Annotated in this window: 56 protein-coding genes (2 of these 56 running past the window's edge); 37 read left to right on the top strand and 19 right to left on the bottom strand. The window is 40.4% G+C overall.

Going from position 1 to position 57,671, the window contains the following annotated elements:
- Positions 1-357 carry the 5' portion of a (2Fe-2S)-binding protein gene (locus tag BC751_RS15490; protein WP_130276444.1) on the bottom strand. 102 nt of this gene lie to the left of the window's left edge, so 357 of the gene's 459 nt are visible here — the first part of the coding sequence; the start codon lies at positions 355-357; its stop codon lies beyond the left edge, outside the window.
- Between the two features lie 161 nt (positions 358-518).
- Between BC751_RS15490 and BC751_RS15485 the strand changes: the two genes are divergently transcribed.
- From BC751_RS15485 to hrpB, 4 genes are all read left to right on the top strand, one after another.
- Positions 519-1,826, top strand: a complete 1,308-nt coding sequence (locus BC751_RS15485; RefSeq protein ID WP_130273823.1) for an IS1380 family transposase — start codon at positions 519-521, stop codon at positions 1,824-1,826.
- Between the two features lie 358 nt (positions 1,827-2,184).
- On the top strand, positions 2,185-2,925 hold the full coding sequence (locus tag BC751_RS15480) for a hypothetical protein (RefSeq protein WP_130276443.1): 741 nt from the start codon (positions 2,185-2,187) through the stop codon (positions 2,923-2,925).
- A gap of 211 nt (positions 2,926-3,136) precedes the next feature.
- Positions 3,137-4,285: a Gfo/Idh/MocA family protein gene (locus BC751_RS15475; RefSeq protein ID WP_130276442.1), complete on the top strand. Its 1,149-nt coding sequence runs from the start codon at positions 3,137-3,139 to the stop codon at positions 4,283-4,285.
- A gap of 230 nt (positions 4,286-4,515) precedes the next feature.
- A complete protein-coding gene (gene hrpB / locus BC751_RS15470; protein ID WP_242617496.1) occupies positions 4,516-6,999 on the top strand; it encodes an ATP-dependent helicase HrpB in 2,484 nt (827 codons plus the stop codon).
- 6 nt (positions 7,000-7,005) lie between these two features.
- Here hrpB and BC751_RS15465 read toward each other — a convergent pair whose 3' ends face one another.
- Positions 7,006-7,623: a hypothetical protein gene (locus tag BC751_RS15465; protein WP_130276440.1), complete on the bottom strand. Its 618-nt coding sequence runs from the start codon at positions 7,621-7,623 to the stop codon at positions 7,006-7,008.
- A 40-nt stretch (positions 7,624-7,663) separates the two neighbouring features.
- Positions 7,664-8,191, bottom strand: a complete 528-nt coding sequence (locus tag BC751_RS15460) for a HEAT repeat domain-containing protein (protein ID WP_130276439.1) — start codon at positions 8,189-8,191, stop codon at positions 7,664-7,666.
- A 69-nt stretch (positions 8,192-8,260) separates the two neighbouring features.
- Between BC751_RS15460 and BC751_RS15455 the strand changes: the two genes are divergently transcribed.
- The 3 genes from BC751_RS15455 (at position 8,261) to BC751_RS15445 (ending at position 11,768) form a co-directional block, all read left to right on the top strand.
- Positions 8,261-8,971, top strand: coding sequence for a hypothetical protein (locus BC751_RS15455; protein WP_130276438.1), 711 nt, complete (start codon positions 8,261-8,263; stop codon positions 8,969-8,971).
- A 221-nt stretch (positions 8,972-9,192) separates the two neighbouring features.
- Positions 9,193-9,801, top strand: coding sequence for a hypothetical protein (locus tag BC751_RS15450; protein ID WP_130276437.1), 609 nt, complete (start codon positions 9,193-9,195; stop codon positions 9,799-9,801).
- 89 nt (positions 9,802-9,890) lie between these two features.
- Positions 9,891-11,768 (top strand): CocE/NonD family hydrolase, encoded by a 1,878-nt coding sequence (locus tag BC751_RS15445; protein WP_130276436.1) that lies wholly within the window; start codon positions 9,891-9,893, stop codon positions 11,766-11,768.
- 69 nt (positions 11,769-11,837) lie between these two features.
- On the opposite strand, the gene BC751_RS15440 is transcribed toward BC751_RS15445, so the two are convergent.
- The 3 genes from BC751_RS15440 to BC751_RS15425 all read right to left on the bottom strand — a co-directional run bounded on the left by BC751_RS15440 (position 11,838) and on the right by BC751_RS15425 (position 14,215).
- Positions 11,838-12,524, bottom strand: a complete 687-nt coding sequence (locus BC751_RS15440) for a TrmH family RNA methyltransferase (protein ID WP_130276435.1) — start codon at positions 12,522-12,524, stop codon at positions 11,838-11,840.
- A gap of 148 nt (positions 12,525-12,672) precedes the next feature.
- Positions 12,673-12,798, bottom strand: a complete 126-nt coding sequence (locus BC751_RS15435) for a 30S ribosomal protein THX (protein WP_130276434.1) — start codon at positions 12,796-12,798, stop codon at positions 12,673-12,675.
- 379 nt (positions 12,799-13,177) lie between these two features.
- Complete coding sequence (locus BC751_RS15425; protein WP_130276432.1) at positions 13,178-14,215, bottom strand: LacI family DNA-binding transcriptional regulator; 1,038 nt, start codon at positions 14,213-14,215, stop codon at positions 13,178-13,180.
- 197 nt (positions 14,216-14,412) lie between these two features.
- Between BC751_RS15425 and BC751_RS15420 the strand changes: the two genes are divergently transcribed.
- From BC751_RS15420 to BC751_RS15410, 3 genes are read left to right on the top strand one after another with little or no spacing between them, the layout of a single operon-like run.
- On the top strand, positions 14,413-16,002 hold the full coding sequence (locus BC751_RS15420; protein WP_130276431.1) for a sodium:solute symporter: 1,590 nt from the start codon (positions 14,413-14,415) through the stop codon (positions 16,000-16,002).
- Positions 15,987-17,159 (top strand): glycoside hydrolase 100 family protein, encoded by a 1,173-nt coding sequence (locus BC751_RS15415; protein WP_130276430.1) that lies wholly within the window; start codon positions 15,987-15,989, stop codon positions 17,157-17,159. The genes BC751_RS15420 and BC751_RS15415 overlap by 16 nt, the downstream gene beginning before the upstream one ends.
- 1 nt (position 17,160) lies before the next feature.
- A complete protein-coding gene (locus tag BC751_RS15410; RefSeq protein ID WP_130276429.1) occupies positions 17,161-18,075 on the top strand; it encodes a carbohydrate kinase family protein in 915 nt (304 codons plus the stop codon).
- A gap of 48 nt (positions 18,076-18,123) precedes the next feature.
- Here the strand turns inward: BC751_RS15410 and BC751_RS15405 are convergent, their stop codons facing one another.
- The 7 genes from BC751_RS15405 to BC751_RS15380 form a co-directional block, all read right to left on the bottom strand.
- The gene (locus BC751_RS15405; protein ID WP_130276428.1) at positions 18,124-19,869 is read right to left on the bottom strand and encodes an OmpA family protein; all 1,746 of its coding nucleotides are present in this window, start codon (positions 19,867-19,869) and stop codon (positions 18,124-18,126) included.
- Between the two features lie 2 nt (positions 19,870-19,871).
- The gene (locus BC751_RS15400; RefSeq protein WP_130276427.1) at positions 19,872-20,843 is read right to left on the bottom strand and encodes a deoxyhypusine synthase family protein; all 972 of its coding nucleotides are present in this window, start codon (positions 20,841-20,843) and stop codon (positions 19,872-19,874) included.
- A gap of 99 nt (positions 20,844-20,942) precedes the next feature.
- Positions 20,943-21,314, bottom strand: coding sequence for an OmpH/Skp family outer membrane protein (locus BC751_RS22675; RefSeq protein ID WP_341272859.1), 372 nt, complete (start codon positions 21,312-21,314; stop codon positions 20,943-20,945).
- Position 21,315: 1 nt separating this feature from the next.
- On the bottom strand, positions 21,316-21,552 hold the full coding sequence (locus tag BC751_RS22670; RefSeq protein ID WP_341272846.1) for a hypothetical protein: 237 nt from the start codon (positions 21,550-21,552) through the stop codon (positions 21,316-21,318).
- Between the two features lie 97 nt (positions 21,553-21,649).
- Positions 21,650-21,877 carry a hypothetical protein gene (locus BC751_RS15390; protein WP_130276426.1) on the bottom strand — a complete coding sequence of 76 codons (228 nt, stop codon included), beginning with the start codon at positions 21,875-21,877 and terminating at the stop codon, positions 21,650-21,652.
- A 6-nt stretch (positions 21,878-21,883) separates the two neighbouring features.
- Entirely contained in the window at positions 21,884-22,786 is a 903-nt protein-coding gene (locus BC751_RS15385) for a histone deacetylase family protein (protein WP_130276425.1), read from the bottom strand.
- Positions 22,787-22,865: 79 nt separating this feature from the next.
- Positions 22,866-23,426, bottom strand: a complete 561-nt coding sequence (locus BC751_RS15380) for a hypothetical protein (protein ID WP_130276424.1) — start codon at positions 23,424-23,426, stop codon at positions 22,866-22,868.
- A gap of 125 nt (positions 23,427-23,551) precedes the next feature.
- Here BC751_RS15380 and BC751_RS15375 point away from each other — a divergent pair, with 125 nt between their 5' ends.
- Positions 23,552-23,977, top strand: coding sequence for an AlbA family DNA-binding domain-containing protein (locus tag BC751_RS15375; RefSeq protein WP_242617495.1), 426 nt, complete (start codon positions 23,552-23,554; stop codon positions 23,975-23,977).
- Between the two features lie 6 nt (positions 23,978-23,983).
- Here BC751_RS15375 and BC751_RS15370 read toward each other — a convergent pair whose 3' ends face one another.
- Positions 23,984-24,343: a phage holin family protein gene (locus BC751_RS15370; protein ID WP_130276423.1), complete on the bottom strand. Its 360-nt coding sequence runs from the start codon at positions 24,341-24,343 to the stop codon at positions 23,984-23,986.
- A 160-nt stretch (positions 24,344-24,503) separates the two neighbouring features.
- Here BC751_RS15370 and BC751_RS15365 point away from each other — a divergent pair, with 160 nt between their 5' ends.
- The 3 genes from BC751_RS15365 to BC751_RS15355 all read left to right on the top strand — a co-directional run bounded on the left by BC751_RS15365 (position 24,504) and on the right by BC751_RS15355 (position 28,114).
- A complete protein-coding gene (locus BC751_RS15365; protein WP_130276422.1) occupies positions 24,504-25,253 on the top strand; it encodes an acyl-CoA desaturase in 750 nt (249 codons plus the stop codon).
- A 209-nt stretch (positions 25,254-25,462) separates the two neighbouring features.
- The gene (locus BC751_RS15360) at positions 25,463-25,828 is read left to right on the top strand and encodes a BlaI/MecI/CopY family transcriptional regulator (protein WP_130276421.1); all 366 of its coding nucleotides are present in this window, start codon (positions 25,463-25,465) and stop codon (positions 25,826-25,828) included.
- Positions 25,829-25,831: 3 nt separating this feature from the next.
- Complete coding sequence (locus BC751_RS15355; protein ID WP_130276420.1) at positions 25,832-28,114, top strand: TonB family protein; 2,283 nt, start codon at positions 25,832-25,834, stop codon at positions 28,112-28,114.
- Positions 28,115-28,179: 65 nt separating this feature from the next.
- Here the strand turns inward: BC751_RS15355 and BC751_RS15350 are convergent, their stop codons facing one another.
- Both BC751_RS15350 and BC751_RS15345 read right to left on the bottom strand, forming a co-directional pair.
- Positions 28,180-29,247 (bottom strand): agmatinase family protein, encoded by a 1,068-nt coding sequence (locus BC751_RS15350; RefSeq protein ID WP_130276419.1) that lies wholly within the window; start codon positions 29,245-29,247, stop codon positions 28,180-28,182.
- 229 nt (positions 29,248-29,476) lie between these two features.
- Positions 29,477-29,962, bottom strand: a complete 486-nt coding sequence (locus BC751_RS15345) for a SixA phosphatase family protein (RefSeq protein WP_130276418.1) — start codon at positions 29,960-29,962, stop codon at positions 29,477-29,479.
- Positions 29,963-30,109: 147 nt separating this feature from the next.
- On the opposite strand from BC751_RS15345, the gene topA reads away from it, so the two are divergent.
- The 3 genes from topA to BC751_RS15330 all read left to right on the top strand — a co-directional run bounded on the left by topA (position 30,110) and on the right by BC751_RS15330 (position 34,532).
- Positions 30,110-32,431 carry a type I DNA topoisomerase gene (gene topA / locus BC751_RS15340; protein ID WP_130276417.1) on the top strand — a complete coding sequence of 774 codons (2,322 nt, stop codon included), beginning with the start codon at positions 30,110-30,112 and terminating at the stop codon, positions 32,429-32,431.
- 78 nt (positions 32,432-32,509) lie between these two features.
- Entirely contained in the window at positions 32,510-33,202 is a 693-nt protein-coding gene (locus BC751_RS15335; protein ID WP_130276416.1) for an SIR2 family NAD-dependent protein deacylase, read from the top strand.
- Positions 33,195-34,532: a flavin-containing monooxygenase gene (locus BC751_RS15330; protein ID WP_130276415.1), complete on the top strand. Its 1,338-nt coding sequence runs from the start codon at positions 33,195-33,197 to the stop codon at positions 34,530-34,532. Before BC751_RS15335 ends, BC751_RS15330 begins: the two co-directional genes overlap by 8 nt.
- A gap of 308 nt (positions 34,533-34,840) precedes the next feature.
- On the opposite strand, the gene BC751_RS15325 is transcribed toward BC751_RS15330, so the two are convergent.
- Both BC751_RS15325 and BC751_RS15320 read right to left on the bottom strand, forming a co-directional pair.
- Positions 34,841-35,443, bottom strand: coding sequence for a tetratricopeptide repeat protein (locus tag BC751_RS15325; protein WP_130276414.1), 603 nt, complete (start codon positions 35,441-35,443; stop codon positions 34,841-34,843).
- A 13-nt stretch (positions 35,444-35,456) separates the two neighbouring features.
- Positions 35,457-36,272: a 2,3,4,5-tetrahydropyridine-2,6-dicarboxylate N-succinyltransferase gene (locus BC751_RS15320; RefSeq protein ID WP_130277605.1), complete on the bottom strand. Its 816-nt coding sequence runs from the start codon at positions 36,270-36,272 to the stop codon at positions 35,457-35,459.
- 33 nt (positions 36,273-36,305) lie between these two features.
- Between BC751_RS15320 and BC751_RS15315 the strand changes: the two genes are divergently transcribed.
- The 14 genes from BC751_RS15315 to BC751_RS15250 all read left to right on the top strand — a co-directional run bounded on the left by BC751_RS15315 (position 36,306) and on the right by BC751_RS15250 (position 50,270).
- Positions 36,306-37,436, top strand: coding sequence for a glycosyltransferase (locus tag BC751_RS15315; RefSeq protein ID WP_130276413.1), 1,131 nt, complete (start codon positions 36,306-36,308; stop codon positions 37,434-37,436).
- 359 nt (positions 37,437-37,795) lie between these two features.
- The gene (locus BC751_RS15310; RefSeq protein WP_130276412.1) at positions 37,796-38,458 is read left to right on the top strand and encodes a metal-dependent transcriptional regulator; all 663 of its coding nucleotides are present in this window, start codon (positions 37,796-37,798) and stop codon (positions 38,456-38,458) included.
- A 360-nt stretch (positions 38,459-38,818) separates the two neighbouring features.
- A complete protein-coding gene (locus BC751_RS15305; protein ID WP_130276411.1) occupies positions 38,819-39,268 on the top strand; it encodes a thioredoxin family protein in 450 nt (149 codons plus the stop codon).
- A gap of 4 nt (positions 39,269-39,272) precedes the next feature.
- A complete protein-coding gene (mnmE, locus tag BC751_RS15300) occupies positions 39,273-40,655 on the top strand; it encodes a tRNA uridine-5-carboxymethylaminomethyl(34) synthesis GTPase MnmE (RefSeq protein ID WP_130276410.1) in 1,383 nt (460 codons plus the stop codon).
- Between the two features lie 242 nt (positions 40,656-40,897).
- On the top strand, positions 40,898-41,251 hold the full coding sequence (locus BC751_RS15295) for a helix-turn-helix domain-containing protein (RefSeq protein ID WP_130276409.1): 354 nt from the start codon (positions 40,898-40,900) through the stop codon (positions 41,249-41,251).
- On the top strand, positions 41,248-42,342 hold the full coding sequence (locus BC751_RS15290; protein WP_130276408.1) for a site-specific integrase: 1,095 nt from the start codon (positions 41,248-41,250) through the stop codon (positions 42,340-42,342). Before BC751_RS15295 ends, BC751_RS15290 begins: the two co-directional genes overlap by 4 nt.
- On the top strand, positions 42,339-43,355 hold the full coding sequence (locus BC751_RS15285; protein WP_130276407.1) for a DUF6617 family protein: 1,017 nt from the start codon (positions 42,339-42,341) through the stop codon (positions 43,353-43,355). The genes BC751_RS15290 and BC751_RS15285 overlap by 4 nt, the downstream gene beginning before the upstream one ends.
- Positions 43,356-43,586: 231 nt before the next feature.
- The gene (locus tag BC751_RS15280) at positions 43,587-43,886 is read left to right on the top strand and encodes a helix-turn-helix domain-containing protein (protein WP_073093951.1); all 300 of its coding nucleotides are present in this window, start codon (positions 43,587-43,589) and stop codon (positions 43,884-43,886) included.
- Positions 43,883-44,179: a helix-turn-helix domain-containing protein gene (locus BC751_RS15275; protein ID WP_053224400.1), complete on the top strand. Its 297-nt coding sequence runs from the start codon at positions 43,883-43,885 to the stop codon at positions 44,177-44,179. Before BC751_RS15280 ends, BC751_RS15275 begins: the two co-directional genes overlap by 4 nt.
- Positions 44,166-45,140, top strand: coding sequence for a BT4734/BF3469 family protein (locus BC751_RS22085; RefSeq protein ID WP_130276406.1), 975 nt, complete (start codon positions 44,166-44,168; stop codon positions 45,138-45,140). Before BC751_RS15275 ends, BC751_RS22085 begins: the two co-directional genes overlap by 14 nt.
- 94 nt (positions 45,141-45,234) lie before the next feature.
- Entirely contained in the window at positions 45,235-47,205 is a 1,971-nt protein-coding gene (locus BC751_RS15265) for a DUF3987 domain-containing protein (protein ID WP_130276405.1), read from the top strand.
- 119 nt (positions 47,206-47,324) lie between these two features.
- Positions 47,325-47,615 carry a helix-turn-helix domain-containing protein gene (locus tag BC751_RS15260; protein WP_130276404.1) on the top strand — a complete coding sequence of 97 codons (291 nt, stop codon included), beginning with the start codon at positions 47,325-47,327 and terminating at the stop codon, positions 47,613-47,615.
- Entirely contained in the window at positions 47,605-49,761 is a 2,157-nt protein-coding gene (locus tag BC751_RS15255) for an HsdM family class I SAM-dependent methyltransferase (protein WP_130276403.1), read from the top strand. The genes BC751_RS15260 and BC751_RS15255 overlap by 11 nt, the downstream gene beginning before the upstream one ends.
- Positions 49,758-50,270 carry a restriction endonuclease subunit S gene (locus BC751_RS15250; protein ID WP_130276402.1) on the top strand — a complete coding sequence of 171 codons (513 nt, stop codon included), beginning with the start codon at positions 49,758-49,760 and terminating at the stop codon, positions 50,268-50,270. The genes BC751_RS15255 and BC751_RS15250 overlap by 4 nt, the downstream gene beginning before the upstream one ends.
- On the opposite strand, the gene BC751_RS21950 is transcribed toward BC751_RS15250, so the two are convergent.
- A complete protein-coding gene (locus BC751_RS21950) occupies positions 50,241-50,474 on the bottom strand; it encodes a hypothetical protein (RefSeq protein ID WP_165389849.1) in 234 nt (77 codons plus the stop codon). The genes BC751_RS15250 and BC751_RS21950 overlap by 30 nt on opposite strands.
- 6 nt (positions 50,475-50,480) lie before the next feature.
- Here BC751_RS21950 and BC751_RS15245 point away from each other — a divergent pair, with 6 nt between their 5' ends.
- The 6 genes in view from BC751_RS15245 to BC751_RS15220 are tightly spaced (at most 13 nt apart) and all read left to right on the top strand, a layout consistent with a single transcriptional unit that may run on beyond the window.
- Entirely contained in the window at positions 50,481-51,047 is a 567-nt protein-coding gene (locus BC751_RS15245) for a restriction endonuclease subunit S (protein ID WP_165389848.1), read from the top strand.
- Entirely contained in the window at positions 51,040-51,309 is a 270-nt protein-coding gene (locus tag BC751_RS15240) for a hypothetical protein (RefSeq protein WP_130276400.1), read from the top strand. Before BC751_RS15245 ends, BC751_RS15240 begins: the two co-directional genes overlap by 8 nt.
- On the top strand, positions 51,306-52,256 hold the full coding sequence (locus tag BC751_RS15235) for an Abi family protein (protein ID WP_130276399.1): 951 nt from the start codon (positions 51,306-51,308) through the stop codon (positions 52,254-52,256). The genes BC751_RS15240 and BC751_RS15235 overlap by 4 nt, the downstream gene beginning before the upstream one ends.
- Before the next feature lie 13 nt (positions 52,257-52,269).
- Positions 52,270-55,608, top strand: coding sequence for a DEAD/DEAH box helicase family protein (locus BC751_RS15230; RefSeq protein WP_130276398.1), 3,339 nt, complete (start codon positions 52,270-52,272; stop codon positions 55,606-55,608).
- Positions 55,608-56,651, top strand: coding sequence for a virulence RhuM family protein (locus BC751_RS15225; RefSeq protein WP_130276397.1), 1,044 nt, complete (start codon positions 55,608-55,610; stop codon positions 56,649-56,651). Before BC751_RS15230 ends, BC751_RS15225 begins: the two co-directional genes overlap by 1 nt.
- A 6-nt stretch (positions 56,652-56,657) precedes the next feature.
- Positions 56,658-57,671 carry the start of a Piwi domain-containing protein gene (locus tag BC751_RS15220; protein ID WP_130276396.1) on the top strand. The gene runs 1,086 nt beyond the window's last position, so 1,014 of the gene's 2,100 nt are visible here — the first part of the coding sequence; it begins with the start codon at positions 56,658-56,660; its stop codon lies off the right edge, out of view.

The following is a 57,671-nucleotide window of genomic DNA, read 5'->3' as shown; positions in this document are numbered from 1 at the left end:
GGGTTTGGGATTTTTTTTCAAAAAAGCAGCCGCATTCATGATCTGACCAGCCTGACAGTAACCGCATTGGGCCACATCTACTTCCTCCCATGCCTTTTGAACAGGATGGTCTCCATTTTTAGATAAACCCTCAATGGTTGTCACTTCACTGGAGCCAATACTTGATACCGGTAAAGTACAAGAAAACGTCGCCTCGCCATTAATATGAACAGTACAGGCACCACACTGCGCTATCCCACATGAGAACTTGGTTCCAACTAGGCCAAGATGATCTCTCAATACCCAAAGTAATGGGGTATCATCTTCAACATCAACCTGAAAAGTTTCCCCGTTGATTTTAAGTTTATAATTAGCCATCTGATGAATAATATTTTTTTTTCTGCATCAAATTAATCCCTTAAATCCGCAGGGCGGATTTAAAAAAAGCCGAAAAAGTGGCTGAATTTATTCAATTCAGGCTTTTCCGGCTCGTTTTTTTTCACTTATTTAGATGATACCACTCAAACTAGATAAGCGGTATGAAAATTACGAATTCGACAGAAAAAATCACACCTTTCGGAGGTTTTAATTTTGTTTTTAACTCTTTCAAAAATTCTGGTCTCCCAGAACTCATTGATAATCAATTGGGGGTTAGAGCCTTAAGGGGAGGGTTTTCATACAGTGACATTTTCGCCAATCATATGGCTATTTTCTTTAATGGTGGCGACTGTACTGAAGATATCAATGTTCACTTGAGAGACGCACTTGAACAGGTCCCTTCATTTTCAGTATGCAGTGCCGATACAATTCTGAGAGGTATCAAAGAGCTTGCTGTTGATACAGAACTCTTTATAAATCCGTCCAGTGGAGTAAGCCATGAATTTAATATCAATGGAAAACTCAACAGCTTGTTGTTAAAATCAGCTTGTAAGACCGGATTACTCAAGTCAGGTGTTGCTTACGACCTCGATTATGACAACACCGTCATTCCAACTGAAAAGTACGATTCAAAAAAGACATATAAACACGTCTATGGATATCAGCCAGGTGTAGCTTCCATAGCACATCCTGAATTTTCACAGGCCATTCCTGTGTACGTAGAGGGCAGAAATGGCAACAGTCAGGCCAAATATTTGCAGGCTGATACACTTACACGCATGTTTGGGCAGCTTACCAATGAAAATATCCGTATCGGAAGGTTCAGAGCCGATTCAGCATCCTATCAGGAAGAAGTTCTCCGCACACTGGAAGCACATACCGAAAGCTTTTATATACGGGCAAACAGATGTGCCAAACTGGATAATATCCTTGGAAGTATAGCCCCTGAGAAGTGGCAGAAAATACGTTTGGGTGTACAGGAAATGGAAGTTACTGACCTATCCGACTACAAACCTTTCGGTAAAGACAGGTCTTACAGGCTGGTCATTACCAGAATCAGGCGTAAAGACGGGCAGGCAGATGTGTTTAGTGGAGATGCATTTACTTACAGGGCTATTCTGACCAATGAACATACATCGTCCAATGAAGCTGTTGTAAGGTTTTATAACGCCCGGGGTGCAAGCGAACGCTTGTTTGATGTACTCAACAATGACTTTGGCTGGTCTAAGTTGCCCTGTTCGTTCCTTGCAGAGAATACCTCCTTTATGCTTATGACGGCTATGTATGCCAATTTTTACACCTATATCATTGGAGAGTATTCCAGAAAAGTTGATTGGCTTAAGCCTACCGACAGGCTCAAGAAGTTTATCTTCAGATTTATCACTGTTTCAGCCAAGTGGATAAGAACGGGAAGAAGAGAAGTGCTCAAACTGTTCACGAGTAAGGATTACAAGCCGATTTTGAACTAAATTCAGATAAAAACCCCTCAGGAGCTCAAAAAATAAAGATTTACAGGGAAGAGGTATGCCTTTTCCATTAAAATTGAGGAAAAAAACCGTCCATTTTATCCTCAAACCTAAAATCCATTGTCTCAAAACTATGAACACTCTTCAATCAAAGGGAAGAAATTCCCGAACTAGACCAAAAATGAACACAAACAAGCAGATTCAAATCTCCAAACTAAAATCCTGCGGATTTTAGGTAATCAAAAAATCTCCATCTTCTAAACATTCAGCACGGAATTTGTATTGTATTTTGATAAGCAGCGATTGAATAATTTGAATGGACTGTTGTCCTTCCACTTCTCACCCTTTAACTCTGCCAAAAATGACCGGATCAAAAACATCACTTCTCAATTTAGGACGACTAAAGTCAGGTTTTTTCAGGACTAAACAACTAATTAAAACGTTTTCAGCAAATTTCAAATACACAAAAAACAGCCTTGTTAATAAAATTTTGTTTTGTAAGTTTTTTTATTATAAAAATTTTGATGTTAAGTTTTTTATCCATTATTTCGACTGTGTTGAAAGCCCAAAACGAACTCTAAAATTACTGATGAACAATCTGAAAAATACATGGAAATTGACCTTTGCTATGCTATTTTTAGCGGCATTGACTGCTTTTGTCGTCATGTTGCAGCTAAATTTTCATGGTGCTAAGGCTCCACATGCAGAGGAAAGATTAGCTTACATTGAGGTTGAAATTACAGAAGATTATTTTGCAACCAATGAATCGAATTATTTTAGCACAGATGATATTATAAATGATGCAGGGGATTCTTCACAAACAGCCATGATTGGTTTCATTTTCCCATTCAATGAACCATTAAGTAAAAATCAAGTGATTTTGACCCAATTGATTCTGGCCCTGATTTGTTTGTTGATTGCAACAAAATTCCAGATAGAAACGAGGATATATGAGTTTTTCAACAAAGATGATCAAGGAATGGTCCTCTTTGAAAATTCTACAGCTGAAATCACCCATAATTTGACCATTTATACAGGCATGATTTTTAAAGCGGTTGGCATCGCCTGTGGTTTTTTATCACTTTTTGTTTATGTATTTTAAATAGACCGAATTGATTTGAATTTAAGTTTTTTCTGACTGACGTTTGATTTTTTGTGTTCTCTCCAAAAACCTGTCGGATCGTTCCGAACAGGTTTTTTTTATGGCTGGAAGAAAAATAGAAATGGACTTTTTTGAGCAGCTGCTTTTTTAATTTCCGAAACAAGCCCCTATCTTTAATCATTCATTCAATGATAATCAAACCAAAAAACCTATGACAAAAAAGATCAAAGCTGCCATTGTTGGTACAGGATTTATTGGACCTGCACATTTGGAAGCCCTGAGGAGACTGCCGAATATTGAAGTGACAGCCCTTTGTGAGGTAAATATTGAGCTGGCTAAAGAAAAAGCCGAAATTTTGGGCATTCCCAATGCCTACACTTTTGAAGAGATGCTGAAGGATGAGAGCATTGATGTGGTACATATTTGTACCCCAAACTTTTTGCATTATTCCCAATCCAAGGCTGCATTACTTGCAGGAAAACATGTGGTCTGTGAGAAACCTCTTGCTACTAAAATTGAGGAAGCCGAGGAGTTGGTAGCCATCGCCAAAGAAAAAGGACTGGTCAATGCCGTTCACTTTAATCTGAGGTATTATCCAATGGTCCGTCAAATGAAAAATATGCGGGAAAATGGTGAATTGGGAGAAGTTTATAGCATTATGGGTTCCTATCTTCAGGACTGGCTATTCCTCAATACGGACTATAACTGGAGATTGGAACCCGATAAGTCAGGTGATTCCAGGGCCATTGCAGATATCGGTTCACACCTTTTGGATCTGACGGAGTACGTGACCGGTCTTAAAGTCACTGAGGTAATGGCAGATTTTTCTACTGTTCACAAAACCCGTCTCAAACCGCTAAAAGCCATTGAAACTTATTCAGGCAAAATGTTGCAGGCTTCAGACTACGAGGAAGTTCCTATCAATACAGAGGACCATGCGACAGTAATGCTCAGATTTGATAATGGCAACAAAGGTTCAGTGACTGTATCTCAGGTCAATGCCGGTAGAAAAAACAGACTGAACATTGAAATTGCAGGGTCTAAATCAAATTTTGAATGGTGTTCAGAAAGACCTAATGAGCTTTGGATCGGAAAAAGGGAAACTGCTAATCAGCATCTTATGAAAGACCCTTCTCTTTTTCACAAGGATGCTGCCGGACTGATCAGTTTTCCAGGAGGCCACAATGAAGGTTTTCCGGATACTTCCAAACAAATGTTCAAAGAAGTTTATGCTGCTGTAAGAGATGGCAAGCAGCCGGAGAATCCTACCTTCCCGACATTTGAAGACGGTTACAGGGAGTTGCTGATCTGCGAGAGGATCATTGAAAGCCATAGAAAACAGGCTTGGGTTAAAATTTAAAATAAACTTATTCCCTTCAAGATGGGTTCTTTCCTTACAGGATAATTCCAAAATCATTATGAAGAAAAACTGGTATATGAAATTCAACCGGACGGTTTTGAAATCAGGTGGGAATATGCCAAGACGAGGGCTAGAATTGAATAATATTAGCTAATTGATTGTGATACCACCTTTGAATGATTTCAAAAGGTGGTATTTTTTTTATTTTTGGCCTCAAAATTTCTAAAAATTTGCCAGCCGCTTTTCAAAAAATTGATCTACCCATAGTTCAGGTAATACCTGAAATCCAATCTTATCTAAGGCAAGAAAATACCCTGATTGTCAATGCACCTCCGGGGGCAGGGAAAAGTACCTTTTTGCCTATTGCACTTTTGGAAGAGGAATGGCTTCAGGGAAAGAAAATCCTCATGCTTGAACCTAGAAGATTGGCTACCAAATCTATTGCCAACCGTATGGCGGAGTTGCTGGGAGAAGAGGTAGGTCAGACTGTGGGCTACAGGATCCGGTTTGAAAGCATGGTATCTTCAGAAACCAGGCTGGAGGTGCTTACCGAAGGGATTCTGACTCGTATCATGCAGCAAGACAATGCTTTAGAGAAGGTCGGTTTGGTAATTTTTGACGAATTCCACGAAAGGAATATCCACGCTGACCTGGCAATGGCTTTGTGTAGGGAGGTCCAGCAGGTTTTGCGCCCTGATTTAAGGATTATGGTCATGTCTGCGACATTGGACATGCCGCAGTTATCTTCCCTTCTGAAAGCCCCGGTAGTGAAAAGTGAAGGCAAAGTATTTCCAGTTACGGTTCATTACACGGGAGATTATGATGGGTTTTTGCTGCCTGAGCAGGTAGCTAGCACAGTGTGGAAAGCCGCTATGGCCGATAAGGGAGATATTTTGGTTTTTCTTCCAGGCCAAGCTGAAATAAAAAAAACAGAAGCCATTCTCCGTAAAAAAATGCCGGATGTTGCTATTCATCCTCTTTATGGCCAATTGTCCCCTTTGGCCCAAAAGCAGGCTATCCTTCCCAATAAGTCAGGAAAAAGAAAGGTAATACTTTCCACCTCTATCTCAGAAACAAGTCTTACCATAGAAGGAGTTACCATCGTGGTGGATTCAGGTTTGGGCAGGACTTCAAAGTTCAACCCAAAATCCGGTTTGAGTAGTCTTGAAACTGTGCGGATTTCCAGGGACTCCGCAGATCAAAGGACAGGTAGAGCAGGGAGATTGGGCCCCGGTGTTTGCTACAGGATGTGGTCAAAGGCTACACAACAAGGTATGGATGAATTTAGGACTCCTGAAATCATGGAAGCAGATTTGAGTTTTTTGGTTTTGGATTTGCTCAAATGGGGGCTTTCAGATTTTCATGAATTGACATGGCTTTCCCCTCCCCCTTTAGGAGCTGTAATGCAGGCCATGGACTTGCTGGAAAAAATAGATGCTGTGGAGGAAGGAAAAATTACCGCACACGGAATCAAAATCCATCAAATCCCGGCACATCCCAGGATTGCCCATATGCTATTGATGGCTCAATGTAATTCTAAAATTGAACTGGCAACAGATATTGCAGCACTGATGGAAGAAAGGGATCCGTTGGACCCCACAGCCGGAACCGACATTAACCTTAGGGTTGAGGCCTTAAGGAGAGCAAGAAATGAAAACCTTTCTATCAAAGGATTGAACAAAATAGAAAAAGTAGCCAAACAATACCGTAAGCTATTTCAAATTGAAGCGGATAATGCTGTTGTAGATCCATTTGAAACAGGTTTATTGATAGCCTATGCCTATCCGGAAAGAATTGCCCATGCCCGCCCAGGAAATAATGCCAGATTTCAGTTATCCAATGGGAAGCTGGCCATCATGGATCACAAGGATGGCCTTGCCCATGAACCATGGTTAGCTGTGTCCCATATTGATGCTCGGGAAGACCTTGGCAAAATTTTTCTGGCCTCCCCCTTGAATCCAAAGGATTTGGCAAATAAGGTGAAAGAAAAAAGGCAAGTGGTTTGGGATACAAAAAAAGGAGGTCTTTTTGCCCAAAAAAACCTCACAATAGGTGGTATCATACTGAGGTCAGAACCATTAACTGATCTGACTTTGAAAGAAAAAAATGATGCACTTTTAAAAGCAGTTAAAACAGAGGGATTGAAACTGCTTGATTTTTCCGAGTCTGTGCTCCAGTTGATTTACAGGGTTACTTCTTTAAGGATCTGGAATAAGGATGCTTCTTGGCCGGAATGGAGCATTGATCATTTAATCCAAAATCCAGAGGAATGGCTCCTTCCCTACCTCGTGGATATCAAAAAGAATGAGGATTTCAAGAAACTTGACCTAAGTTCAATTTTACTTCATAGTCTGGATTTTTCCCTTCAGGAAACATTAGAAAGCCTTGCTCCGGAAAAAATTAATGTTCCCAGTGGAAGTCAAATTAAAATCCAATACCGGTCTGATGGTGATGTCCCGGTTTTGGCAGTAAGATTACAGGAGGTTTTTGGATTGTTGGAAACCCCAAAAATCAATGCTGGAAAAACACCTCTTCTTTTGCATCTGCTTTCTCCAGGCTTCAAACCTGTACAAGTCACTTCTGACCTAAGGAGTTTTTGGGAAAAAGCCTATCATGAAGTGAAGAAGGAACTAAAAAGAAGATACCCAAAGCATTATTGGCCGGAGGACCCATTTAAGGCTGAAGCAGTAAGGGGTGTAAAAAGAAAAGAATAGCCCGGATCAGAGGTTTTCCAAATAATCCAGTAAGTTGATAAAACAGGCAAGGGTGAACGGAGTTACCTGTTTTTCGTTCAGCATGTTCAAATAAATCTTTTTGTTCTTTTCGTAATTTTTTGGATTAAAAAGCTTGGTCAGCGTGATTCCTCTGGCGGATCTGTAGGTGAAATTCTGCGTTGCAATCGGTGTTTTGGGGTCAGCATTAAAATACTGTTCTAATGCCTGCCCTGATGAGATTTTATCAAGGAACCGAAAACCTTTTTTAACTAGAAAGCTTTCCACCTCTCTAATTACTTCATTGATTTCAAGATCGTTTTCTACCAAAAAGCGCCGGGGCATGTTTTCATCTATTCGGTCCATGGTTTCCACCAAGGTTATGCTTCTTTCCTTGTAATCACCCAAAGAAGGTAAAAAACGGTGGACAATATTTTCTACTTGATCAATCCTGATCCCGAGATGGTATTCGAGATAGGACCCACCTTGATGCTGCGTATGATGGAAAAATACCATTTGCTTTCCAAGAGGGATTTCCTTGACATAATGTAATGATCTATTGTCAAGCCTGAATCCGAAATCGGCTAGAAAATCCTCATGGAGCAAAATGACGTCTTTGAATTCCATATACTATATTAAACAGGGAAAACCCAAATTAAGTTATTTTTTAATCTGTTAGTAATTCTCTTATCTCTTTAATAATCTCCTCAGCATCAACTCTCTTTGCTTTCACTTCCTCGTCATCGGGGTTGGAATTGTTCAAATAGTGCTTCCAATGTTTTTCTGCTTTTTTTAAGACCCTCGGGCTTATTTCAAATTCTACGGTGTCAAGGTACTCCTTGGCAAATAGAGAGGCTTTAAAATTACCGAAGAGAAAAATCCTGAAGATATCTACAAATTTTTCGGAGAGATCAAAATCTCCAAGCATTTGCACCAGTCCACCGTTTTGATGTTGGTTTTTCTTGTCGTGAATGACCTCCAGAACTTCATCCAAAGCTTTTTCCTTATCTTTTAGCTGACTCAAGGCTCTTGCAGCAAGGAAAGCATTATCCATGTCTCCTGACTTTAGGATTGCCAACAACTCGTTGAGTACTTCTTCGGTTCCTATATTCGCCAATGCATCAGCATAGACATAGGCTTCTGCCTCATCTTTATCGCACATCTTATGAATGAGACCTTGGATATCTTTGGACATGGTTTCTAATGAAGTTGCTATATTTATACAAAAATAGGACCATTATTTATCAATTTAACGAAATGTTTGATGGAAAAGCATTTATTTGAGGATGATTGGGTGATTTTATTTTTCAACTTTCTAATGGAGAAAGAACTGCAGCCTGAATTTTTCTCAAAAAACAGGAAATTGATTTTTTATGATACCAATAACAATAAACTGTTAGCGTTCCGCCTGTCCACCAACTTAAACTTTGAGACGGAAAATAAAAAGTTGTCAAAATCGGATTTTGTCAATTATGTGATGATATTGATTCGCGCAGGCCTTGCTTCTGTAGGAATGGTGCAGAATCAAGAGTTGCTTGACCATAAAGTTTTCAGGGCCTACATGGTCCGGAAAAAACAAGGAAAAAGTCAAATCAAACACCTAAAAACAAAGGGAAAATCCAGGGCAGGATCAAGGGTGAGACTTGCTGAAGCAGAACAATTTTTTAAACAAATAGCAGAGAGGGTCAACCAATACATCAAGACGTATCCGGTGGATCAGATAGGACTGAGTTGCTCTGAAACCCTTATCCCCTATTTCTTCAATGAGAAGAATATGTTGCTTTTGGATAAAAAAGACCCCAGGATTTTTAAAATTCCTAAGCACATAGCTGCACCTACTTTAGAAAATCTTGGGCTAACAAAGGATTTTATGGAAAAGAACCAATTGTCGGTGTATCCTGAAGGGAAAGACTTTTTTCAGGAATTTTTATCTAGATTCACGCAGAATGAGAAAAAAATCGAAGATGATTGGTGATTTTTATGTTCATAATTTTTTGGAATTCACCAATTATTTTTCGAAGATAAATGGAAAATATGGTAAATACATGCAAATTTTGCTGATTTTGACTTAGGGTCAAATTTCTACTTTTTTAATTTTTGGAACAAAAATTGAGTAATTCAAAGCATAGGTTTCGGGGTTTTGATTTTTAACCGGATCAACTTATGAAACGATCAACAAATCAGCGCACGTTAAATATGAAAAAGCAATTATTGTTTCTGACCATTGTTTTGGTGAGTGTATCTCATTTTTCATTTGGCCAAAGATATGCCACCTCTTTAGGCTTAAGGATGGGCAGTAATGACTTCAGCAGGACCATTGGTTTTACCGGAAAACAAAGGATAATGAGTCATCTTACTATGGAGGGAATTCTCCAAACTGATTTTGATAGGAATACAACTGTACATGTTTTGATGGCAAGGCACCGCCCGATTATTTCCAAGAGGTTAAATTACTATTATGGTGGAGGTTTATCTACAGGACGTGAGGAGAGTTTTGTCAAGGACAGGGAAACAAAGGAAATCATTCATACTTATGGAAATGCTACCATGGGCATTGACTTCATCGGAGGTATTGAGCTGACGGTTGCCAATACAGTATTCTCTTTAGATTATAAACCCAATGTTAACCTGGCAGGAAGGGAAGAATTTTTCAGAGGTCAGGTCGGTATTTCGGCCAGGACAGTTTTGGTCAAAAGCAAGGAACAGGACAAGAAATGGAGAAAAAAGAAAAGGGCTAAGAGGAAAAAAAACCAAGACACTTTTGGAGACAAATTCAGGAATACTTTTCAGTTCAATTCAAAATAGAAAGCATTTTTCTTCCACTTAAATAAAATGACGGTGAGGGTGTTGGATTTTGGATTAAATTGATTTATCATAAAATTTAAATCCTCACTATGAAAAAGCTGAATCTGATTTTCATTCTGCTGATGTTGGTTTGGGCAAATGGCTTTGCCCAGGAGAAGAATATTCTCCAACAGCTGGAAGAAATTGCCATCATCGATCAAAAAGTAATGATGCCTATGCGGGATGGGGTCCGTCTGGCCACAGATATCTACCGCCCAAAAACCGACAAACCTGTTCCTATTATTTTTTCCCGGACTCCCTATAATTTTAACAGCTACAGGGATGGGGAATTGGTAACCAGAACCTTGCAGACCGCCTTAGAAGCTGTAAAAAGAGGCTATGCCTATGTTGTGCAGAATGAAAGGGGAAGGTTTTTTTCCGAAGGGGATTGGGATATCCTTGGGGTTCCTTTGACGGATGGTTATGATGCTTTTGAGTGGATGTCCAAGCAACCCTGGAGCAATGGGAAAATAGGTACCATAGGCTGCTCTTCTACAGCGGAATGGCAAATGGCAGTGGCTTCTCTCAACCATCCTGCCCATGCGGCTTTGATCCCACAGGGATATGGCGCAGGAGTAGGTCGGATTGGCAATTTATATGAACAGGGGAATTGGTACAGAGGAGGTGCTGGACAGATGCTTTTTACAGCATGGCTTTACAGTACCCAACATGACCCAATGGCCCCCAAATTACCCGAAGGAATTGGGCAAAAAGACTTGCTTAGACTTCAGCGGTTTTATGATATGGCTCCCCGGTACCCAAGGGTAGACTGGTCTGAAGGATTAAGGCATCTTCCTGTGCAGGATATCATAAAAAATGTCCATGGACCTCAGGGAATTTATGAGGAAATGATCACAAGAAAGCCTAATGATCCCAAATGGTATGAAGGGGGCTTGTTCCATGATCATATGGAATTTGAGAAGCCTGCCTTTTGGTTTGTATCCTGGTACGATGTCGCTTCCACTCCCAATTTGGCCATGTACAACCATATCATAGCCAATGCCAAAGACCCCAAAATAAGAGACAATCAATACCTGGTCATTGCTCCTACCCTTCATTGTGCCTTTACTAGGGCCACTGAAAATACCATAGTGGGCGAAAGAAGTATGGGGGATGCCAGATTGCCCTATGATGAACTGACCTATGGTTGGTTTGATTTTTGGCTAAAAGGTGAGGATAACGGCATCACGCAAAAAATGCCAAAAGTGCGTTATTTTACTATGGGCTCCAACAAATGGCAATCATCCGATACTTGGCCTCCAAAAGAAGCCCAGATGGTAACGTATTACCTGGACAGTAAAGGAAAAGCAAACAGTAGATTAGGAGATGGTGTTCTTTCTACCAAAAGGCCTGGAAGAGATAATCCGGATACCTTCCAATATGATCCAATGGATCCAGTAAATTCCTATGGAGGTAATGTGTGCTGTACAGGAAATGCCGTTCAAGGTGGTTCTTTTGACCAGCAGGAAATGGAGTTGAGAGAGGATATTTTAGTATATACCTCTGAACCGCTTGCACAGGGTATAGAGGTCAGCGGTTTTATTGAAGCCAAACTATTCCTTTCTTCAGATGTGAAAGATACGGACCTTACTATCAAATTGATTGATGTCTATCCAGACGGAAGAGCCTATAACCTGGATGAAACCATTCAGAGGGTCAGGTATAGAGAAGGATATGAAAAGGAAGTATTTATGGAAAAAGGTAAAGTCTATGAGGTAAATATGACTCCCATGTCCACTTCCAATTATTTTGAAAAAGGCCATAGGATCAGAATAGAAATTTCTTCATCCAATTTCCCCAGGTTTGATAGAAATATGAATACCGGTGGCAACAATTATGATGAAACTGAAGGTGTGGTGGCTACCAATTCGATCCATCATTCCAGCAGGTACCCAAGCAGTATTAGTTTGCCTATTGTGAAAAAATAAGCTTTAGATGTCAAAAAGAGCCTTCTCATTTTTTGGGAAGGCTCTTTTTAATTAAACTTTTTCTATGCTTCACTTTTTCAATTTCTTATAAAATTCTTTTTCATGTATCTCCACCTGATTGACCAAGCCCCTGTACCATTTGGAACGTAGTACATCTTTTTCAGCTTCAGATAGATGAAAATCCGGAATCTGCAAACTTTGAGCCTTTCGGAGTAGGTCAAATAGGAAAATTGAGGCAGAAACTGAGATATTGAAACTTTCTGTAAATCCATACATGGGAATATGGACCAAACCATCTGCCTGGTGGATTGCCTCTTCACTCACCCCTTCATGCTCATTGCCAAACACCAGTGCAATTTTTCGGTTTGGAACCAAGTCATGGATAGGAATGCTACCGGCCCTGGGACTTGTTGCAAGAATCTGATATCCAAGATCTCTTAAATTTTTGTAGCAGTCCTGTACAGCCATTCCTTCCGTATTTTCATATTTGTAGATATCTACCCATTGGGACGCTCCTCTTGTCACATAGGGATTGATCTTGTAAGAATTTTCTTTTTCTATGATATGGATATCCTGTATACCAAAACAATCTGCTGTCCTAAGTACAGCGGAAGCATTATGGGGTTTAAAAATATTTTCCAGAACTACGGTAAAATACCTTGTCCTCTGGTTTAAAATTTTTTCTATGAGTTTGATTTTGTGGGGTGTAATATAATCTTTGAGATACTCCAAAAACTCTTTTTCTTTATTCATCATGGCCCGAAAATAAGGCTTATGTGGCTTATTGTACCCCTTTTTTAAGCAAAATGTTCAGCTATTCTTATGAAAAAAGCTGGTACAAAGAAATTACTGCAATTGACAAGGCTTGCAACAATATTCCTGTACCAGCTCTTAACTTAGAAAATTATTTCTTGTCTAGGCCCAATTTCTGCTTTCTGGCAATTTTGTTATTTTCTTTTCTAGGCCTGCTGGCACCAAAAGTACCTCTGTTGATTTTACCTTTCTTGGATTTGATATCTCCTTTTCCCATTGCATTAAACTTTTTATGGTTAATTTATGAATTTAGGAATACCAAGTTATAAAAATGCGGAAATCATGTCAAATCAGAAGCCATGAAAGAAATAAAGCATGGTGGCAGCTAGCGTATAACCGATTAAAAATGAGAAGAAAATTGGGGTCGTCAAAGAAACTTTTAAATATTCAGGTACACTCTTATGATGATTGAAGTGGCTCAGTTTCCTAAAATATTTTTCCGGAAATATGGCTAAGATTAACATGCCATAAAACAAGGTCAGCAAGATCAATGAAAAGAAGGTTTCCATACATCAAATGTATGATGCAAATATAGTAATTTGGTTTTCAAAGCAATGATAATGTTACCTATTTTTTATCCCAATGTAAACCCAATGTTAACAAATGCTTGGGTTTTTCAAGGTTGAATCCCTAATAATCAGGTCAGTCTTGATCTCAAGTGTCTCATTTACAAGTTCCTTTTCGTTTTCCAAAATAGAAATCAACATGTTGGCGGCTGTTTCCCCCATGAAATATCCGTGTTGGTCAACGGAACTGAGTCCCGGGTGGACGATCTCAGCCAATTTCCAATTACTGAAACCTAAAACCCCCATTTCTTCAGGGATAGGCACAGCTTTTTCTTTCAGGAATTTCAATACACCCAAAGCTACCAGGTCTGTAATACAGAATATGGCATCGGGAGGGTTTTTCCCTTCCAAAAGCTCCTTGGCAAAATCATACCCCTCCTGTTCATTGATAAGACTACAGACCTTTACCCATTCAGGATCAAATTCCAATCCCCGGTCTTCCAGGGCTTTTTTGTAGCCTCTGGCACGCTCATTGGCATTTTTAACCTCAAGACGTCCTCTTATATGGGCTATCTTTTTATATCCCTGGTCAATGAGATGGGAAACAGCTTTATATGCCCCTTCAAAATCATCCACAATTACCTTTGGCGTGTCGATTAGATCGGATATTTTATCAAATTGGATGACCGGTTTTCCTTCCTCTATCAGGGTTTTGATATGTTCCCCTTCAAGTGTTTCATTGGAAATGGAAATCAAGAGGCCATCTACACTGCTTGCCAACATGGTACGGCAAGCGGTAATTTCATCTTCCAGAATATCATTGGATTGGCTGACGAGCACATTATATCTCCTTTTTTTGGCGGCATTTATTGCCCCGGAAATTACTGTAGAGAAAAAATGATGAACAAGTTCAGGGACAATCAGGCCAATATTGTACGTTTTGTTCTTCCTAAAATTTACTGCGAGGGCATTGGGAACATAATTGTGTTTTTCAGCAAATTCTTTAACCATTCTGATGGTTTCTTCTGAAATATCCGGGTGTGATTTTAATGCCCTTGAAGCAGTAGATACGGAAATGTTCAGTTCCTTGGCAATATCCTTCAGTGTAAGTTTCCTTTTTTCGGTCATAAAATGGTTTGTAAAGACTATCAGTTCAAGAAAAAAACTTTGCTAATCTAATCAATAAAACGGCATTTTAATTAAAAAGATTCTAAATAGCATTACCGCAAAGGATTGCGCAATCGTTTGAGATTTTTTCCCTATTGGACTGAAATTGTTTTTTAGGTTATTTTATCCATCCCAAAACCACCAACCTATATAACCCAATGAATTTAGAACTGGTAAAAGGTATCGATCTGGCCATCATGGTTGTTTATCTGATCGGTATGATTTTCTACGGTCTTTACCATGCCAAACGGCAAAGCTCTGAAGACTATTTTTTAGCAGGAAGGAGTATGACCTGGCCCATAGTGGGTATTTCTCTTTTTGCTGCCAATATTTCCAGTACCACGCTGATAGGTCTTGCTGGAGATGCTTACAGTACGGGAATTTCTGTGTACAACTATGAATGGATGGCTGCCGTGATTCTTGTGTTTTTCAGTGTTTTCTTTTTACCTTTTTACTTAAGTTCCGGGGTATTTACAATGCCCGAATTTCTGGAAAGAAGATATGACAGAAGAAGCAGGTATTATTTTTCCTTAATCACCCTGATAGGCAATGTGCTTATTGAAACTGCGGCAGGGCTTTATGCAGGAAGTCTTATCCTCAAACTGGTCTTTCCAGATGTCAATATGACATTGATCATTATGATTTTGGCCTTTGCGGCTGCAGCCTATACCATCCCAGGAGGGCTTTCTTCTGTTGTCCATACGGAAGTGATCCAGGCGATTTTACTTTTGACAGGATCGCTGATTCTTACTTATGTCACTTTCCAAAAAGTGGGCGGGTGGGAAAATGTAATGGCAGTTACGCCTCCTGACATGGTGAGTTTGATCCGGCCAATTGATGATCCTTCCGTACCCTGGACCGGTCTTTTGTTTGGGGTCCCTCTTTTGGGTTTTTATTTCTGGGCCAACAATCAGTTTATGGTTCAGCGGGTCTTAACAGCAAAAGATCTAAACCATGGCAGATGGGGAGCGCTGTTTGCGGGTCTGCTAAAATTACCGGTCTTGTTTTTCATGGTTCTTCCCGGTACCATGGCGAGGGTCTTATTTCCCGATCTTGACAATCCGGATACTGTCTTCCCGCAATTGGTTTTCAACCTATTGCCTGCTGGGCTGATAGGGCTTCTGATTGCGGGACTATTAGCGGCGATGTCTTCAAGTATCAGCGCTACTTTAAATTCAGCCTCCACTCTGATCACGATGGATTTTGTAAAAAATCTTAGGCCCGGACTTAGCAGTAAACAATTGGTCAGGGTTGGACAAATTTCCACCGTAATTTTGGTACTTCTGGCTGCAGCCTGGACCCCACAGATCGAAAAATTTGATTCACTTTTTAAATACCTTCAAATGGTTGTTGGCCTGATTGCACCGCCTGTCGTGGTCGTCTTTATTTGGGGGATGTTTTGGAAAAGAGGGAACGCTGATGGTGCCTTCTATTCTTTGATTTCTGGTTTTGTAATTGCCGCCATTTTGATAATATTGAAAGTTACGCTACCGGATTTCCCGGTATCCCAATGGCATTTCCTTCATACAGCTCCCCTGCTGTTTGTAATCTGTTCTACAATTTATGTGTTGGTCAGCCTTTCAGGTGACCGTCCTGCTGATGAAAAAATCAGGGATTACACATGGAACAATAAAATTTATACCGACGAGACAGCCTCTTTGAGCCAATTGCCCTGGTACAAAAATTACAGGGTGCTTTCTGTATTTCTTCTCATTTTAACTTTCCTGATTGTATGGTTTTACAGATAGCCAATGACAAAGCTTTACAATTGCTGAGAAATTCAGTTACTGAAAAGGGTTTTTTGGCCTCTACCCTTCCCACGGATAATTACCAGAGGATCTGGGCCAGAGACGGAGTAATCTGTGGATTGGCAGCGCTTGCAAGCCGGGAACAGGATTTGATACAAGCCTTCAAAAACACACTTTTTACGCTGGGTAAACACATCAGTCCTTACGGAAATGTTCCCTCTAATGTCGGTATTCAGGAGTCGCAGGTGAGTTACGGTGGACTTGCAGGAAGGGCAGACACAGGAAGCTGGTGGCTGATTGGATTGAGTTTATATTCTAAATTTACCGGGGATTATTCCCTGATTGAAAAGTTCAAGGATGAGGTCAATAAGGTACATGGGCTCTACCAAGCATGGGAATACAATAATAAAAACCTGATTTATGTTCCTTTGGCAGGAGATTGGGCAGATGAATATATATTGCATGGCTATGTGCTTTATGATCAGGTACTGCGGTATGCAGCGCTCAAGCTCACCGGGCAGCTTTTAGAAAGGCAGGAATGGATAGATAAGGCGGAAGCTGTCAAAATTGCCATTTATGAAAATTATTATCTGAACAAAGCTTGGATCAAATCCGGGATTCATCCGATGGCAAAAACGAAACTCATTGAACGACAGGGCGAGAAACCTTTTTTACCTGCTTCTTTTCATCCGGCCGGTTACCAAGCTTATTTTGATGCTTTGGGAAATGCTTTGGCCATTTTATTCAAGATCCATCCGGATCCTGTGGGATGCCTGGATTGGGGTTTGAACAACTTAGGGGGCTGTGTCCCAGCATTTGCCCCAATTATCCAAAAAGAAAACCCTGACTTCAAATTGCTTGAGGAAAATTATCGCTTTGCTTTTAGAAACAAGCCTTATGAATTCCATAATGGCGGCGTCTGGCCCATGGTCAATGGGTTTTGGGGACTGGCCATGTACTTTTCAAAAGGGAAAACCGAAGGTGAAGGGATATTAGAATTGATCATAGGATTGAATAGAAGAAATGATTGGGAATTCAATGAATGTTTTCACGGAAGATCATACGAACCTTGTGGAGTTCCCTATTGTACCTGGAGTGCGGCTGGGCAGTTGCTTTTAGAGCACACCATTTCTAAAGGATTTTATTTATTGGATTGAAATGGATAAAAAAACCGACATTATCGTCATTGGAGAACTGTTAGTAGACCTGATAGGCCATGAATACAGGGATGAGATTTTTAGAACCCATTCATTTAGAAGATTTCAGGGTGGAAGTCCGGCTAATTTAGGCGCAAATCTTACCAGACTCGGAAAAAATGTACACCTGATAGCCAGTGTGGGAAAAGATGGCATGGGAAAATACCTGATTCATGAGTTGGAAAAGTTGGGCCTGGATAGTTCCGGCATCAAAGAAAGGGAGGATTTTCCCACCTCCTTGGTCCTTTTGTCAAGGACAGAAGGGACACCTGATTTCATTGCTTACAGGGAGGCAGATCATTACATTTTTCCTGAAGATATCCCAGATGAGGTATTGAAGCAAAGCAAAATGTATCATACGACCTGCTTTGCTTTGAGCAGACAACCCGCACAAAGGTCTATCATGGAAGGAGCGATCAGGGCAGAAAGCTTTGGTCTTCAGTTAAGCATTGACCTGAATTATGCACCTGCTATCTGGCCTGACCATATGGAAGCTTTGCATGTGATTGAAAGTTATTGTTCCCTTGGCCCATTTGTAAAAATGAGCCAGGATGATGCAGAGAGAATCTTTAAAAAAGTAATAGCTCCTGAGGAAGCCTTCCGCCAGGTTTTGGACTGGGGAGCCAAAGTGGTCTGCTTGACGCTGGGAAAGAAAGGCAGTAAACTCTGGACTGCTGAGGGTGAAAAAATAGAAGTACCAGCCGAAGAAGTCTTAGTCAAAGGTGATGCAACCGGTGCCGGAGATGCCTATTGGTCAGGATTTCTTGCGGCATGGCTGGATGGGAACAATTGGGAGCAAAGCGTCAAAAAGGCATCAAAAATGGCAGCACTGAAGCTTTCTATAGACGGTCCTTTGCCGGAAAAGGTGGAATTATAAAAATTACCCTACTTCAATGCCTTTGATTTTGAAGTAGGGTTTTTTCTTTTATCTGTCTATATACATCTCTACCCTTCTGTTGATTTCCCTTCCCTGTTCTGTGGCATTATCGGCTATAGGTTTTGATCCTCCCCAACCCGTAATTCTTATCCTTTCAAAATCAATTCCCTTTAAGGTCATATAAGCCCGGATTTTTGAAGCCCGACTCAGAGAAAGTTCCTTATTCAGTTCCGGATCGCCTGCATTGTCCGTGTGCCCTTCCAATCTGATTTTTACCTGCTCGTTTTCCTTCATGAAATCGACCAATAAGTCAAGTTCCTGTATTGATCTTGCATCTGCTAAATCTGCAGTACCTCGGATGAATTGAATATTGCTCAAAACCTTTCTTGCCCCAGCTCTTGCCTGAACCATTTGCAGCGTCTTGTCTTTTAAATGCTGCCATTCTTCTACCGTCAAACTATTTGGTATATAGCCTTTTGCACTAACTTCTATATAATTCCAGTTCCATTTTTCCCATTCCTGCTGCATTTCGTCCTGGTTTTTCAAGACCTTCTTCTCTACATCATCAGCAATGGTAATTCTATAGTCAATTGGCTTCTTGTTTCTCTGATCCCTGATTTGAACAAAATTCAATTCTTCCTCACGGTTGACTTTCTTATCATTGGCAGGGTCAATATTCACCACTTTGGTTTCTTCTGCTATTTCCCTTTTTACAACTGTTTCGGTTTCGACAGTTTTCACTTCTTCCTTTCTAGATTCTACTCGTTTTTCTATAGCAGGAGGACCGGAAATGGAGTCAGGAACGGAACTTACTATCTCTTGTTTTAAGCTATCCGATATGGGCAACTCTTGTTGATCCTGGTTCAGGGCAATAAAATCCTCTGGACTGACTACACTATCTTCCTCGCTTAGGACCAATTTTTCAAAAGCTATCACCATAAAATCCCCCATGCCTTCAGAATTGGAGGTGGTGGTAAATAATGCAAGATCCTCATCATCAAAAATCTTTGCATAATTGGATTCGGATCCTATGGTATTGGCTGTTGATAGTTCTTTGGGCTGGCTCCAGTTTTTCCAACTTTCATCACGTCTTTGGGCATAATAGATATCTTTGCCCCTACCGTTGGCTTTGAAATTGGAGGAAAAATAGAGCGTATTATTGTCATTGGTCAAATAGGGTGTTTGTTCTTGGCCGAAGGTATTGATAATTGGGCCAAGGTTTAAAGGAGTAGTCCATTCTGTTTCTGATTTCTTGAAAGTGATGTAAATATCTTCATTGCCTTCTCCCCCATCTTTTTGTAGGGACATGATAATTGATTTGCCATCTGCGGCAAGTCTCCCACTGAAGTGGGAAGATTGGTTTTTAAAATCCGGTATATTCAATTTTTTTTCATACCTCCAATTGTTACCATTTTTGGAATACATGTGGATTCCCTGTGGCATCTGTTGGCCGTCATGGTATATCAAAATATTGCTGGGACCAGTGAATCCTACTACTACATCATTTCCTGGGGTGGAAAGAGGTTTGATCCTTGCCGGTTTGCTCCATTTACCATTGGAAATGGGTTGGCTCATCCAGATATCTCCTGAATCTGTAGTACCTCCTGTATTTTCCGGATGGTAGCCAACAGAAAAATACAATTCCCCGAGCGGAGATCTTACCGCATGAGATTCGTTATAAGGAGAATTGATTTCAGATAATGGCCTGATATCTTGGGCAAAGGATGCCTTAAAAACTGAAAAAGCAAGCAGTAGGAGGCTGCTTGCTTTTCTAATGGATTTTTTGATTTTCATTATTATTGATCCAATACGATAGCAAACACTAATGGTGCTACGATGGTCGCATCAGATTCAATGATATACTTTGGGGTTTCCAAACCTAATTTACCCCAAGTAATTTTTTCATTGGGAACAGCTCCAGAATAAGAACCATAGGATGTGGTGGAATCTGAAATCTGACAGAAATAACCCCACAATGGAACATTATCACGCTGTAAATCCTGGTGCAACATCGGCACTACGCAAATAGGGAAATCACCTGCGATACCGCCGCCGATCTGGAAGAAACCTACCGTACTTTCTTCTTTGGCATTGTTGGTGTACCATTCTGCTAAAAAGATCATGTACTCGATTCCACTTCTTACCGTGTGGACATTTTTAATGTCCCCTGAAATCACGTGTCCGGCGTACATATTACCCAAAGTGGAATCTTCCCATCCTGGAACTACCATTGGTAGATTCTTTTTGGCAGCTTCCAAAAGCCAGGAATTTTTTGGGTCGATCTGGAAGGATTCGTCCAGTTTGCCTGAAAGAAGGATTTTATAGAAAAACTCATGTGGAAAATAACTTTCTCCAGCTTGGTCTGCTTTCATCCACTCTTCCAGGATCACGTTTTCGATCCTTCTCATGGCTTCCATTTCGGGAATGCAGGTATCAGTTACCCTATTCATATGACGCTCAAGCAAATCTTGTTCCTGTTCTGGTGAAAGATCCCTATAATTTGGAATTCTTTCATAATAATTGTGCGCAACCAGGTTAAAAACGTCTTCTTCAAGGTTGGCACCCGTACAGGAAATGATCTGAACTTTATCCTGACGGATCATTTCTGCCAGGGAAATTCCAAGTTCTGCTGTGGACATGGCACCTGCAAGGGTAATCATCATTTTGCCATTATTGTCCAAATGTGCTTTATAACCTTCTGCTGCATCAATTAGGGCAGCAGCATTGAAGTGTCTGTAATTATGTTTTAAAAATTCTGTAATTTTCATGATAATACTTTTTTTGACGAGGTGCAAAAGTACCAATTTATCTGACATGAAAAAAGCCCTGAGATTTCAGGGCTTTCATACAACCAATTTCAGTTGTAATTATTTTTTCTCAGCTGGTTTTTTCTCTTCAGCATATTTTTTATTTAATCCTGCAATTACATCTTCTGTAACATCCAATGCCTTCTTGGAGTACCAAATGGCTCCACCTCTGGTATAGGATAGGATCATCTCCAGGTCTTTTTCTTCAGCATACTGGGTAAGGTATTCCTGAACTTTGTCATAGACATCTGAGTACAATTTCGCTTCATCCGCTGAAAGTTCCTGCATCAGGTTGTCCCTGTAAGTCATTAGGTTTCTTTCTTTCCTTACCAGTTCTTCCTGTTTTGCCCTGGCTTGATTCATGGTCATGGAAGAGGCAGTCTGCTCAAAATTGGCAACTTCTTGCTCAAATCCTCTTGCCCTGCTGCTCAGATCACTTTCGAATTTTTTTTCCTTTTTCAGTGATTTCTTCAGATTTTTCTTTATAAAAATCGAATTTTGAAATGACAGAATCTGTCAATACATAAGCAATTTTTAAATCTGAAATGCTTACTTCACCAGTTGCTCCAGAACCAGTGCTACCGTTGGAAGACTGTCCTTGTTGGTTGCAAGATGTTAAGGTAATCGCAGCGACACCTAAAAAACCTAATACTTTAGCTAATTTTTTCACGATTTTGACTTATTTTTCAACTTTGCGCAAAGATAAACAAAGTATCGAAACAACAAATTTTAGCGGGCCGGGGAACTGTTAAAATGCGTTAATACTGCTATTTTAGCTTGTCTATCTTACTTTTGAACACGGTAGCTTGCCCAAAAAGAGACAATCCCGCAAAAAATATGGCCAATGCCAGGGTTCCCAAACCAAACCAGGATAGGAATCCAGCGTCATCCCATTTCAGGATGGTAGCTTCGCCCATTAGGCTAAGGCCAAAACCCATCAATAGTATACCGCTGACCGCATAGGCCAGCCATTTTTCCTTCAATTTCTTTTTCATATTGTTTTAAAAGAATATATCCTGTGCCAATCTGTAAGTATTGGCATGCGCCTCTACAATTTGGCTAATTTTATGGGAATACCCACCTCCCATGCAGCACATAATAGGAATATGGTGCCTTTTTGCAGCTTCCAATACTTTTCTATCCCTTTCTTTACAACCTTGGATACTCAAGCCTAACCTTCCTAATTTATCTGAGGCCAGTACATCTACACCTGATTGGAAAATAATGAAATCCGGTTCAACTTTATCAATCAAAGGCTCTAAGTATTGCTCCAATATACTAAGATATTCCTGATCTTCTATTTTATCCGGAAGGCCAATGTCAAGATCAGATTTTTCTTTGTGCATGGGATAGTTGGCTGCGCCATGCATACTGAAAGTAAATACCTTGGGTTCTTTTTGGAAAATTTCAGCAGTACCGTTTCCCTGGTGTACATCCAGATCCACTACTAAAATCTTTTTTGAAAGCCTATTGTCGAGTAAATAATTGGCTGTGATGGCGATATCGTTTAAAAGGCAGAAACCTTCTCCCCTGTCAGAAAATGCATGGTGCGTTCCTCCTGCAATATTCATGGCCACACCAAATTCTAAAGCATATAAGGCTGCCTGAACCGAGCCGTGCATGATGTGGATCTCCCTTTCAACCAGTTCTTTACTCAATGGAAATCCTGTTTTTCTGATTTCAGATTTGCTGAGAGACAATTGCTCCAGTTTTTCCAAATAGCTTTTTTTGTGGGTATTGAGAATCCAATCCTTGCTTAAGGCTTCCGGAGTAAAGAAGTTTTCATCTTTTACAGTGCCTTCGTAAAGCAACTGTTCAGGAAGGAGATTGTATTTTTCCATTGGAAATCTATGTCCTTCCGGTAAAGGATGGCAATATTTCGGAGACCAGGCAATCTTTAACATAGATATAAAAAGCGCTTGTCAGCAATAACAAGCGCTCGGGGGAATTGTTAGTGGTGCTATTAAATCTTTTTCTCCCTAACTAAGCATCTTCCTCTTCTTCAGACTGGAAGCTATATAAGGTGTCATCCAAAACCAAAGTGTCATCATTGAAATCTTTGACAAATTTCGCAATCACCTTATCATCGATGTATTCCAGATTGAGAGCAGCATCCAAGCCAATACCATAATCATGGTTGGTATCAATATCCACAAACTCCTGGACCTTTACCGCTTCCTCTTCTTCCATCTCCATAATGATTTCTGTAATGAACCAACCAATCTCCTCTTCTTCACTGCTTAGGGGCTTCAGATTACCGTTTTCATCTTCTTCATATTTTATTCCCTTAAAATTCGGGAATTTTTTAGCCGCCTCATGCTCTGCCAGTTCATATAATTCAGAGGAATGATGCAGGCGAAGGGTGTAAAGGGCCGCATCATAGATGACTTCTTTACCCTCATACATTCCTACAAAATAAAAATTGACAAATTCATCACTGTTATCTTCTGATTCATTGATTTTGTAAGTTTTTTTGGAGGCAGCCAATTCTTTTTTTAAAGCCTCGATATGTTCAGGGTTAAAGCCTTCGTTTTGGTATTTCATAGTATTTAGGTCTGGGTTTTTAAACACAACATACAATTCTTTTAGTTAATTTGAAAACAGGAAAACAAAAATTGTGTGTTTTTTTTTATTTGGAATTAATTTACAAGGATTTGGCGAAAAAAAAAATGATGGACTTTAAAAAAGATGATGAATTTATTTCAGAGCTTTTGAAAGCTGATGAAGGGGAAGTGCTTGATTTTAAGCAAAGTATAAATAAATCTTCCAAGATTGCTAAAACCATGGTAGCATTTGCCAATACCAAAGGAGGGAAAATTGCCATTGGAATTTCGGACCGCAAAAAGATAACCGGTATCGATGTGGATGAAGAATTGTTTATGATCGAAAAAGCCAATAAGGAGTATTGTTTCCCCCCAGTAGAATTTTCATATGAGGTATATGAGATTGACCGCATCGAAGGAAAAGAACTGGTAGAAGAACTCCATGTGCTCATTATAAACGTTTTAGCTTCCTCACAGGGTCATTTTTACAAAAATCCAGACAGTTCTTTAACCAGGTATGTCAGAGTTAAAGACGAATCAGTGCCTGTTTGACCAGGCCTATTCTCCAAGTGAAACACCCAGAAGCGAATTGATCAGTCCAAGGATAAGTCCAAATAGTAATGCCCACCAGAAACCATCAACCGAAAAACCCGGAACGATTGCCGCTGCAATTAAAATAAGTATTGCATTCAAAGCCAATAGAAAAAGACCTAATGTCAATATAGTAATAGGTATGGTCAAAAGTATCAAAAGGGGTTTTATGGTAATGTTCAGCAAGGCTATCAAGGCTGCCACCACAATGGCAGTCAAAAAACTTTCCACATGAACCCCAGGAAGAATGTACTGGGCAATCAGTACTGCAATACCTGCCAATACAAGCTGGAGGAGGATATTTATAGTATCTCTGGATTTGCTCATCATTTATGCTTTATTACCTAAAATTTTTAATGCTCTATCCAAATATATAAGGTATTATCCGATAAAGGGACTTTTTGCATATATATTTCAAAAGTTTGGTTCAAATATTCAAGCCTGACACTTATCTTTGCTTCGTTTTCATTATTAAAATATCTATCAAGTGATTCTAATTGTATTCTTCCTGCTACATTGGTATTTCTCCTTGTTTTGCCAGAGTTTCTTCCTACACAGGTATGCAGCACACCAAATGTTTTCTATGACAAAATTTTGGGAAAGGTTCTTTTATATCTTCACCTGGATCTGTCAGGGCAGTTCTTATCTTTCTCCAAGGGCTTATGCCATTCTTCACAGAATGCACCACGCCTACAGTGATACTCCCAAAGATCCCCACAGCCCACATCATACCGAAAACCTCTTCACCATGATGTGGAAAACAAAAAATATCTACAATGATTATTTTACTTTCAAACTGAAACCTGAAGAGAGATTTTCAAAGGATGTTCCGGATTGGGGCAAGTTTGATCTTTTTGCCGATTCCATGGCGGCCAGGTTTGGTTGGGGTGTTTTTTATGTACTGGTTTATGTTTTGAGTATTTCTGTATTTGAATTACCCGGGACACATTGGTGGATGTATTTCCTTTTGCCTATACATTTTTTGATGGGGCCCGTTCATGGAGCCATAGTAAACTGGAGCGGTCATAAATATGGGTATGCCAATTTTGACAATAATGACAAATCCAAAAACAGCCTGTTATTGGATGTGTTAATGTTGGGTGAACTTTTCCAAAATAACCATCACAAATTGCCCAACAGGCCAAATTTTGCTGTGAAATGGTACGAATTTGACCCTACCTATCCGATTGTTAAATTACTTCATGCAACAGGAATAATTAAGCTAAGGACCAGTTGATCAAAGTCAGATTTTAGATTTAAGCCTGCTGAATGCAGGCTTTTTTATTGCACTTTCACGTAAGAAAGTAAAATAAAATTAAACGTTTGTTTTATGCCTAAAAAAATAGTATTAAATTTGTTGTTACCGATAGAAAGATTTATTCCAATTTTTTGGAAATAACAAACTAAATTGATAAGTTGGAAACGAATTTAAACTTAAACACTATTATGAGAGAATTAACCAGAGCAGAAGAGCAAATCATGCAAATCCTATGGGATATCGAGAAAGGTTTCGTCAAAGATATCCTTGAAAAAATGTCAGAGCCAAAGCCGGCTTACAACACAGTTTCCACTATCGTCCGTATCCTGGAAAGAAAAGGCTTTGTAAGTCATAAGGCCTATGGCAAATCACACGAGTACTTCCCAATTGTGTCTAAAGACGAATACAGAAGTTTCTCGATTAAAAACCTACTTTCCGGCTATTTCAGCAATTCATTCTCGAAATTGGCTTCTTTCTTTGCAAAAGATAAGAATCTTGATGTGAAAGAAATTGAAAAGATTTTGAGTGAAGTGAAGGAGGAAGTAAAAAAATAGCCCATGGCTGTTTTTTTGGACTATATCTGGCAGAGCACTTTCTGCATGTTGGTTTTCTTTGGGATCTATTGGCTGTTCCTTAGAAATGAAAAAGCGCTGAAGGTCACCCGGATTTATCTTCTGATAAGCCCTTTACTGGCATTGACCTTACCCTTGGTAAGTATTCCAGTCAGTTTTGCAAAACCAGATATATCCTTAGAGCAAACACAATTTTATCGGGCGCTTTTTCTTCAGGAAGCGTCCGATAACATTGTTGCCACTTTCGGCCTTCCCGAAGTGACAGTTCAAAGCACCAAGCTACCTGTAATTTGGGGAATGTTGGATTATGCTTTGTTTTTTTATCTTTTTATACTTTTTCTACTGATTTTTAAGCTGTTCTGGATGTTTTTGCAGCTTCGTCTCCTCAAAGAAAAGGGATGGTACCAGACCACTTATAACCTGAAAAACAATTATTTTCTGATTCCAACATTTGGATTAGCACCTTTCTTTTCCCATTTCAACAAATTGTTTTGGGATGACACCCAAAATCTGAAAAAAGAGGAAAGGGAACAGATTCTTAAACATGAAATTGAGCACATTCGGCAAGGGCACTCTTATGATCTCTTTTATTATCAGGTTCTTTGCACCGTTTTTTGGTTCAATCCGGGCATTTACCTGATGCGATCTGCTCTGGTGGATGTACATGAATACCTTGCAGATGATGAAGTACTGGCTAAAATTTCCAATAAAGAAATTTATCCAAAATTGATTGTCAAGGTGGCATTTAAGGGAATAGATCTTCCTATCGGTAATTATTTCGTAAGATCAACAACCCTTAAACGTTTATTAATGATGAAAAAGACATCAAAAGTCAATTGGTTGAAAATCCTGATGGTTCTGCCCATGTCACTGTTAATGATTGGATTGGTATCCATGAAAACAGAAACTGGCTTAGGATTAATGGTAAGCCATGTCACTGATAATATTGAGGCAATACAAAGCCAATTGAAATCCTCACAGGATTCCCTGGATGTAAATATAAAGGTGAAAAGGATTCCAAACCCGGTTCACTATGAATTGATCGGTAAACTTGAAAACGGTCAACTGAAAGCCCAAATCGGGGAACTTCAGTATGAATTTTCCAATATTTCTTCGGATGAAGACTATATAAAAGTCAGGGGATTGATCAAGTCACTCAGGAATACCTCCGTTCATTTTAAACAATATGACAACACGCTGAAGCGCTATCAGGTAGATGAACCCGCCAGGCCCAAGGAAGGAATGGAGGGATGGTATGGTAATTTACTCAATGGGATTGAAAGTCCTCAAAAAGAACTTGAACTTGGTCTCGGAGGGATTCTTGAGGTAGAATTTATAATTAAAGAAACGGGTGAAATTTCACAACCTGTCATCAAAACCAGTTTTGGAGGAGGTATGGATGAAAAAGTTCTTGAAGCATTTGAAAAGATCAGCGATACCTGGTTGCCCGCCAAGAAAAACGGCAAACCAGTTTCCATGGTCAATTCCATTTCTTTTGCCTTTTATCCTGATAAGCCAGTGGCCCAAACTGAAGCCCATGAGTTTTTCCGCTCTTCAACCCAAAGAAATCAGCTTCAACCCAAATTTTATGATGACCAGGAGGTATTTGATGTGGTGGAAAATTCCCCTGAATTCAGAGGAGGTTTTGAAGCATGGAACAATTACCTAAGGTCAAACCTCTCCTACCCGGAATCTGCCCGCCTGAATGGCATTGAGGGAACTGTTTACCTTGTTTTTGTTATCAATAAGGATGGGAAAGTTGAAAATCCGGAAATCTTGAGAGGTGTGGGTTTTGGATTAGATCAGGAAGCCTTGAGGGTGGTCAGCGAAAGTCCTGACTGGTTACCTGGCTACCAAAAAGGCCAAGCAGTGAATGTAAGGATGCGCCTGCCTGTAAGGTTCAAGCTTCCCGAAAATGAGGCTACAACCCAGCTATCAGGAATAGCTCTAACTTCTAAAAATTCAAATTCTTCCATGGATGCCAAATATGGGTACAATTCTGAAGACTCAAGACCAAACCTTAAAGGTGCTGTTGCGAATTGGACAGTAAATACGGAACATGGTGTGAAATTTAAGAAGCAATCCCCTAATGATGTGCTTTTTGTGATTGATGGGGTGGCATTACCTGACTTCAATCCTGAAAAGGATATAAAACCCAATCAAATTAAAAGCATGGAAATCGTAAGAGGAGAAAGTGCTTTGGAAATGTTTCCAAATCACCACAAAAAAGCAGCGAATGGAGCAATCCTGATCAATACAAAAAAATAAAATTTGAGGCTGTCTAATTTTGGAAGGATTGAATAAGACCAAATAGTTCAGACAGCCTCTATTTTTTATTTTAAGTTAAGTTTTCCTTGGGAAGCGCCAAATAGATTGGCCATTCTGTAAAGAACCCTTGCTCCCACGTTTCCATCCCATTCATTACCTTCTGGTCCCGGAGCTACTTCTACCAGGTCAAAACCAATGATTTTTTTGCCAGCTTTGACCACCTGTTTCATCAGGTAAAGCACCTGTTCCATCTCAAATCCTCCCGCTACAGGGGTTCCGGTATGTGGGCACAATTTAGGATCCAGTCCGTCAATGTCTATAGTAATATAAACGTCCTGTGGCAATTGTTCCACGATATCATCACAGATGATTTTCCAGGCCTTGCCTTCATACATTTCCTCTTTGATGTCCTTATCATAAAAAGTATAAATCCTGTTGTTTTCCTTCGCCATGATGGCTTCTTCCTGACAATAATCCCGGATTCCAACCTGAACCAGCTTGCTTATTTGCGGTAATTTTAGCGCATTGTAGCTAATGGAAGCATGAGAAAACTCAAAATTCTCATAGGACTTGCGGAGGTCGGCATGGGCATCTATCTGGAGGATTCCAAAGCTGTTGTATTCCTCACTGAGCGCTTTGATGAAACCCAGAGGAGTACTGTGGTCCCCTCCTACCAAAGCGACCAATTTTCCCTTTTCACGAAACTTTTTTGCCTGGTTATAGACCCATTCATTCATTTCAGCACTTGCCTTATTGATGATATCCGGAACTGCAGCAAAACGCTCTTGTTCTTCATCCGGTGAACCCGCTTCTAACCACTCGATGTAATTTCTGGATAATATCCTGTAATTACTGCTTAAGGTGGCTATATCTTCCGGAATGGGAAGCATATAGATCCCCATCTTCCAGGCATCATGTATGTCATCCTGAAAGAGGTCTACCTGATAGGAAGCATTCAAAATTGCCTCAGGTCCTTCAGCAGTCCCAGGAGAATAAGAAACCGTAACCTCCCAAGGAACAGGAATAAGGATTAGGTCTGCTGTTTCTTCATCAAAAGGCAATCCAAAAATACCTTCGTGAGAACTTACCCCATTGGGGTTAAATGATTCGATAATTCTGTGCTTTAAAGTCATATTGAGGTTTTAAAAGGTTAAAGGTTATCCTTTAAACAAGTAAACACTTCTTGAAGAAATGTTTTCATGCACTTGGTTAGGTTTACCTTACAAACTTTTTGTAGATTGTTTTGTGGCCTTTAAGAAAATATTGGCTGTAAATTTATTGATTTTATCATAGGGTTAAAAACAATTGGCCAAGCGAATCAAAAGAGGAAACGCTAAGCAGAAGACCTTTCCAAGAAGCCTTTCACTGTATGATTTCAATCAAGCCAGCTGTGTTTTGTCCTACAGAAGCCCAGTCTTCCATATAAATTTCCAGTTTGGCCAACATGCCAGGTTTCATAATGAGGTACGTTTCCCCGCTCAAAAAGGTTGCCAAAGCAGATATTCCGGGATTATGTCCAACGATCAACAAGTTTTGAATACTTGCATCTGTTTGATTGATCACACGAAGAATAGTTTTGGGGTCGGCCTCATATAAATCAGGGAAACTGTCAGATTTTTTACATGTCAGGATAGAAGAAAGAATCCTGGCAGTTTCCATTGTCCTTTTGGAACTGCTGCTTACCATCAGGTCCAATTCGACCCCACTTTTGAAAAGTTCAACTGCCAGTCTATTGATTTGTTTTTTTCCTTTATCTGTAAGGGGCCGTTCGTAATCACCTATTTGACCAAAACCAGGTTCGGCCTCCCCATGTCGGAGTAGATAGAGTACTTTTTTGGAGTTCGCCATAATCTTTTTTAAGGAGAAGTAAACTTACAAATTATCAATCCAAAGATCAGATCAAATTCGACTAAATTTGGAAACGAATATTATGCCATCTATTTTTAGGCTTTTATTTGGGTGGTGTTATTGGCCATTCTTTAAATTTCAGCGTTTATGTCAAAAAATTTAGTGATCGTGGAGTCGCCTGCCAAGGCCAAAACTATAGAAGGTTATTTAGGAAAAGATTTTAAAGTTGCTTCCAGCTATGGCCATGTCCGGGACCTTCCTAAAGGTGATAAGGCCATAGATATAAAAAATCGATTCAAACCCACTTATGAGGTGACGCCTGATAAAAAAGAAGTCATCAAACAGTTGAAAAATTTAGTAAAAGACGCTGAAACCATCTACCTGGCAAGTGACGATGACCGTGAGGGGGAAGCCATTTCTTGGCACCTGAAAGAAGTACTCAATTTAAAAGATGAGAATACCAAAAGGATTGTATTTAGGGAAATCACAAAAAATGCGATTACCAAAGCCATCCAAAATCCAAGGAAAATCGACATTGATTTGGTCAATGCCCAACAGGCAAGAAGGATTCTTGACCGATTGGTAGGATTTGAGCTGTCTCCAATTCTTTGGAAGAAAATTAAAACAGGCCTTTCTGCCGGAAGAGTGCAGTCTGTAGCCGTGCGTTTGATAGTAGAAAGAGAGAGAGAGATTGAAAAATTCAAATCGAAATCTTCTTTTCGGATTACTGCAATTTTTGATGTGGATGGCAAATCCCTTTTAGCAGAGCTTCCCAAAAAATTTGAAACCAAAGAAGAAGCAGAGGAATTCTTAAAGAAATGCCTGGGGGCACAGTTCAAAATAGAAAACCTTGAGACCAAACCCGGCAAAAAATCCCCTGCTCCCCCCTTTACCACTTCCACCTTACAGCAGGAAGCAAGCCGTAAATTGTATTTTTCAGTAGCCCAGACCATGTCAGTAGCCCAAAAGCTCTATGAAGCAGGAAAGATCACTTACATGAGGACGGATAGTGTCAACCTCTCCGAAGATGCCATGCAGGCAGCCAAAACGGAAATTTTTGCTGCTTATGGAGCGGATTTTCATCAGCCCAGAAAATATACCACAAAAACCGAAGGAGCTCAGGAAGCCCACGAAGCCATAAGGCCTACGGATTTTTCAAAGCATGAGATTTCTGGGGACCGAAATGAGCAAAGGTTATACGAGCTGATCTGGAAGAGAGCCATTGCATCCCAAATGGCCGATGCCAAATTGGAAAAGACAGTTGCTACTATTGGCATTTCCACCACAGCAGAGAAACTGGTAGCTAGCGGTGAATTGGTAAAATTTGAAGGATTCCTGAAGGTCTACATGGAGAGTACTGATGATGAACAGGATGATGAGGAAAATGGGAACAAAGGACTCCTCCCTCCGCTTTCAGTAGGTCAAATCCTTCAACTTGTTGAAATGAAAGGAAGGGAAACTTTCTCCCGCCCTGCTCCAAGATACACAGAAGCTTCTTTGGTAAAGAAACTGGAGGAAATGGGTATCGGGCGTCCTTCCACTTACGCTCCCACCATTTCTACGATACAAAAGAGGGATTATGTGGTCAAAGAATCGAGAGAAGGCACCGAAAGAAAATACCTTGAAATGAAGATTTCAAAGGATGGTTTTTCAAAAAGTGAAAAAACTGAAATTACCGGCGCTGATAAAAATAAACTTTTCCCTACCAATATTGCTATGGTAGTGAATGATTTTCTGGTAGAACACTTTCCCAATGTGATTGATTATTCTTTTACTGCTAAGGTGGAAAAAGAGTTTGATGATATTGCCCATGGTCAACAGGATTGGCAGGACATGATTGAAAATTTCTACGGAAAATTTCATACACGAGTAGAAGAGACTGCCAATGTGGCCCGTGCCGATATTAACAGCTCAAGAGAACTTGGAAAGGATCCAAAAACCGGTAAACCAGTAATTGCACGCTTGGGCAGGTTTGGGCCACTTGTTCAGATTGGAGACCAGGAAGATGAAGATAAGCAGTTTGCCAGTATGAAAAAGGGGCAGTTTATAGAAAACATTACCCTGGAAGAAGCTTTGGAACTGTTTAAACTACCCAGAGAAATCGGTGAGTTTGAAGGAAAAAAAATGGTGGTTGGAGTCGGAAAGTTTGGTCCTTATGTCAGACACGATAATAAATTTGTTTCGTTGAAAAAGGGCCAAGACCCATTGGCCATTACCGAGGCAGAAGCTATTCAGCTTATTGAAGAAAAACGGGATGCAGATGAGAAAAAGCATATCAAAACCTTTGAAGAAAATCCTGAAATCCAGATACTCAATGGCAGATGGGGGCCTTATATCAAGTTTGGAAAGAACAATTTCAAAATTCCAAAAGGCAAAGAAGCTGAAAGTTTAACTTATGCTGAAGCAATAGAAATTATTGAAAATCAACATGTAAAGAAAACAGGTAAGTTTGTGAAAAAGAAAGCTTAGGAAAAAAAGCGGACCAGTTCGGTTCGCTTTTTTATTTGAATTTTGTCTTTATTCCTTTTAGATTAAGACAAAAAAAGTATGAAAAAACTGGTGGTACTAACAGGGGCGGGGATTTCGGCTGAAAGTGGCATAAGTACTTTCCGTGATGCCGGAGGATTGTGGGAAGGTCATGATATCATGGAAGTGGCTTCTCCTGAAGGCTGGAGAAAAAACAGGGAGCTGGTTTTGGATTTTTACAACCAAAGGAGAAAGCAGGCACTTTCCTGCCAACCGAATGAAGCCCACCTGGAACTGGCAAGGTTGGAGAAATACTTCGATGTGACCATTGTTACCCAAAATGTAGATAACCTCCATGAAAAGGCAGGGTCTTCCAGAATCATCCATTTACATGGGGAACTCTTCAAGTCCCAAAGCACCCTGGATCCTTCCTTGGTATATGAAATGGAAGGTTGGGAAATCAAAATTGGGGATAAATGCGAAAAAGGAAGTCAGTTGAGGCCGTTCATTGTATGGTTTGGGGAGATGGTGCCCATGATGGAACCGGCCATTGATGTGGCGATGGAGGCAGATATTTTTGCTGTGATAGGCACTTCCATGTTGGTTTATCCGGCTGCCGGTTTGATCCAATATGCCAAGAAGCATATTCCCAAATACATTATTGATGTCAAAATTCCTGAAACGGGATTTGTCGAAAACTTAACAAAAATTGAAGCTCCTGCTTCGGTGGGAACAAAAATCATGTCCGAGGAAATCAGATTAAAATATGTCTAAAAAAATTGCTGTCATCGGAGCGGGTCCCTCTGGTATTACCGCATTGAAAAACCTTTTGGATCAGGGATTGGATGCCGTGGCATTTGATAGGAATACAGAGGTTGGGGGAAACTGGATTTACAGTGAAAATGAATCCCATTCCAGTGTTTTCGAAACCACCCATATCATCAGCTCCAAGACTTTGTCCCAATATGAGGATTTTACTTTTGATGATTTTGACCCGATGGCGGCTGACTATCCTTCCCATGATGAATTGAGGCGGTATTTTCAGGCTTATGCCAAAAAATTCAATTTATATCCGCATATCCATTTCAATACCCTCGTCATTCATTGTAAATGGGTCAATCAAGAAACTTGGGAAATTACCACCGAAACAGATGGTAAGAGAAATACAGCATATTTCTCAGATCTGGTAGTATGTAATGGGCACCATTGGAATCCAAGATGGCCGGATTATCCTGGAAATTTCACCGGAGAATATCTCCACTCCCACTCCTTTAAGAAAGCTGCCCCATTTGAAGGAAAAAGGGTTTTGGTTATTGGGGGAGGAAACTCTGCCTGTGATGTGGCAGTAGAAACCAGTCGGGTCAGTAAAATGACTGCAATCTCTTGGAGAAGGGGCTACCGCATTATCCCCAAATTCTTTTTTGGTAAACCATCCGATAAAATCGGAGAAAGAAGTTCCTGGATACCACTTAAAATCAGGAGCTTTTTCTTTGACCTGCTGCTCAAGGTCATGGTGGGCGATAATTCTCTATATGGTCTGAGGAAGGTAGAAACCAAGTTCGGGGAAACCCATCCTACCATCAATGATGAACTTTTGTACAAAATCAGGCATGGAAAAGTCAAACCCAGGTTAGACATCAAAAGGTTTGATGGTAAGAAAGTGATTTTTGAAGATGGCCTTGAAGAGGAGTATGATAGCATTATTGCCTGTACGGGTTATTACTTGTCACATCCATTTTTTGACAAAGACTTTATTGACTATAGTTCGGGGCCGGTGCCTTTGTATTTAAAAATGTTCCATCCCAAGTATAGAAACCTGTATTTTGTGGGGATGTTCCAACCTTTGGGTTGTATTTGGCCCGGTGCTGAATTGCAGGCTAAAATTATGGCGCGGGAATTGGCGGGCAAATGGAGCAGGCCTGCTAATATCGAAGAACTTTGTGAATTAGAAGTGACAAAACCCCACTATCGTCAAATTTCAACACCAAGGCATACCATCACGGTGGATTTTCATAGGTTTAAGAAGGATTTGCTGAAGCACCTTCCTAAGGGTTATGTTTCCAAGCAACCTGTGGTAGAAGGGATGGAGGTAAAGGTTGATTAGGAAAAAAAGTCTGAGCTTTAGGTAAATGCCTCATTGGATTTCAGCAAACTTTCGGAATAAACCAAGGCCAGAATTTAGTGCAAGGAATAAGAGCCAAGTCAAAAGTAAAAAGAGCCAAGTTTGCGCTTGGAAGGTTTGATAAATTAAATCTGTAGCCGAAGGTTTTTTAATTACTTAGGAATTAACCGAATTTCAGGGGATATGCCCAGAAATTATTATTTAGGTTGGTTTGAAGTGAGGGAAGACACCGACTTGGCAGATCAATTTGGATCATTGGAGTATAAAAAAGCCGGAAACCCGGCTTTTTTTTAATTGCAATATTTATCGATGGCTTCTTTAGCTTCTTCGTAATTCAGTTTCAAGGCAGCCTTTAGATCATCACATCCCGATTTTTTCCTGTCAGTTGCCAATTTAAGCATCCCCCTGTAGTAGTAGGCCATGCCAAAATCCTTGTCCATTTTGATGGCAGTACTGTATTCTTTGTAAGCTTCATTGGTATTGCCCAATTGGTGCATTGCCCTTCCTTTCATGAAATAAGCCATAGCAGGTGCACCAGGAACTTCCACGGCATACTCTGCATAGAGCAATGCATTGCTGTGCCTTTTTTGCTTTTGATAGACGTTGGAAAGGCTCAACAGGATTTGCGTGTTTTTTTTATCCTGCTCCAAAGCACTTAAGAAATCTTTCTCTGCTTTTTCGAACTGGCCCAATTCTTCATAAGCCCTTCCTCGGTTGTAAAGTGCCTTTACATTTTTTGGGTTGGAAACTAAAAAGCCATCATATGCTGCGATGGCTTCCTCATAAGCTCCTTGATTGAAAAACGCATCCCCTTTGTTATATTCCTGCTTAGAACATGAAAATAAAAACATGATGCCCATAAGGGAGGCAATACCCCACTGAAATACTCTCATTATGAATTTGATTTTAAACGGCTACATTATTTTCTCTTAATGCATCGTTCAAGGAAGTTTTAAGATCGGTTGAAGCCTTTCTTTGACCAATAATCAGGGCGCAAGGCACCTGAAACTCACCTGCCGGGAATTTTTTGGTCAAAGATCCAGGTATGACAACAGACCTTTCAGGCACGTATCCCTTGTATTCTTTTGGTTCAGAACCTGTTACATCAATGATTTTTGAACTAGCGGTCAAGGTAACTCCTGCCCCAATAACCGCTTCTTTTCCAATCCTCACCCCTTCAACGATGATAGCCCTTGAACCGATAAATGCCCCATCTTCTACTATTACGGGAGCCGCTTGTACAGGTTCCAAAACACCACCTATACCTACTCCCCCACTGAGATGCACATTTTTTCCTATTTGTGCGCAAGAGCCAACGGTTGCCCATGTATCAACCATCGTGCCACTATCTACATAAGCTCCAATATTTACATAAGAAGGCATCATGACTACGCCGCTTGCCAGGTAGGCCCCATATCGCGCCACGGCATGTGGTACCACCCTAACACCCTGCTTGGCATAATTCGTTTTCAAAGCCATTTTATCATGGAATTCAAAAGGACCCACTTCAATGGTGTGCATTTTTTGGATTGGAAAGTATAGGATAACAGCCTTTTTCACCCAGTCATTAACCTGCCATTCTCCATTGGCCATTGGTTGGGCTACCCTTAAGGCACCGCTGTCCAGGTCACTGATGACAGTTTTTATGGCGATTTCTACATCTTTTTCTTTTAAGAGTTCCCTGTTTTCCCAGGCATTTTCAATAATAGATTGTAATTCCATATTTTTGGTCATATTCATGTTAAATTGATCCTGATGCGTCCAATTCCTATTTTGATTGCCTCGGTACTTAAACCACTCAAAGACCCCAGGGCTTATTATAGGTTTGGACTTTCACTGCGTGAAACAAATAAATACCAGATAAACATCATAGGATTTTCAACAAAAAAAGAGGCAGATGAAAAAAATATAAAGTTCCACCCTTTATTTTTAGAAAAAAGGCAAGCTTTTTCCAGGATTTTTGCCAGCCTTGTTTTTTACCGGATTTACAAAAAAGAAAGACCGAAACTAAGCATCATCTGTACTTGGGAACTCATACCCTCTGCTATTCTTTGTACAATGCTTTTTGGAGGAAAATTGGTGTATGATGTGCAGGAAAATTATGCTTTGAACATTTCTTATAACCGGACTTTAAAAGGAATAAAAAAATGGTTTGCCAAGAACCTTATTTTGCTGACAGAATATTTCGGAAAATTTCTTATTGATCACTATATATTTTCTGAACAGTGTTATAAACATGAGAAAAAAGCATTTAAACCCTATTTTGTACTCGAAAACAAGTACTTTGGCGCTGTTCCTAAAAATATCCCAAGTAAGAAGCTACACCTTCCAAATTTGCGGTTTTTAATCTCCGGCACCATCACAGAAGTATATGGAATCAAAGAGGCTATGCAATGGTTTTTGGAATTGCGGCAATCCTTTCCTGAAATCTCCCTGCATATCATAGGCCATTGTCCAATACCGGATTTTGCCAAAATCCTTAGTGAGATGGCTAAAGAAAATAAAGGCATCCATTTACAGATCTCCGGCCAACCCGTGCCCTATGAACAGATCATGGAAGCCTATGCTGCGGCTGATGTGGTCTTGCTGCCTTATCATCAGATTCCCAGCATCAGTCCCAAAATTCCAAGTAAACTTTTTGAATCTTTGGCTTTGGGAAAACCATTTTTTTACAGTCCTAACCTGCTTTGGAAATCATTTGCTGAAAAATACCAAGCCGGATTGGAAGTGGATTTTTCAGCCAAAAGCCTGGCGGCGGAGACTCTGCATTCTTTATTGTCTATGAATTTTTACTCCAAGGATTTTCCTTATGAAGCATTTTGGATTCAAAAAGAAAGATTGCAATTGCAGAACTTGGTTTCAAGCTTGCTTGAAGCGCAGCCTTAATAGATTAAAACAAGTCCATTTTTTTCATCCTCTTTAGCTTACCATTCTTTCTTTTTTGCGGAATTGGGGTTTGGAATGCCTGAAAACTTATCCACTACAAATCTCAAAAGGAAACTAATTTTCAAGAAACGGAAACTGTCCCTACCCTCCTTAATGATGGATTTTCTTCTCTTTCTGATGTTGTAAGAAATTGAAAGTGTTGCAGTTAAATGGTAATTTAAATTTGCAAAAACTAATATTTAGATATATCTAAAATCTAAATCACATCAGATTTGGACTTATCCACAACGAATTTAGCTTCCTTAAAATTAATTTTTCGGTTTATCTAAAAAAGTTATATTTGCCCAAAGTTTAGGATAATGGTACAATTGACCCCTGCTGAAGAGAGTTACCTCAAAGTGATCTATCAAATTTCGGATGGCGGTAAAAAAAGCGTCTCTACCAATGATATCTCCGTTAAGATGAAGACAAAGCCCGCTTCGGTTTCTGATATGCTCCGGAGATTGGGAGAAAAAGAAGTTATTGAATACAGGAAATATTATGGTGTCCATATCACTGAAGAGGGTAAAAAATTGGCTTTGCAGACTATTCGGAAGCACCGGCTTTGGGAGGTTTTTCTGGTAGAAAAACTTCGGTTCTCTTGGGATGAGGTTCATGAAGTAGCTGATGAACTGGAGCATATCAAATCCAAGCTTTTGATACAAAGACTCGATGAATACTTGGGTTTTCCCAAATTTGATCCCCATGGTGATCCAATTCCTGATGAATATGGAGATATTAGGGCCAGACCACGCCTCCCCCTTTCCGAATTGGATATCAATGCAACAGGACAACTTGTGGCCGTAAAAGACAGTAGTTCCGCCTTTTTGCGCTATTTGGATAAAGTAGGCGTCTATATCGGTGCAAGGATCAAGGTGCTGGACAAAGTAGAGTTTGACGGATCAGTTGAAATTCTTGTTGACAACAAAAAGACAATTTTCATGTCCAAAGATGTGGCGGGAAATGTGTTGGTGATGGTTTAGGAGAGGCGACTTTTAATTGTACCAAGTACCAAGTACAATGTACCAGGTAATGAAAATTAGTGTAATAAAAAGTGGGATTTCGAAGGTCGGATTTCGCAAATAAAGAATCCTGTAAATACTCTTCCTGACAGCTATAAGTTTTAAAAATTTCTTTTGAAGTTTCACACTATGGAAAGGCGATTCAGGTAATTAAGAGGATGAGATTTTGAGTCCAAAAATCTAAATTGTCTGGGAATCTAAATTCTTAGTACTTCGTACATGGTACTTTGTACAAAGTAGTTTTGGAATAGATTTTGAAACCTTGTGAACTTGAAATAAATTAAAGTCGTTTTAAAACTGTGAAGCTTTAACCCAAATTCGATGAAAAAAATAGTATCGTTTACATTTTTATTCTTTATGCTCGGCGGCGTTGTGATAGCCCAGAGTAAAATAAATTGGCTAACTTTTGAAGAGGCTGCAGCCAAAACCCAGGAAAATCCCAAAATGGTTTTTGTGGATGTATATACCGATTGGTGTGGTTGGTGCAAAAAAATGGACAAGGAAACTTTCACCGATCCCAAAGTTGTGGCCTATATCAATGAAAACTTTTATCCGGTAAAAATGAACGCAGAGAATACCAAGAGAAAGTTCATGTTCAGGGGCAGGGAGTATACAGAAGCCACAATGGCCGCGACCATGCGCGTAAGGTCCTATCCTAACTTCATCATCATGGATGCAGCTATGGAAAATATTACCCAATACCCTGGCTATAGACAACCTGAACCATTCCTTACAGGCCTGACCGGCATTTTAGAAAAATTTGGAAAATAATTGAATGAGTTTTTCCCTTCACGAAAAAGAAGATACCATCATCGCCCTGGCCACGCCTCAGGGTGTTGGGGCTATTGCTGTCATACGTCTTTCCGGTAAAGATGCCATCAAGATTACCAATGAGGTGTTCAAAGGTAAGGACTTGGAAAAACAGCCCTCCCATACCATACATTTCGGCACGATACGGGATGGGGAGCGAATCATCGATGAGGTTTTGGTTTCTTTGTTCATTGCCCCGAAATCATTCACCAAGGAAAATGTGGTGGAAATATCGACCCATGGTTCTTCCTATATCGTGAATCAGGTGATCAAATTGTTGATCAGACATGGAGCCCGTCCCGCCAAACCGGGGGAATTTACCCAAAGGGCTTTTTTAAACGGTCAATTTGATTTGGCCCAAGCCGAGGCTGTAGCCGATTTGATCCATTCCGACTCTGAGGCTTCCCATCAGGCAGCCATGAATCAAATGCGTGGTGGTTTCAGTGGGGAGATTTCCAAATTGAGGGCTGAGTTGATACACTTTGCTTCCATGATCGAACTGGAACTGGATTTCACGGAAGAAGATGTGGAATTTGCCAGCAGAGATGATTTAAGGATTTTGGTTGAACAGCTTTTGCGGGTAATCGAGCAATTGATCGCCTCCTTCGATCTGGGCAATGTAATTAAAAATGGTATGCCAACCGTCATCGCCGGTAAACCCAATGCAGGCAAGTCTACCCTACTGAATGCTTTGCTCAATGAAGAGAAGGCGATTGTCTCCGATATTGCCGGTACCACCCGTGATTTCATTGAAGATGAGATTAACATAGGTGGTGTGATTTTCAGGTTTATAGATACCGCAGGCTTAAGAGAAACTACAGATACTATAGAGGCTATTGGTGTCAGCCGTACGCAGGAGAAGATGAAGACCGCTTCATTGATCTTGTACTTGTTTGATCTGACCGATACCGATATGGTAGAAATCAATCGCGATATCAATAAATTGGAGAATTTAGGAGTGCCTTTTGTTAAAGTAGGAAATAAGATAGATAGGGCTAATCCACAATTTATCAATGAATTAAAATCCAGACACCCTGATATCATTTTTATTTCTGCCGGTAAGAAAGAAAACCTTGATGCCTTACGGCAGCGGATTTTGGAAATGGTCAATTTGGACAAGTTCCGCACGGGCAATACCATTGTGACCAATATCCGCCACTATGACTCTTTGGTCAAGACCCGTCAGTCTTTATTGGATGTATTGACAGGCTTGGATGCTCTAGTCACCAATGACTTCTTAGCCATGGATATCCGTCGATCCCTGCATTACCTCGGTGAGATCACAGGGGAAATCACGACCGATGACCTCTTGGCGAACATATTCAGTAAGTTCTGTATCGGGAAGTAATTACATTTCCTTTGATACTCTAAACCCTTCTTTTTCTTGCTTTTAGGAGGTTTTTACTTCCTTTACTTGTTGCTAATTTTCCTATTTTTTGCTTATATTTGTTTCTAATCTGTTACTAACAACAACAAGTTTGTTGGTAGCAACAAGATTCAGAGCAACAGGCGAAATGATGTTACATAGAGATACAACCCGATACAAAGGGATATGCTCTTATACATTTTTAAGCCGAATAAGGAAACACCATGAGCAGCAGTATAGAAGTTCCAAAGATTTGTCAGGACTGCGGAAAGTCTTTCATCGCAAAGACAACCGTAACCAAATTTTGCAGCCACAAGTGCGCCTCCCGAAACTACAAGAAGCGTAAGCGAGAAGAAAAGGTTGAGGAGGTTGCCCCTATCGTGGAACAAAGAATCGAATACAATCAGGAACAGTTAAAGGACAAAGATTTTCTCAGTGTTGAGGAAACCTGCAAGCTCTTAGGTGCAAGCCGCATGACCATCTATCGGCAGATTAAAGCCGGAAACATTCATGCAGCGAAGATTGGCAGACGCACAATCATCAAGAGAACCGAAATCGATAAACTGTTTCAGATATGAAGGTAACACTAAGACAACGCAACCAGGGCGGTCAAACCAGCTTGTACCTCGACTACTACCATAAGGGCAAGCGGAAAACCGAGTACCTAAAATTGTACCTCGACCCCAATGCAAAGACCAAGGAGGAAAAAGAGGTCAATAAAAAGACCATGCAACTTGCAGAAACCATCAGGGCGCAAAGACAAATCGAAATCCAAAACGGTGTTTATGGATTCCGTGACAATGAGAAGCTGAAAGGCAGTTTCACCGCCTACCTTGAATTGCTTGCCAGTAAGCGAAAAGACAGTCCGGGCAACTACGGAAATTGGGATAGCATGATCAAGCACATGAAAGCGTTTATCCCACAGGACATTTCCTTTGAGTTTGTGAATCGTGAGTTTGTCCAGGACTTCAAAGAATACCTTGACAAGAAAGCCACTGGACACGGAATCCAGAAACTTTCTCAAAACTCCAAGTACTCCTACTTCAACAAACTGAGAGCTGCACTCAAGCAAGCAGTGAAGGATGGTATCATTCCACACAATCCAGCCGAAGGAGTTGAAGCATTCAAGCAAGGAGAACCGGAAAGAGAGTTTCTAACCTTGGAAGAGCTGCAAGCAGCAGTAAAGGCAGAATGTGAAATTCCCATCTTGAAAACGGCATTCATTTTTTCATGCCTTACAGGGCTTCGCTGGTCAGATATAAATAAGCTCCTTTGGTCTGAGGTGCAGCACTCCAATGAAATGGGCTACTACATCCGATTCAGACAGAAGAAAACCAAAGGGGCGGAAACCCTACCCATTTCAGAACAAGCCTTCGGCTTGCTCGGAGAACGTGAGGACAGAGAAGAAAGAGTATTCAAAGGATTGAAGTATTCGGCATGGCACAACCTGAAATTGCAACAATGGATGATGAAAGCTGGAATCTCCAAAACCATCACTTTCCATTGCGCACGTCATACCTACGCCACCTTGCAGCTTACAATGGGAACGGACATTTACACAGTTTCAAAGCTGTTAGGCCATAGAGAACTGAAAACAACCCAAGTCTATGCGAAAATCATAGACGACAAGAAAAAAGAGGCAGCCAGTAAAATCAAACTTGACCTATGAGCAATCAAACAAAAATACTTGACGACATTCTCTACCAGGGGCTTCGCCCTTGGTCAGAGAAAAACAGCGTGGACGAAAAGTTTGCTCCCAAGCTCCGTTCCTTGAAAGATACCTACACGGATTACCCGTTCCGGTATGAAATCAACTTTCTAAGGCCATTCGACAACAAAACCAAATACTACTCAAAGCTGATTCTAAACACCCTCAAAACGGACGTTGAAAGGCTCTACAACCTCATCAGTGAAGACGATACAGAAAACCTCATCCGCTATTGGCTGGATGATACTTTGAACAAGCGTTTAAAGACACGTTTAAAAGACATTGGAAAGCTGATTAAAGAGAAGGATTTTGATTTGACATTAATAGATCCCAAAAAAGTTTCCATTGAGTTTGACCAGGCACACAAAGCCAACACCTATATCATTCAATTGCTAAAGCTTGCATACATGCAGCTTTACCTCGAAATCCAAGATGCTTTCAGCACTTGGATTGATGATAAGTTGGTGATAGAGGATTTTTACACCCAGCTACTACTTGAACCAATACCGCAGAAACCTTTATTGACCGAGATTCAAATCATTGAGGTTGAAGCAACGGAGAAACCAGTTAAAAAGCAGGAGCCCAAACCAAAGGACATTCCATTCAATTCATTTACCTACAAGCAACTCAATACCGCTCAGGAGAAGATTTCCGATTTGTGCAGCAGCTTAAAGTTCAACAACCTGATAAGTCAAGACACAACCGTTCCGAATTTCAAGCGAGTATTTTCTAATGCCGAAATCAAAAATCCTGTAGTCTGGACAGGCACAATCAGCGAACTATTCTATTTCATCAAACTCATACATAACGACCTCCAATTGGTTGAAAACTTGAAGCAGAAGCAATGGGAAGTTACTTGCCTATGCTTCGTTGATGAAACTGGAAAACCGTTTGAAAGAACAAAATTCAGGTCGCAGAAGAAACCGAAACTAACAGCCCACAAAATTGAAAAGTCCGTTTCCAACCTGAAATAAGGTACTCTGCACTTTACACCTTCTATCTTTTTTCTGTTTTTGTTTAGCCCTCTTTTGCTCAAAAAGGGGGCTTTTATTTTTCATGCCCCACTCTGCACTCTGCACTCTGCACTGCACCTTGCTTTCTGCACTCATAACGCCCTGTTAGCCATTCTAATTTAGCGCTGTATTCGACAATCGAATATGGCTTTACCGGTGAAGTCCATTTCCTAATTCATAATTGATTAAGTCATGGACGAAATAATTGAACGTCTTGAAAATCTCCAACGCCTAATTGAGAGCCAGGGGATTTACACAAAGGAAGTTTTAAACTTCAATGAAGCTTGCCAGTATCTGGAGCTTTCCCAATCTCATTTGTACAAGTTGACAAGTGCAGGGAGCATTCCGCACTACAAGCCCAATGGAAAGAAGCTCTATTTCAAAAGAAGCGAGTTGGAAAGCTGGTTGCTACGCAACCGCAATTCCACTCAGGAAGAAATAGACCAAAGGGCAGCGGATTACCTAATCAAGAAAGGGAGGGTGAAGCTATGAACGAGATAATGGATATGATCTTGACGCTAACTCAAGACATAAAAACAGTCAAAGCCTACCTCCTCAACTTCCATAAATCACGCTTGGAGCAATTCAGCGAAGAGTGGATTGATGGGCAGGTAGTGATGCAAACGCTTCACATCAGCAAAAGAACCCTCCAATCCCTTCGGGATAGTGGGGTTCTTCCCTACAGCCGAATCAATGGCAAATTCTACTACAAGGTTTCTGATATAGAAGCCTTGCTGGAATCCAATTACTCACCTTCAAAATCAAAGCACTATGGAGGTAAGTAGAAAAGCCATTCTCGACAAAACGCACTATGGCCTGAATATCTATGCCCATGTGCTGCGACACTACTATCCGGGTGAAATCGACTCTGGAGATTCGAGCACACCGAATAAAGATAAATCAAAAGGTGCTCAAACAGTCCTTTCCCTTTCGGGAAGGGACTGCAAACCTGCAAAGAACCCATTCAATGCGGACAAGCCCACATTGTTGATTAAAGTTGTTGACGGCTGCGCCATCCACACCGATTCAGAAGAAGCCATTGCACAAGGCAATGTCTTTGATTTCGCTGCACTACATTTCAGCCTCGAAGGGCAAGCCCTTCTCGATAAGCTGAATGAAGAACTGCATTTGCGTATCGGGAAGCAACAAGGTTTTTACGCTCAGGCAGAATCACAACCTGCGGTTGCTCTTTCTGAAATAGTCAAACCGGCTGCGCCAGTTTTCAGCTATTTCAATAAGCCTGTCACCAACGTAACACCAAGTTGGCAAGCCTCCTTGATTGAGGTTTACAATCTTATCAAAGGCAATGAATTTGCTTCGTGTACAAGTACACTCCGCAACATTCCCGACCCGAAGGAAGCCAGAAAGTACAAGGCTCAAAATTTCGATTATGTGACCTTCTCAGGCACTTTCTCAAAGAGAAATGATGCAAACCTTCAAAGACATTCAGGTTTGCTCACAATCGATTTTGACCACATTCAGGACATTCCTTCACTCAAGGCAGCACTACTCAACGACCATTACTTTGAAACGGAGCTACTGTTTGTATCTCCTTCAGGTGATGGCCTCAAATGGGTAATCCCAATCGACTTGACGCAGGCAAAACACCAGGACTATTTCAAGGCAGTGGCAAACTACGTTTCCCACACCTACCAACTCGAAATAGACCAATCAGGGAAGGACATTTCAAGAGCCTGTTTCCTTCCGCATGATTCAGAAATATTCATCAATCCTAAATACTTGTAGGACATGGAAAGAAACCCAAATCACACCTCTAAAGCGAAGCCATTAAACAAAAGTGATTTGGGTTCTCGAATACCATTAAAAAAATAAAAGTGACATGAGAAAAAATTTCAATCCGCAGGATTGGCTTAATCAGCCAACCCCGCAACCGAAAGTTACAGAGCAACCAACTTTCAATACAGATTCTCAACCTGACGAAGTAGAGCGCATCATCCAAAACATTGAAGCCAACAGAACAGATATTACCTCCACGTATAGCGATTGGGTAAATATCGGCTTTGCTTTCTCAGATGAGTTTGGAGAAAATGGACGTACCCTATTTCATAGGGTGAGCCAGTTTTATCCAGGCTATTCCGCCCCGGAGTGCGACAAGCAATTTGACAATTGCTTGAAATCAAAAGGTCATGGCGTTTCACTAAAGACCTTTTTCTACCTCGCCAAAGATGCAGGAATTGATATAGCCCCTCCACGGTCAGAAAAACAGGATCAGCGAACTTTCAAAAGTGAAAAGCTGAATGGTAGTCAATCTGAATACCACCAGTCCGAAAATCAGGAACCGGAAGAAATGCGCCACCATAATTCAAATAAAGAATTTGGCGCATTCGATAGCACCATTGAAAAACAAACAGAGGACAGCTATCAAATGCCAACTTTTCCAGATTCCTTGTTTCCTGAACTTCCTGAATTTCTGCAAAAGGTTGTAGCGGTTGCCACTTCCAATGAGGAAAGGGATATTCTACTCCTCGGTTCCCTTGGAGCTATCAGCGCATGTCTGCCCAAAGTATCGGGCATCTATGATGGTAAGCGAGTATACCCAAATCTATTCCTATTCATTACCGCTCAGGCATCCGCAGGAAAAGGCCGATTGGTCCATTGCCGCCAATTGGTCAATCCCATTCATAAAGAATTGAGGGAACAAGCCAAACTCCACAAACAACACTATGAATTGGAAATGGCAGAATACAACTCCAAGAAGGGAAAGGAAGATGGTATTGAGAAGCCAGCCAAACCACCTGAAAAGATGCTGTTCATTCCTGCAAATAACAGTTCAACGGGAGCTTATCAGCTTTTGGGTGATAGTGATGGAAGAGGGCTAATTTTCGAGACCGAAGGTGATACCTTAGCACATGCCTTCAAGAGCGATTACGGAAACTACAGTGACGGATTTAGAAAAGCCTTTCACCATGAAACCATTTCCTATTATCGAAGAACCGACCGTGAGTTTGTGGACATAGAAAGCCCTTGTCTTTCTACGGTCCTGTCAGGAACGCCAAAACAAGTTTCGGCATTGATTCCCAACGCTGAAAACGGCTTGTTCAGCCGTTTCATCTTCTATTTCATGAACGTTCGCCCGGTATGGAAAAATGTCTTTGCCAGTCAAACGGATAACGGACTGGACGATTACTTTGAAGCCCTGGGCAATGAGTTCTATGAACTCTACAAAGTTATCATGCAGGATGAACCCCGCCAGTTTCACCTTACGGCAGACCAGCAGGAGCAATTCAACCAGTTCTTCGGCCAGATACAGGAGAAATACATGAACCTTCAAGGGCTGGACTACATGGCCACTATCAGAAGGTTAGGTTTGATTGCTTACCGAGTTTCCATGATATTTTCCGCTTTGCGGATCATGGAAATGCGCCACATTAAATATGATAAAAATATTGGCGCATTCGACAGCACCACTGGAGAGATATTATCCAAAAGCTGTCAAACAGGCGACACTTCCAAGAAGCTGATTTGTGAGGAAAGGGATTTTCAAGCTGCACTTGAAATGGTGAAGGTATTGGTAAAGCACTCAAGCAAGGTATTTGGAGAACTACCACAAGAGGAATCCAAACCAAGCAGGATGAACAAGAAAGAAAAGTTCCTCTATGCCTTACCGTACAACTTCAACCGCCAGAAGTACCTTGAAGTTGCCAACACCCTGAGTATTCCGGCAAAGACAGCCGAAGGCTATATCACCGCTTTTGCCAAATCGGGATTGGTTCACCGTGAATCTCAGGACAATTACATTAACACCTCCCTTGAGGATATTCAGGATTCTACGGATGCTGAGGACGTATAGTCCTTGGCATCCTCCATTTCCTCAACTTCCTGAAATCAGTTTACCACTATATTTTGCTTTTACTATCGTTTTCTTTTCCTATATTTGCCAATATCTGACAAGTCATAAATTAACAGGTCATGCAATTTGGTGAAAGGATTAGAGAACTGCGAGAAAGCCAGGGGCTTTTGCAGCGACAATTGGCAGCCGATCTTGAGATAGACACTCCCATGTTTAGCAAGATTGAGCGTGGGGAGCGGAAGGCGAAACGCGAACAGGTAGAGCAGTTGGCTGCGTTACTTCATGCTGATAAGCCAGCCCTGTTTTCCCTTTGGTTGGCTGACCAAATAATGGATTTGATAAAAAACGAACCTCAGGCATATGAGGCTATAGAAATAGTAAAAAAGGAACTTAAAAAGAATGAGCATTAATATTCTCAAATACGAATCAGATGTTTGGCGCACAGCCGATTTATTGATTGGTGCAGGAATCAAGCAGAGTGATTTTCCCAAATATATGATGCCTTATTTCGCCTTACTTATGGTGGAAAGCAGGTTAATCAGGGAAGCTAATAGGTTGGAAGAAGAAATCGGCAAAGATAACATGGACGATTTTGTAGAGATGTTCCAACTGGAAGGGTTAGGATATAATGACTACCTCATCCGCCAAGGCAAAACGCTCAAAGACATTTGCAAGAATGACAAGTCTTTTGATATAGACTTTGATGCCTACCTGAAATCTTTTGACCCTGAAACCAAGTATTTATTGGGAGTTGATAAGGGAACAGAAGAAGAAAAGTTCTTGGACATCTCAGGTATCAGTGGGCAGCTCAAAAAGAAGCGCATTCTTTTTGAAACAGTAAAGGCCTGGAGTGAAATTGACCTTACCCCATTCAACAACTCTGAAATCACCACCCTTGAAGAACACATCAAACGTAAGTGGGCGGATATTTCAGCAGAAACCGCAGGGGAACAGTACACACCTGACGACATCATTTCGTTGATTTCCGAACTCATTGCCTCCAAGATTGAAGACAATGGCAAGTTTCTCACCATCTATGACCCTACCTGTGGAGGTGGAAACTTACTTTTTGGCGTAGAGGATAAAATCAAAGAGAAATTCAAACGCCCTACCAAAACATTCGGTGAAGACTGGAGCGATAGCCTTTACGCTTTGGCTAAGATTGAAAGCCGTTTCAGGGCTGATTCTGAAATCAAATACGGCAATACCCTCACCAATATTTCTTTCATCGAGAAACGCTTTGATATAGTGGTAGCCAACCCACCTTACGGTGTGGACTGGAAAGGCTACCAAAAAGACATTCAAAACGATACTACTGAACGTTTTGTAGCCCTGCCTTCTATTTCAGACGGACAGTTCCTTTTCACGCAGCACATTTTGTATCAATTAGCCAATGACGGCCTTTCAGTAGTTGTTCACAATGGCTCTACGTTGTTTAGTGGTGATGCGGGAAGCGGTGAAAGCACCATCCGCAAACACTTCTTTGACAATGATTGGGTGGAAGCCATCATTCAAATGCCAACGGATGAATTTTTCAACACGGGCATTTACACCTACTTATGGGTATTCAACAAGAACAAGCCAGCCGACCGCAAAGACAAAGTAATCCTTATCAATGCGAGTGAACTTTACGAACCGCTCAAAAAAAGTAAGGGTAAGAAGCGCAAGCAGATGAACCCTGATAACAGAGCTGAGATTGTAAAAGCCTTCACCGAGTTTCAGGACAATGCCTTTTGCAAGGTGTTTGACAAATGGCATTTCTATTACAACCGCCAAAGCATCATGCTTACCAATGTAGATGTAAACGGCAAGTTTCTTGAAATGCCCATGAAGGAAAACCGAGCGGGTGAAACCGGCAACAAAAAATCTTTACCGAGCGAAAACGATGCATTACAGGTTCTTGCCGACCAATTAAAATCAAATAATACTTCGGCAAAAATGGTAGAAGAAAAATCCATCAAACTCAATCCGGTAAAGATTACCGTACAGGATGATGCAGGTACTACCACCATCGACAATTTTGAAATTACCGACTTTGATAAAACCAAGTATGCGTCCTTAGAAGCAAGATTCAATGAGGAGATAAAACCCAACATTGCAGCCCTGGACTACAAAGAGCAACAACTCAAAGTAGTGACCAAAAAAGCAACCTACTGGTATGATGAAGACAAAGAAACCATCATAGAGGAAACAGGAGGCAAACAAACCGAATTGGGTTGTGGCAAAATTGTCATCAAAGCAGCTTACAAGAAACCCACCAAAACCAAAGGAGCTTGTATTGCCATTACGGTAGAGCTGACCAAAGACCTGCAAAAGGATTACGAAATTATCCCCTACTCACCGGATGAAACAGAAAACCAGCAATGGATTGCCGATTTCCTGGCCAAGTATGTAACCAAACCTTTTGAATATGTGGACAATGTGATTGGGGTAGAAATCAACTTCAATAAGGTATTCTACACGCCCGAGAAGCTACGGGAAGTTTCGACCATCAATAACGATTTGGAAGCACTGGAAAACGATTTAACCAACTTAGAAAAGGAATTGGCTTTATGATGAAGTACAACTCATATAAGGATTCTGAAATTGGTTGGTTGGGTCAAGTTCCAAACCATTGGAACAATCACAGAATTGATTGGATTGGTTCACTGGTCAGAGGCAATACGGCCTTTAAGAAAGATGAACTATTAGAGGAGGGTGAGTATGTTGCCTTACAATATGGTAAAACCTATCAAGTTGATGAAGTAAACAACGCTTTCCAGTACTATGTAAATGGTGAGTTTTTCAAAAAAAATCAGGTTGTAAATCACGGAGATACTATTCTAATTTCAACCTCAGAGACTATTGAAGACTTAGGACATTCTTGCCTTTACAATAGGGAAGATTTGGGGTTGATAGGCGGAGAACAAATATTATTCAAGCCAAACCGCAAACTCGTCTTTGGAAAGTACCTCTATTATTATTCAAAGAGATTCAGAACAGAATTACAAAAGTATGCCACAGGTCTGAAGGTATTTAGATTCAATATTGATGATTTAAAGCAAATCTTTATTGCCATTCCTTAAGTAGAAGAACAAACCGCCATAGCTGAATACCTCGACACCAAAACCCAAGCCATTGATAAGAAAGTAAGCCTGCTGGAAAAGAAGATAGGCTACTATCAGGAATTGCGTAAAAGCCTGATTAATGAAACGGTTACAAAGGGGTTGGATAAGAATGTAAAGCTCAAAGACAGTGGTATTGATTGGATTGGACAAATACCGGAGCATTGGGAAGTGAAGCGGTTTAAAAGCTTTGCTTCTACAACCAAGGGGAAAAATCTCGAAACATCGGATTTCCCTTTTGATAATGCTTTGCCGCTATTGAGTTTGGAGTATTTGAGGAATGAGAATGTAAAGTTTGATACATACGCTTATAGTCTCGATAAGACCTTGTTAGCATCTGAGAAAGATTTAATAATAGTTTGGGATGGTGCGGCAGTCGGTGAGATTTTAAAGGCGAAAAAAGGATTTATTTCAAGCACAATAGCCAAAATCAATTTCACTAAATCTGTCAATTCAAGATTCTTTTATTTTCTGAAAGATTCATTAGACTACACTTTGAAAAGCATACCTACAGGAATGGGAATACCTCATTTGAACCCAACAATATTGAGCAACTACCCTTGCCCAATTCCCCCATTGCAGGAGCAAATAAGGATCGCTGAGTTTTTGGAGAACAAAGTTGGGTTGATTGAAAAAATTATTACAAACATTCAAACCCAGATAACCACCCTCAAGGAGCTTCGCAAAACGCTCATCAATGATGTGGTAACGGGCAAAATCAAGGTAAGCCATGAGTAAAACATTCAAAAACCACTTAAAACAGATTGATTACAAACGCTTTAGCTTATTGACTTTAGTGAGGGTAGCATATTTTTTACCATTAGCTATTGCCAATCTAGTAAAAAGTGGTACATTTGCATCAACGGTACCTGCATTGCTTCCCATAAGAACAGCTTGCGGGTCTTTCGATAAGAAAACATTTTCTGTTAACGATAATACACCTCCCAGGCTTACTTCGGTAGCACACTTGGGGGGTTTTTCTTTTTTATGGGGTCTATGAAAAAGAGAACTTATGATAAAAAGCCCCTGTCTTTTGCTGCTCAGTTGCAGCAACTGAAAGACCGAAATCTCACCGTAACGGATGATGCTTCGGCACTTCATTACTTAGCACAAATCAGCTACTATCGTTTAAGCGCTTATTTTTTACCCTATCAAGCGATAAAAGACCGTTTTGATGACGGCACTACCTTTGACCAAATCGTAAATACCTATTCTTTCGATAGAGAACTCCGCTTATTGGTATTTGACTGCATCGAACGGATTGAGGTAGCTATCCGAACACAGTTTATCTATTGCATGGCAATGCATTACAATGATAGCCACTGGCAGGACAACCAAAAATTGTTCGTGAAACCATTCTATAATAAGGTAGGCTATCAAATTGACCCCTATTCAGACTTTCAGGCTATTATTTCAAGAGCTAAAACAGCCCGGAGACCAGAGGTTTTCATTAAACATTATATCGACAATTATCACAGTCCGTCTAATCCGCCTTCGTGGATGTGTTTTGAGTTACTCACCATAGGCGAACTGTCAAATCTTTATCGCGGGTTAGGTAACAAAGACGATAAAAAACGTATTGCCGCACAATTTGATGTGCACGAAACGGTATTTACCTCCTGGCTGCACTCACTTACTTATGTGCGAAATATTTGTGCCCATCATTCCCGATTGTGGAACAAAGACCTGTCCGTAGAACCGGCCCAACTGCTCAAGCCAGTTGGGCCTTGGATCACTGAGCGCTACTCCCGTAATAACAAGCGAACTTTTTATTTGCTCTGTGTACTAAAGTATTTTTTGGCAAGAGTAAACCCGCCAAACAGTCTGAAAGAAAAGCTGGAGGAATTATTCAAAAAGTACCCAAGCGTTCCTATTAAATATCTCGGCATACCAGCCGATAAAGAAGGTAAACTTCTGGACTGGACGCAAGAGGCCTTGTGGCAATAAAACATTGATTTGAATGAAAGAGTTAGACTTACAAGATAAATACCTCATTAACTTCCTTTGCGAGCGGCCTGATGGCCTTCGCTACAAGGAAGCCAAGGCAAACACCGTTTCACCTCAATTCTTCATTATTGAGGATTTGAAGCATTTCATTTCGGAAACCGAACTGAATAAGAGCAACTACAAAAAATTACTAAAGAAGTTCCCTAGTGAAAAAGACCTACTAAACGCTTTTACTCTGTTCTTGGACGAGAAGATAAAATCATCCATGAACATGGCTGTTTTCATCAATACCAACAAGTCAGTAACCTTTGAGGGTGTCAAGCTGCATTTGTTCTATCCAAGCGGTAGCGAGTTTGAGGAAGACAAGTTGTTTGAGCAGAATATCTTTTCGGTAGTTCAGGAGCTTCCGTATTCTTTCAAGTATGAAGGCAAGCAGTATTTCTCTTTCCGTCCTGATTTGTCCTTTTTCCTCAATGGCATCTTCTTAGGATATAGCGAACTAAAAAGCAATTGGAACAACCAGACTTCCATGAAGAACGGACGAATGAAAGTAGTGAAAGACTACCTCAGTGCAGTTCAGGAATACCTCACCATTGCCGATAAAAACGACCTGTCTCAAACCATCCGAAAAGACTTTCTCAAAATCTTTGAAAAGGCCATTCATATCACTTCCACGGATATTGCCGAAACCTATGTCATCCGCAATATTTCAAACCACTTTGATGAAATCAAAAACACGGTATTGAATGGCAGCTATGATTTTGAACAGTACGAAAAGAAAGTGTTGAAGGATTTTAAGCCTTACCCACTCAAAAACCGTGAAGGTTCTAAAACAGAACGCTTTGAAGAGGTTTTCAAAGCCCTGTACGATAAGAAGATGGTAGAGAAAGAAATCCTCTACTACAACTTCATAGAACGGGAACTGATAAAGAAAGAAGGCAGCAAGACCAAAGAGTACAAGCACAATGATGGTAGGCTGATAAGTCCAAGACCAAAGCAGAAATTCGGTACAGATAAAATCCTTGCCAAAATCAATGAGTTTCTGGAGCATGAAGATGAACCGGACTACTTCATCAAAAAACTGGAAACAGAATTAAGAGCCAAAGGCATAGGCGAAGGACAGGTAAAAGAACTGGTTGCCAAACGCCAGAAATACCAAAACAATAAAACCGTGTATTCCCTCCTGATGCAGTACGCAGCAGGATTCGGGAAAAGTAACATCATTGGCTGGACAGCACTCCAACTCAAAGACCTTCGCAAAGAGGGTGGGTATGTCTATGACAAAGTGATGTTGGTAGTGGACAGGTTGCAGCTTCGTGACCAGTTGGATTCCAAACTGCACAACATGAATATTCAAAAGGGAATGTTCATTGAAGCCACCGACAAGAAAAGTTTCATCACTGCCCTCAGCAGCGATAAACGCATAGTAGTTGTCAACCTGCAAAAGTTCACCTCGGTAGATAATATTCTGGATGCTTCAGTAGTAAAGAAGCTATCCAAAATGAGAATTGCATTTCTGATTGATGAAATCCACAGAAGCAACAGTGGTGTGCAACATGAAGAAATGATAAGCATATTTGACGAGCTACAAAGCAGCTTCGATCAAAGTAAGGAATATCAACGACAGCAAACCAAAAAGAACCTCATCGTTGGATTTACAGCAACTCCAAGTGACCACACTTTAGCCCGATTCGGAGAGTTCAATAAATATGCGGAAGCAGAAAAAATCTGGATTCCATTCGATAGTTACACCATGCGGGAAGCTATTGAAGACGGCTATATCCTGAACCCTATAAAAGGGATTGTGCCTGTTTCGGCAAAGATGTATTTCGAGATACCAGACAATGAATTAGAAGGCTTTGAAGGGGATTTGGGTTACGGTTTTGAGGAAATACCGGATGATACAGATACGGGCATAGATGAATATGGAAAGAAATATGCTATACGTAAAAAGAAAATTTACCTCAATACACAGCGTATTGAAGCCATATCCAAGTTCATTGTAGAACGATTGGTAAGCTCTGTATATCACAACATCAGAGGTACAGCCAAAGCAATGCTTGCTGTTTCTTCCATTCCTGCAGCAATTAAGTACAAAGGCTTTATTGAAAAGTACTTTGCTGAAATTGTAAAGGAGAAGAAATACGAACGCTTTGAGGAAGCTCCAATCTACATTGTTTATTCAGACAGTCAGGAACACAGAAGCGCAAGCGGCTTGAATGGTGGTTTGAGTGAAGAAAAAGTCCTTCAAAACTTCGCAATCAAAAAGAATGGGTTGATTATCGTGGTGGATAAGCTGCAAACAGGGTTTGACGAACCCAAATTGCATACCCTCTTTTTAGATAAGGAAATCAGGGGCATCAATGCTATTCAAACCATATCAAGGGTAAACAGAACCACCAAGTATAAGAACGACTGTAAGATCATTGATTTCTCTTACAAGAATGTCAATGTAAAGAACATCAAAGCAGCCTTTGAGCATTTCAGCAATGTAGTGGTATCTGATTTTGACCCCTTGGGTGATGAAGAAAAGTTGGCAGACTTGTACAAGGAATTGAATACGCATTCCGTATTTAAAACTCATTTTCCAAAGTTCAAAGAATACCACACCACAAACCCTGATGTTTCGATTATTGTAGCTCTTGAAGATGCACTGGACGAATACATCCGTAATCAAAAAGACGAATCCAAAAAGCTCAAAGAAAAGGTATTGGGTTATTTCAAAATCCTCAATCTCATTGAGTTTGTCATCGACTTAGACCCTAAGTATAGCGAGAAGTTATTGCTGGACTTTTGGCGTAAATACAACATGCTTTATAATCAAATCAACAAGCAGGATGAGATTATTGATGATGTTGAAATCTATTTCGATAACCGCATTGGTATCGTTGCACCCAAAGAGCCAAAGGATAAAGGCAACAAGCCCAAGAATCCAAGCCCTACTAATCCGGGTCAGCCCAACAAGTACAAATACAACATTCTTAAAGTCATTGAAAAACGCAATCAGGAAGAAGAAGCCATTGCCGAACTAATCGCAGACTTTGAGAAGAAAATAACCTCCCTGTTTGAGTTTATTAAGCAGGATGAAACAGGTCAGCGTTTAATTGCCAAAATCAATGATGATGGCTCTGCCTTTTCGCAGGATGAAATCTATTCAGACTTCACAAAACTGTACCGCAAGTTCACCATTAAGAACAAAGACCTGGGCGATTTCTTCATTCGTGAAACGAAAGACAACATGAATCAAATATGTGATGATTTCGAGCGAACGCTGTATAAGCCTTCGACCACCGACCCAATCTTGGGAATGGCAGCAGAACCGGAATCAGATTATGAAAAAAATAAGCATTAATGGAAAACAGTCTTACACCAAATCAAAGTGAATTTTTGCTCTATGTCTCCCAAAGTGGAGATATAAAGGTAGATGTATTGCTACATGATGAAACCGTATGGCTCACCCAAAAAGGTATGCAGGAGTTGTTTGAAAAAGCAAAATCCACCATATCAGAGCATATCAAAAATGTATTTGAAGAAGGTGAATTGGATGAAAAAGTGGTTGTTCGGGATTTCCGAACTACCAGTCCTCATGGAGCCATAGAGGGTAAAACTCAGGAAAATACGGTTAAGTATTACAATCTGGACGTCATTATTTCAGTTGGCTATCGGGTCAAATCGCAACGAGGTACGCAATTCCGTATCTGGGCTACTAAAGTATTGCGGGAATACATAATCAAAGGCTTTGCAATGGACGACCAACGCCTAAAGCAAGGTTCTGCACTCTTTGGCAAAGACTACTTTGATGAATTACTGGAACGTATCAGAGAGATACGAGCCAGCGAAAGAAGGTTCTACCAGAAAATAACTGACATATATGCTCAATGTAGCATAGACTATGATCCCAAAGCTGAGATAACACAGACTTTTTACAAAACTGTACAAAACAAACTCCATTGGGCTATTACTGGCCATACAGCAGCCGAAATTATCAAGGAAAGAGCCAATGCAGCAAAACCTTATATGGGTTTAACTACATGGAAAAATGCGCCTCAAGGTAAAATCCTGAAAACAGATGTATCGGTAGCCAAAAACTACCTGAATGAAAAGGAGATCCGGGACTTAAACCGTATTGTAACCATGTACCTGGACTTTGCTGAGCTACAAGCTGAAAGGCAAGTCCCCATGAAAATGACAGATTGGGTAGCTCGTTTAGATGCATTCCTTCAGTTTAATGAGTACAATATATTGAAAGACGCAGGTAAAATTTCAGCTACCATTGCCAAGCAATTAGCTGAAAAGGAATATAACAAATTCAGGTTAGTTCAGGACAAGAATTTTGAATCCGACTTTGATAAGGAAGTAAAGCGAATCACTAAAAAGGGAAAAGATAAACAATGAAATAATATGCCAAAACACTGTTTCAACATACTAACTTTCAATCATCCACAGGATGAACTTACTTTTTATTTCACCGATAAAGAGCAAGACGGTCTCACACGGGTTTATCATACACTGGTTCCCACGGAAGTAATTGAAAAGTATGGAGAACAGGAACACTATTACACTTCGTTTGAACAGGAAATACCAGACTTCCTGCCGGTAAGCAAACCAACCTCACTAACATTTCAAACCATAATCAATGATGAAGGTGAGGAAAAATCTGTTCCGGTTGCTAATTCAGCGTTTTCTTCATCTATTCTAAAGCGTTACTACAATTCACTTATTCATAACAATTTCAAAGGCAAGGGCTGTTTGGTTAAACCAAACTTTGTCAGTGATACCGAAGTGTGGCTGCAAAGCAACGCTCAGGATGCTGAAGGGATTTATAAGACCTTTGACCGCTTTTCATTAAAAGTACAATTCAAAACGGTGTCAAGTAGTCTTGAACTCTTGGTAACATTTGAAGGCAAATCAAAAATATTTAGAATTCCTGTTTCGGAACTGTTTGAAGAAGTACCAGTCAAAGCTTTTAATTGGGTCGTTTATGAAAAAGGGCTTTTTAGATTTGATGAACTACCGGATGCGGGTAAAAGAGAATACGAAAAGGTTTATCCTGTCTGGAATTTTGAAATCCGTGATGCGCTTCATCAGGAAACCGGAGCACCAGACAAATCCAACAAGTATAAGAAGTTCAAAGCGGCAATTGATAAATTTTACGCCAGGCATCTTAACACCCAAGAGTTCAAATCAATAATTCCAATCTCCTCAAACGACTTTATCCCTGTTGAGAAAGCAAGAATTGGATCAGTAGAAAAAAACAGCAACCGATTACTTTTTGGTAGACAACAATCCCATAAAATACCAATGTACGGCATCAGGGATTACGGTCCTTTTGATTTAAGCCCATCATCAAAAATTCATTTCTTCTTCATTATCCATGAAGAAGATAAACCAGTGGCAACTACTATTCATAAATAT

It is taken from the genome of Cecembia calidifontis (genome assembly GCF_004216715.1).
Lineage (GTDB): Bacteria > Bacteroidota > Bacteroidia > Cytophagales > Cyclobacteriaceae > Cecembia_A > Cecembia_A calidifontis.
This window is presented reverse-complemented; position numbering and strand designations above follow the sequence as displayed.

What these genes read in the sequence shown, in the direction of transcription:
- BC751_RS15265 (WP_130276405.1), top strand. Translation starts at nt 45,235, where the DNA reads ATGAGAAAAAATTTCAATCCGCAGGATTGGCTTAATCAGCCAACCCCG.
- BC751_RS15385 (WP_130276425.1), bottom strand. Translation starts at nt 22,786, where the DNA reads ATGTTAAAGATTGCCTGGTCTCCGAAATATTGCCATCCTTTACCGGAA.
- BC751_RS15225 (WP_130276397.1), top strand. Translation starts at nt 55,608, where the DNA reads ATGGAAAACAGTCTTACACCAAATCAAAGTGAATTTTTGCTCTATGTC.
- BC751_RS15480 (WP_130276443.1), top strand. Translation starts at nt 2,185, where the DNA reads ATGACCGGATCAAAAACATCACTTCTCAATTTAGGACGACTAAAGTCA.
- BC751_RS15415 (WP_130276430.1), top strand. Translation starts at nt 15,987, where the DNA reads ATGGTTTTACAGATAGCCAATGACAAAGCTTTACAATTGCTGAGAAAT.
- BC751_RS15445 (WP_130276436.1), top strand. Translation starts at nt 9,891, where the DNA reads ATGAAAAAGCTGAATCTGATTTTCATTCTGCTGATGTTGGTTTGGGCA.
- mnmE (WP_130276410.1), top strand. Translation starts at nt 39,273, where the DNA reads ATGAGTTTTTCCCTTCACGAAAAAGAAGATACCATCATCGCCCTGGCC.
- BC751_RS15255 (WP_130276403.1), top strand. Translation starts at nt 47,605, where the DNA reads ATGAGCATTAATATTCTCAAATACGAATCAGATGTTTGGCGCACAGCC.
- BC751_RS15345 (WP_130276418.1), bottom strand. Translation starts at nt 29,962, where the DNA reads ATGGCGAACTCCAAAAAAGTACTCTATCTACTCCGACATGGGGAGGCC.
- BC751_RS15355 (WP_130276420.1), top strand. Translation starts at nt 25,832, where the DNA reads ATGGCTGTTTTTTTGGACTATATCTGGCAGAGCACTTTCTGCATGTTG.
- BC751_RS15325 (WP_130276414.1), bottom strand. Translation starts at nt 35,443, where the DNA reads ATGAGAGTATTTCAGTGGGGTATTGCCTCCCTTATGGGCATCATGTTT.
- BC751_RS15350 (WP_130276419.1), bottom strand. Translation starts at nt 29,247, where the DNA reads ATGACTTTAAAGCACAGAATTATCGAATCATTTAACCCCAATGGGGTA.
- BC751_RS15280 (WP_073093951.1), top strand. Translation starts at nt 43,587, where the DNA reads ATGGACGAAATAATTGAACGTCTTGAAAATCTCCAACGCCTAATTGAG.
- BC751_RS15485 (WP_130273823.1), top strand. Translation starts at nt 519, where the DNA reads ATGAAAATTACGAATTCGACAGAAAAAATCACACCTTTCGGAGGTTTT.
- BC751_RS15250 (WP_130276402.1), top strand. Translation starts at nt 49,758, where the DNA reads ATGATGAAGTACAACTCATATAAGGATTCTGAAATTGGTTGGTTGGGT.
- BC751_RS15295 (WP_130276409.1), top strand. Translation starts at nt 40,898, where the DNA reads ATGAGCAGCAGTATAGAAGTTCCAAAGATTTGTCAGGACTGCGGAAAG.
- BC751_RS15235 (WP_130276399.1), top strand. Translation starts at nt 51,306, where the DNA reads ATGAAAAAGAGAACTTATGATAAAAAGCCCCTGTCTTTTGCTGCTCAG.
- BC751_RS15275 (WP_053224400.1), top strand. Translation starts at nt 43,883, where the DNA reads ATGAACGAGATAATGGATATGATCTTGACGCTAACTCAAGACATAAAA.
- BC751_RS15450 (WP_130276437.1), top strand. Translation starts at nt 9,193, where the DNA reads ATGAAAAAGCAATTATTGTTTCTGACCATTGTTTTGGTGAGTGTATCT.
- BC751_RS15425 (WP_130276432.1), bottom strand. Translation starts at nt 14,215, where the DNA reads ATGACCGAAAAAAGGAAACTTACACTGAAGGATATTGCCAAGGAACTG.
- BC751_RS15260 (WP_130276404.1), top strand. Translation starts at nt 47,325, where the DNA reads ATGCAATTTGGTGAAAGGATTAGAGAACTGCGAGAAAGCCAGGGGCTT.
- BC751_RS15420 (WP_130276431.1), top strand. Translation starts at nt 14,413, where the DNA reads ATGAATTTAGAACTGGTAAAAGGTATCGATCTGGCCATCATGGTTGTT.
- BC751_RS15370 (WP_130276423.1), bottom strand. Translation starts at nt 24,343, where the DNA reads ATGAGCAAATCCAGAGATACTATAAATATCCTCCTCCAGCTTGTATTG.
- BC751_RS15310 (WP_130276412.1), top strand. Translation starts at nt 37,796, where the DNA reads ATGGTACAATTGACCCCTGCTGAAGAGAGTTACCTCAAAGTGATCTAT.
- BC751_RS15230 (WP_130276398.1), top strand. Translation starts at nt 52,270, where the DNA reads ATGAAAGAGTTAGACTTACAAGATAAATACCTCATTAACTTCCTTTGC.
- BC751_RS15240 (WP_130276400.1), top strand. Translation starts at nt 51,040, where the DNA reads ATGAGTAAAACATTCAAAAACCACTTAAAACAGATTGATTACAAACGC.
- topA (WP_130276417.1), top strand. Translation starts at nt 30,110, where the DNA reads ATGTCAAAAAATTTAGTGATCGTGGAGTCGCCTGCCAAGGCCAAAACT.
- BC751_RS15320 (WP_130277605.1), bottom strand. Translation starts at nt 36,272, where the DNA reads ATGGAATTACAATCTATTATTGAAAATGCCTGGGAAAACAGGGAACTC.
- BC751_RS21950 (WP_165389849.1), bottom strand. Translation starts at nt 50,474, where the DNA reads ATGCTCCGGTATTTGTCCAATCCAATCAATACCACTGTCTTTGAGCTT.
- BC751_RS15305 (WP_130276411.1), top strand. Translation starts at nt 38,819, where the DNA reads ATGAAAAAAATAGTATCGTTTACATTTTTATTCTTTATGCTCGGCGGC.
- BC751_RS15460 (WP_130276439.1), bottom strand. Translation starts at nt 8,191, where the DNA reads ATGTCCAAAGATATCCAAGGTCTCATTCATAAGATGTGCGATAAAGAT.
- BC751_RS15475 (WP_130276442.1), top strand. Translation starts at nt 3,137, where the DNA reads ATGACAAAAAAGATCAAAGCTGCCATTGTTGGTACAGGATTTATTGGA.
- BC751_RS15435 (WP_130276434.1), bottom strand. Translation starts at nt 12,798, where the DNA reads ATGGGAAAAGGAGATATCAAATCCAAGAAAGGTAAAATCAACAGAGGT.
- BC751_RS15405 (WP_130276428.1), bottom strand. Translation starts at nt 19,869, where the DNA reads ATGAAAATCAAAAAATCCATTAGAAAAGCAAGCAGCCTCCTACTGCTT.
- BC751_RS15455 (WP_130276438.1), top strand. Translation starts at nt 8,261, where the DNA reads ATGGAAAAGCATTTATTTGAGGATGATTGGGTGATTTTATTTTTCAAC.
- BC751_RS15400 (WP_130276427.1), bottom strand. Translation starts at nt 20,843, where the DNA reads ATGAAAATTACAGAATTTTTAAAACATAATTACAGACACTTCAATGCT.
- BC751_RS15315 (WP_130276413.1), top strand. Translation starts at nt 36,306, where the DNA reads ATGCGTCCAATTCCTATTTTGATTGCCTCGGTACTTAAACCACTCAAA.
- BC751_RS15330 (WP_130276415.1), top strand. Translation starts at nt 33,195, where the DNA reads ATGTCTAAAAAAATTGCTGTCATCGGAGCGGGTCCCTCTGGTATTACC.
- BC751_RS15410 (WP_130276429.1), top strand. Translation starts at nt 17,161, where the DNA reads ATGGATAAAAAAACCGACATTATCGTCATTGGAGAACTGTTAGTAGAC.
- BC751_RS15285 (WP_130276407.1), top strand. Translation starts at nt 42,339, where the DNA reads ATGAGCAATCAAACAAAAATACTTGACGACATTCTCTACCAGGGGCTT.
- BC751_RS15335 (WP_130276416.1), top strand. Translation starts at nt 32,510, where the DNA reads ATGAAAAAACTGGTGGTACTAACAGGGGCGGGGATTTCGGCTGAAAGT.
- BC751_RS15290 (WP_130276408.1), top strand. Translation starts at nt 41,248, where the DNA reads ATGAAGGTAACACTAAGACAACGCAACCAGGGCGGTCAAACCAGCTTG.
- BC751_RS15465 (WP_130276440.1), bottom strand. Translation starts at nt 7,623, where the DNA reads ATGGAATTCAAAGACGTCATTTTGCTCCATGAGGATTTTCTAGCCGAT.
- BC751_RS15375 (WP_242617495.1), top strand. Translation starts at nt 23,552, where the DNA reads ATGATGGACTTTAAAAAAGATGATGAATTTATTTCAGAGCTTTTGAAA.
- BC751_RS15390 (WP_130276426.1), bottom strand. Translation starts at nt 21,877, where the DNA reads ATGAAAAAGAAATTGAAGGAAAAATGGCTGGCCTATGCGGTCAGCGGT.
- BC751_RS15360 (WP_130276421.1), top strand. Translation starts at nt 25,463, where the DNA reads ATGAGAGAATTAACCAGAGCAGAAGAGCAAATCATGCAAATCCTATGG.
- BC751_RS15380 (WP_130276424.1), bottom strand. Translation starts at nt 23,426, where the DNA reads ATGAAATACCAAAACGAAGGCTTTAACCCTGAACATATCGAGGCTTTA.
- BC751_RS15440 (WP_130276435.1), bottom strand. Translation starts at nt 12,524, where the DNA reads ATGATGAATAAAGAAAAAGAGTTTTTGGAGTATCTCAAAGATTATATT.
- BC751_RS22085 (WP_130276406.1), top strand. Translation starts at nt 44,166, where the DNA reads ATGGAGGTAAGTAGAAAAGCCATTCTCGACAAAACGCACTATGGCCTG.